49 protein-coding genes, 1 other RNA gene and 7 pseudogenes are annotated in these 55,313 nt (G+C 41.9%); 22 read left to right on the top strand and 35 right to left on the bottom strand.

Features of this window, described 5'->3' with window-relative positions:
- Window positions 1–93: 93 nt before the first annotated feature.
- The 5 genes and pseudogenes from AXW61_RS10025 to AXW61_RS10050 all read right to left on the bottom strand — a co-directional run.
- Window positions 94–1,058: pseudogene (locus tag AXW61_RS10025) on the bottom strand (IS3 family transposase); the annotation flags it as partial.
- Between the two features lie 336 nt (window positions 1,059–1,394).
- The gene (locus AXW61_RS10035) at window positions 1,395–1,697 is read right to left on the bottom strand and encodes an antibiotic biosynthesis monooxygenase (protein ID WP_000920558.1); all 303 of its coding nucleotides are present in this window, start codon (window positions 1,695–1,697) and stop codon (window positions 1,395–1,397) included.
- Between the two features lie 332 nt (window positions 1,698–2,029).
- Entirely contained in the window at window positions 2,030–2,860 is an 831-nt protein-coding gene (gene fghA, locus AXW61_RS10040; protein ID WP_058952258.1) for an S-formylglutathione hydrolase, read from the bottom strand.
- Between the two features lie 228 nt (window positions 2,861–3,088).
- The gene (locus tag AXW61_RS10045) at window positions 3,089–4,201 is read right to left on the bottom strand and encodes an S-(hydroxymethyl)glutathione dehydrogenase/class III alcohol dehydrogenase (protein WP_005105874.1); all 1,113 of its coding nucleotides are present in this window, start codon (window positions 4,199–4,201) and stop codon (window positions 3,089–3,091) included.
- A gap of 21 nt (window positions 4,202–4,222) precedes the next feature.
- On the bottom strand, window positions 4,223–4,498 hold the full coding sequence (locus tag AXW61_RS10050; RefSeq protein WP_005105873.1) for a metal/formaldehyde-sensitive transcriptional repressor: 276 nt from the start codon (window positions 4,496–4,498) through the stop codon (window positions 4,223–4,225).
- Between the two features lie 467 nt (window positions 4,499–4,965).
- On the opposite strand from AXW61_RS10050, the gene AXW61_RS10055 reads away from it, so the two are divergent.
- Both AXW61_RS10055 and AXW61_RS10060 read left to right on the top strand, forming a co-directional pair.
- On the top strand, window positions 4,966–5,961 hold the full coding sequence (locus tag AXW61_RS10055) for a zinc-dependent alcohol dehydrogenase family protein (protein WP_062034203.1): 996 nt from the start codon (window positions 4,966–4,968) through the stop codon (window positions 5,959–5,961).
- Window positions 5,951–6,967, top strand: a complete 1,017-nt coding sequence (locus AXW61_RS10060) for a zinc-dependent alcohol dehydrogenase family protein (protein WP_062034204.1) — start codon at window positions 5,951–5,953, stop codon at window positions 6,965–6,967. Before AXW61_RS10055 ends, AXW61_RS10060 begins: the two co-directional genes overlap by 11 nt.
- A gap of 50 nt (window positions 6,968–7,017) precedes the next feature.
- Here the strand turns inward: AXW61_RS10060 and AXW61_RS10065 are convergent, their stop codons facing one another.
- Window positions 7,018–7,917, bottom strand: a complete 900-nt coding sequence (locus AXW61_RS10065; protein ID WP_005228683.1) for a LysR family transcriptional regulator — start codon at window positions 7,915–7,917, stop codon at window positions 7,018–7,020.
- A gap of 135 nt (window positions 7,918–8,052) precedes the next feature.
- Between AXW61_RS10065 and AXW61_RS10070 the strand changes: the two genes are divergently transcribed.
- The 3 genes from AXW61_RS10070 to AXW61_RS10080 all read left to right on the top strand — a co-directional run bounded on the left by AXW61_RS10070 (window position 8,053) and on the right by AXW61_RS10080 (window position 10,170).
- The gene (locus tag AXW61_RS10070; protein WP_005093669.1) at window positions 8,053–8,793 is read left to right on the top strand and encodes an SDR family oxidoreductase; all 741 of its coding nucleotides are present in this window, start codon (window positions 8,053–8,055) and stop codon (window positions 8,791–8,793) included.
- Between the two features lie 73 nt (window positions 8,794–8,866).
- Entirely contained in the window at window positions 8,867–9,865 is a 999-nt protein-coding gene (locus AXW61_RS10075; protein ID WP_062034205.1) for a zinc-binding alcohol dehydrogenase family protein, read from the top strand.
- 20 nt (window positions 9,866–9,885) lie between these two features.
- The gene (locus AXW61_RS10080; RefSeq protein ID WP_062034206.1) at window positions 9,886–10,170 is read left to right on the top strand and encodes a putative quinol monooxygenase; all 285 of its coding nucleotides are present in this window, start codon (window positions 9,886–9,888) and stop codon (window positions 10,168–10,170) included.
- A 165-nt stretch (window positions 10,171–10,335) separates the two neighbouring features.
- On the opposite strand, the pseudogene AXW61_RS10085 reads toward AXW61_RS10080, so the two are convergent.
- Window positions 10,336–11,287, bottom strand: a pseudogene (locus AXW61_RS10085) (IS5 family transposase).
- A 554-nt stretch (window positions 11,288–11,841) separates the two neighbouring features.
- Between AXW61_RS10085 and AXW61_RS10090 the strand changes: the two are divergent.
- The 3 genes and pseudogenes from AXW61_RS10090 (at window position 11,842) to ribA (ending at window position 13,680) form a co-directional block, all read left to right on the top strand.
- Window positions 11,842–12,573: a Fic family protein gene (locus tag AXW61_RS10090; RefSeq protein ID WP_062034207.1), complete on the top strand. Its 732-nt coding sequence runs from the start codon at window positions 11,842–11,844 to the stop codon at window positions 12,571–12,573.
- A gap of 164 nt (window positions 12,574–12,737) precedes the next feature.
- Window positions 12,738–12,898 (top strand): annotated as a pseudogene (locus tag AXW61_RS17815) (Fic family protein); the annotation flags it as partial.
- 179 nt (window positions 12,899–13,077) lie between these two features.
- Window positions 13,078–13,680 (top strand): GTP cyclohydrolase II, encoded by a 603-nt coding sequence (gene ribA / locus AXW61_RS10100; RefSeq protein WP_062034209.1) that lies wholly within the window; start codon window positions 13,078–13,080, stop codon window positions 13,678–13,680.
- Between the two features lie 1,050 nt (window positions 13,681–14,730).
- Here ribA and trpA read toward each other — a convergent pair.
- Both trpA and trpB read right to left on the bottom strand, forming a co-directional pair.
- A complete protein-coding gene (gene trpA, locus AXW61_RS10110) occupies window positions 14,731–15,516 on the bottom strand; it encodes a tryptophan synthase subunit alpha (protein ID WP_062034211.1) in 786 nt (261 codons plus the stop codon).
- A complete protein-coding gene (gene trpB / locus AXW61_RS10115; RefSeq protein ID WP_062034212.1) occupies window positions 15,513–16,724 on the bottom strand; it encodes a tryptophan synthase subunit beta in 1,212 nt (403 codons plus the stop codon). The genes trpA and trpB overlap by 4 nt, the downstream gene beginning before the upstream one ends.
- Window positions 16,725–16,824: 100 nt before the next feature.
- Between trpB and AXW61_RS10120 the strand changes: the two genes are divergently transcribed.
- From AXW61_RS10120 to AXW61_RS10135, 4 genes are all read left to right on the top strand, one after another.
- Complete coding sequence (locus AXW61_RS10120) at window positions 16,825–17,718, top strand: LysR family transcriptional regulator (RefSeq protein ID WP_062034213.1); 894 nt, start codon at window positions 16,825–16,827, stop codon at window positions 17,716–17,718.
- A gap of 113 nt (window positions 17,719–17,831) precedes the next feature.
- Window positions 17,832–18,404 (top strand): nuclear transport factor 2 family protein, encoded by a 573-nt coding sequence (locus AXW61_RS10125; protein WP_062034214.1) that lies wholly within the window; start codon window positions 17,832–17,834, stop codon window positions 18,402–18,404.
- Window positions 18,380–18,880, top strand: coding sequence for a chalcone isomerase family protein (locus AXW61_RS10130; RefSeq protein WP_062034215.1), 501 nt, complete (start codon window positions 18,380–18,382; stop codon window positions 18,878–18,880). Before AXW61_RS10125 ends, AXW61_RS10130 begins: the two co-directional genes overlap by 25 nt.
- Window positions 18,881–18,891: 11 nt before the next feature.
- Window positions 18,892–19,578, top strand: coding sequence for a response regulator transcription factor (locus tag AXW61_RS10135; protein WP_062034216.1), 687 nt, complete (start codon window positions 18,892–18,894; stop codon window positions 19,576–19,578).
- 17 nt (window positions 19,579–19,595) lie between these two features.
- Here the strand turns inward: AXW61_RS10135 and AXW61_RS10140 are convergent, their stop codons facing one another.
- The 9 genes from AXW61_RS10140 to nudC form a co-directional block, all read right to left on the bottom strand.
- Window positions 19,596–20,918, bottom strand: coding sequence for a HAMP domain-containing sensor histidine kinase (locus tag AXW61_RS10140; protein WP_035326925.1), 1,323 nt, complete (start codon window positions 20,916–20,918; stop codon window positions 19,596–19,598).
- Between the two features lie 35 nt (window positions 20,919–20,953).
- Window positions 20,954–22,003 carry a class I SAM-dependent methyltransferase gene (locus AXW61_RS10145; protein ID WP_062034217.1) on the bottom strand — a complete coding sequence of 350 codons (1,050 nt, stop codon included), beginning with the start codon at window positions 22,001–22,003 and terminating at the stop codon, window positions 20,954–20,956.
- 8 nt (window positions 22,004–22,011) lie between these two features.
- A complete protein-coding gene (locus AXW61_RS10150) occupies window positions 22,012–22,791 on the bottom strand; it encodes a DUF1295 domain-containing protein (protein ID WP_062034218.1) in 780 nt (259 codons plus the stop codon).
- A 24-nt stretch (window positions 22,792–22,815) separates the two neighbouring features.
- Window positions 22,816–24,021, bottom strand: a complete 1,206-nt coding sequence (locus tag AXW61_RS10155) for a cyclopropane-fatty-acyl-phospholipid synthase family protein (RefSeq protein WP_062034219.1) — start codon at window positions 24,019–24,021, stop codon at window positions 22,816–22,818.
- Complete coding sequence (locus AXW61_RS10160; protein ID WP_062034220.1) at window positions 24,018–24,806, bottom strand: DUF1365 domain-containing protein; 789 nt, start codon at window positions 24,804–24,806, stop codon at window positions 24,018–24,020. Before AXW61_RS10160 ends, AXW61_RS10155 begins: the two co-directional genes overlap by 4 nt.
- A gap of 9 nt (window positions 24,807–24,815) precedes the next feature.
- The gene (locus AXW61_RS10165; protein WP_062034221.1) at window positions 24,816–26,099 is read right to left on the bottom strand and encodes an FAD-dependent oxidoreductase; all 1,284 of its coding nucleotides are present in this window, start codon (window positions 26,097–26,099) and stop codon (window positions 24,816–24,818) included.
- Complete coding sequence (locus AXW61_RS10170) at window positions 26,096–27,082, bottom strand: acyl-CoA desaturase (RefSeq protein ID WP_062034222.1); 987 nt, start codon at window positions 27,080–27,082, stop codon at window positions 26,096–26,098. Before AXW61_RS10170 ends, AXW61_RS10165 begins: the two co-directional genes overlap by 4 nt.
- 134 nt (window positions 27,083–27,216) lie before the next feature.
- Window positions 27,217–27,765, bottom strand: a complete 549-nt coding sequence (locus AXW61_RS10175; RefSeq protein WP_062034223.1) for a lipocalin family protein — start codon at window positions 27,763–27,765, stop codon at window positions 27,217–27,219.
- A 169-nt stretch (window positions 27,766–27,934) separates the two neighbouring features.
- Window positions 27,935–28,708, bottom strand: coding sequence for an NAD(+) diphosphatase (gene nudC, locus AXW61_RS10180; protein ID WP_062034224.1), 774 nt, complete (start codon window positions 28,706–28,708; stop codon window positions 27,935–27,937).
- A 383-nt stretch (window positions 28,709–29,091) separates the two neighbouring features.
- Here nudC and AXW61_RS10185 point away from each other — a divergent pair, with 383 nt between their 5' ends.
- Both AXW61_RS10185 and AXW61_RS17235 read left to right on the top strand, forming a co-directional pair.
- Complete coding sequence (locus tag AXW61_RS10185) at window positions 29,092–30,615, top strand: cryptochrome/photolyase family protein (RefSeq protein ID WP_062034225.1); 1,524 nt, start codon at window positions 29,092–29,094, stop codon at window positions 30,613–30,615.
- A gap of 3 nt (window positions 30,616–30,618) precedes the next feature.
- Complete coding sequence (locus tag AXW61_RS17235; protein WP_081408287.1) at window positions 30,619–30,753, top strand: DUF2256 domain-containing protein; 135 nt, start codon at window positions 30,619–30,621, stop codon at window positions 30,751–30,753.
- A 14-nt stretch (window positions 30,754–30,767) separates the two neighbouring features.
- On the opposite strand, the gene AXW61_RS10190 is transcribed toward AXW61_RS17235, so the two are convergent.
- The 5 genes and pseudogenes from AXW61_RS10190 to ssrA all read right to left on the bottom strand — a co-directional run bounded on the left by AXW61_RS10190 (window position 30,768) and on the right by ssrA (window position 32,984).
- Entirely contained in the window at window positions 30,768–31,022 is a 255-nt protein-coding gene (locus tag AXW61_RS10190) for a TIGR03643 family protein (RefSeq protein ID WP_058952279.1), read from the bottom strand.
- A gap of 201 nt (window positions 31,023–31,223) precedes the next feature.
- Window positions 31,224–31,676 (bottom strand): annotated as a pseudogene (locus AXW61_RS10195) (IS3 family transposase); the annotation flags it as partial.
- A gap of 79 nt (window positions 31,677–31,755) precedes the next feature.
- Window positions 31,756–31,980: pseudogene (locus AXW61_RS17240) on the bottom strand (group II intron maturase-specific domain-containing protein); the annotation flags it as partial.
- A gap of 1 nt (window position 31,981) precedes the next feature.
- Window positions 31,982–32,443, bottom strand: a pseudogene (locus AXW61_RS10200) (integrase arm-type DNA-binding domain-containing protein); the annotation flags it as partial.
- 182 nt (window positions 32,444–32,625) lie between these two features.
- Window positions 32,626–32,984: a transfer-messenger RNA gene (gene ssrA, locus AXW61_RS10205) on the bottom strand.
- Window positions 32,985–33,114: 130 nt separating this feature from the next.
- Between ssrA and glpK the strand changes: the two genes are divergently transcribed.
- Window positions 33,115–34,599, top strand: a complete 1,485-nt coding sequence (glpK, locus tag AXW61_RS10210; protein ID WP_062034226.1) for a glycerol kinase GlpK — start codon at window positions 33,115–33,117, stop codon at window positions 34,597–34,599.
- Window positions 34,600–34,686: 87 nt separating this feature from the next.
- On the opposite strand, the gene AXW61_RS10215 is transcribed toward glpK, so the two are convergent.
- The 3 genes from AXW61_RS10215 to AXW61_RS10225 form a co-directional block, all read right to left on the bottom strand.
- Window positions 34,687–36,216: a DHA2 family efflux MFS transporter permease subunit gene (locus AXW61_RS10215; RefSeq protein WP_004984332.1), complete on the bottom strand. Its 1,530-nt coding sequence runs from the start codon at window positions 36,214–36,216 to the stop codon at window positions 34,687–34,689.
- Window positions 36,217–36,222: 6 nt separating this feature from the next.
- Window positions 36,223–37,374: an efflux RND transporter periplasmic adaptor subunit gene (locus AXW61_RS10220; RefSeq protein WP_062034227.1), complete on the bottom strand. Its 1,152-nt coding sequence runs from the start codon at window positions 37,372–37,374 to the stop codon at window positions 36,223–36,225.
- Between the two features lie 247 nt (window positions 37,375–37,621).
- Window positions 37,622–38,119: a thioesterase family protein gene (locus AXW61_RS10225; protein WP_058952291.1), complete on the bottom strand. Its 498-nt coding sequence runs from the start codon at window positions 38,117–38,119 to the stop codon at window positions 37,622–37,624.
- A gap of 108 nt (window positions 38,120–38,227) precedes the next feature.
- On the opposite strand from AXW61_RS10225, the gene hemB reads away from it, so the two are divergent.
- Both hemB and thiO read left to right on the top strand, forming a co-directional pair.
- On the top strand, window positions 38,228–39,241 hold the full coding sequence (gene hemB, locus AXW61_RS10230; protein ID WP_062034228.1) for a porphobilinogen synthase: 1,014 nt from the start codon (window positions 38,228–38,230) through the stop codon (window positions 39,239–39,241).
- Window positions 39,242–39,268: 27 nt separating this feature from the next.
- On the top strand, window positions 39,269–40,378 hold the full coding sequence (thiO, locus tag AXW61_RS10235; protein ID WP_062034229.1) for a glycine oxidase ThiO: 1,110 nt from the start codon (window positions 39,269–39,271) through the stop codon (window positions 40,376–40,378).
- A gap of 7 nt (window positions 40,379–40,385) precedes the next feature.
- On the opposite strand, the gene AXW61_RS10240 is transcribed toward thiO, so the two are convergent.
- From AXW61_RS10240 to AXW61_RS10250, 3 genes are all read right to left on the bottom strand, one after another.
- Window positions 40,386–41,306: a TIGR01777 family oxidoreductase gene (locus AXW61_RS10240; RefSeq protein WP_062034230.1), complete on the bottom strand. Its 921-nt coding sequence runs from the start codon at window positions 41,304–41,306 to the stop codon at window positions 40,386–40,388.
- Window positions 41,307–41,364: 58 nt separating this feature from the next.
- The gene (locus AXW61_RS10245) at window positions 41,365–41,811 is read right to left on the bottom strand and encodes an ABZJ_00895 family protein (RefSeq protein WP_062034231.1); all 447 of its coding nucleotides are present in this window, start codon (window positions 41,809–41,811) and stop codon (window positions 41,365–41,367) included.
- Between the two features lie 334 nt (window positions 41,812–42,145).
- Window positions 42,146–43,123: a sensor domain-containing diguanylate cyclase gene (locus AXW61_RS10250; protein ID WP_062034232.1), complete on the bottom strand. Its 978-nt coding sequence runs from the start codon at window positions 43,121–43,123 to the stop codon at window positions 42,146–42,148.
- Window positions 43,124–43,520: 397 nt separating this feature from the next.
- On the opposite strand from AXW61_RS10250, the gene AXW61_RS10255 reads away from it, so the two are divergent.
- On the top strand, window positions 43,521–44,774 hold the full coding sequence (locus tag AXW61_RS10255) for an exonuclease SbcCD subunit D (protein WP_062034233.1): 1,254 nt from the start codon (window positions 43,521–43,523) through the stop codon (window positions 44,772–44,774).
- A gap of 9 nt (window positions 44,775–44,783) precedes the next feature.
- Window positions 44,784–48,380 (top strand): AAA family ATPase, encoded by a 3,597-nt coding sequence (locus tag AXW61_RS10260; RefSeq protein ID WP_062034234.1) that lies wholly within the window; start codon window positions 44,784–44,786, stop codon window positions 48,378–48,380.
- Window positions 48,381–48,496: 116 nt separating this feature from the next.
- On the opposite strand, the gene AXW61_RS10265 is transcribed toward AXW61_RS10260, so the two are convergent.
- Both AXW61_RS10265 and AXW61_RS10270 read right to left on the bottom strand, forming a co-directional pair.
- Window positions 48,497–49,231 (bottom strand): hypothetical protein, encoded by a 735-nt coding sequence (locus AXW61_RS10265; protein ID WP_062034235.1) that lies wholly within the window; start codon window positions 49,229–49,231, stop codon window positions 48,497–48,499.
- A gap of 184 nt (window positions 49,232–49,415) precedes the next feature.
- Window positions 49,416–50,105 carry a YggS family pyridoxal phosphate-dependent enzyme gene (locus AXW61_RS10270; RefSeq protein ID WP_062034236.1) on the bottom strand — a complete coding sequence of 230 codons (690 nt, stop codon included), beginning with the start codon at window positions 50,103–50,105 and terminating at the stop codon, window positions 49,416–49,418.
- Window positions 50,106–50,227: 122 nt separating this feature from the next.
- On the opposite strand from AXW61_RS10270, the gene AXW61_RS10275 reads away from it, so the two are divergent.
- Window positions 50,228–51,265 (top strand): type IV pilus twitching motility protein PilT, encoded by a 1,038-nt coding sequence (locus tag AXW61_RS10275; protein ID WP_004694862.1) that lies wholly within the window; start codon window positions 50,228–50,230, stop codon window positions 51,263–51,265.
- Between the two features lie 26 nt (window positions 51,266–51,291).
- Window positions 51,292–52,413, top strand: a complete 1,122-nt coding sequence (locus AXW61_RS10280; RefSeq protein WP_004984301.1) for a PilT/PilU family type 4a pilus ATPase — start codon at window positions 51,292–51,294, stop codon at window positions 52,411–52,413.
- Window positions 52,414–52,473: 60 nt separating this feature from the next.
- On the opposite strand, the gene fur is transcribed toward AXW61_RS10280, so the two are convergent.
- A complete protein-coding gene (fur, locus tag AXW61_RS10285; RefSeq protein WP_004694866.1) occupies window positions 52,474–52,911 on the bottom strand; it encodes a ferric iron uptake transcriptional regulator in 438 nt (145 codons plus the stop codon).
- 112 nt (window positions 52,912–53,023) lie between these two features.
- Between fur and bamE the strand changes: the two genes are divergently transcribed.
- On the top strand, window positions 53,024–53,422 hold the full coding sequence (bamE, locus tag AXW61_RS10290; RefSeq protein WP_004694868.1) for an outer membrane protein assembly factor BamE: 399 nt from the start codon (window positions 53,024–53,026) through the stop codon (window positions 53,420–53,422).
- A 46-nt stretch (window positions 53,423–53,468) separates the two neighbouring features.
- Here bamE and AXW61_RS10295 read toward each other — a convergent pair whose 3' ends face one another.
- From AXW61_RS10295 to AXW61_RS10305, 3 genes and pseudogenes are all read right to left on the bottom strand, one after another.
- On the bottom strand, window positions 53,469–53,792 hold the full coding sequence (locus AXW61_RS10295) for an RnfH family protein (RefSeq protein ID WP_062034237.1): 324 nt from the start codon (window positions 53,790–53,792) through the stop codon (window positions 53,469–53,471).
- Complete coding sequence (locus AXW61_RS10300; protein WP_062034253.1) at window positions 53,792–54,874, bottom strand: hypothetical protein; 1,083 nt, start codon at window positions 54,872–54,874, stop codon at window positions 53,792–53,794. The genes AXW61_RS10295 and AXW61_RS10300 overlap by 1 nt, the downstream gene beginning before the upstream one ends.
- Window positions 54,875–55,016: 142 nt before the next feature.
- A pseudogene (locus AXW61_RS10305) lies at window positions 55,017–55,223 on the bottom strand (hemerythrin); the annotation flags it as partial.
- Window positions 55,224–55,313 lie beyond the last annotated feature (90 nt).

Genomic DNA, 55,313 nt, shown 5'->3' on the forward strand with positions numbered 1-55,313 from the left:
CAGGTAGGACATTTGATTTGTAGCGTTATTTTCATACCTCTATTTTATCAAAAGCCATATTGTTTTTTTCAGCATACTTTTTGAAACACCGCCACTTTCAGCAACAGCATTATCATGACAGTTGCCGCGTCTACTCATACTGCTTTCAAGATTATGATGCTTTAGAAAGGTTTGCCATTCATGACTGGTATATTGGCTACCTTGGTCTGAATGAATTAATACCTTGTTCTGTGGTTTTCTCCGCCATAACGCCATCAATAATGCATCAAGTACTAAATCAGTGGTGATTCTGGATTTCATCGACCAACCTACAACTAAGCGAGAAAATAGGTCGATGACTACAGCCAAATATAACCAACCTTCATGGGTACGAATGTACGTGATGTCTGTCACCCACAATTGGTTAGGCTGAGTTGGATTAAATTGCCGATCCAAAGTATTTTCAGCAACAATAGCCGGTGCTCCAGCAGATGTTCGTGGTCTACGATAACCCCGCTGTGATTTAAGCCCATTGGCTTTCATCAGGCGATAGACACGATTAATGCCACAGCTTTCACCAATATCATTTAAATCACAGTGAATCTTGCGATAACCGTAAATTCCACCTGATTCTAGCCAAAATTGCTTGATCAGCCCTGTGAGGTGTTGCCGTTGTTTAGCCATTCTACTCAAGGGGTGCTTCAGCCAAGCATAGTACCCACTATGATGAACAGCCAAAGTTGAACATAGAAGACGAACAGGCCATCTATGTTGATTGTCCTGAATAAAGGCATACCTCATTGGGACTGGCTTGCGAAGTATACCGCGGCCTTTTTTAAGATATCTCGCTCTTCAGTAACACGCTGTAATTCTTTCCGCAGTTTGGCAAGTTCAGCGAGTGAAGCATTAGCTTCTGTAATCGCTTTAGGCTGTTGCGGATCATAGCGTTTAATCCATGCATACAAACTATGGGTGGTGGTTCCTAGTCGTGTAGCAACATCAGCAACGCTACGCCCTTTCTCTGTCACTTGTTTGACTGCTTCAATTTTGAATTCTTCTGGGTATCTTTTACTGCTCATAAGCACCTCGTTTATTAGTCATTTTATCTAACTTCAAGGTGTCTATAAAATTGGTAACGATTCAATGATTAAATATTTTAAAAAGCAGATTGGCACGGTTTAGCAGATGTACAAATGCAACAGTAAATTAGATAGATTGGTTCAATATAAAGCATGTACATAGGTGTATTCGTTTATTTACCCTGTTTTGGATATTGACCCATGTAAATGATGAGATTAAGCCAATAAATAAAGTAGCCCAACTTGAATAAAAAGCCTATGACAAACCTCAAAGCGTTAAAGTGCTGCCTTTCATTCAAAATTTCAGGCAGCACCCTCATACATTTAAGCGTCGGTTTAAGCTGGTAGTTTACTCGCCAAAACATCTACTTTTTCAATAGACGGTGGCTCTGAAAATAGCTCTTCGGCCTGAGCCATCAACGCAGCTGCAACCTTGCCAGATAAATGTGCTTGGCGACCCGCCTCATCAGGAAATGCATCAAAAATACCAAATGTTGTAGGTCCAAGACGTAAGCCAAACCACGCAACTGTCGCAGGTTCTTCCATTACAATAGGTAAACCGGCTTTAAGGAAAGCTTCCACTTCGTCTTCTTTACCCGGTTTAGCTTCAAGACGGACATATAAAGCTGTTTTAAGCATGACTAAAACTCCACAATTGATTAGAATTCAAACTGATTCTGTCATTGCTAATGTATGCATGTCAGAAAGTTTTGTTGTATAAAAGTTAAAAAACATCCCATAGCTGAGCCAAAATTTAGGTTTTTATTTCGACATAATGCTATGAATTTATTCAAGTTAATATCATTAACATTTGAATCAAAAAATCAAGATATGAGATGATTAAATTCAATCTTAGTTATATAAGGATCAATTGACTCTACCTTAGATTTATAAGCTGACCTCTTCATCTGGAAGTTATATTGCTCAAGAAGCATTCAAGAACAACATGCACATCTTCATATCTATGAAAGTTATTTAGCTAGGAATTTGCTGTGAAACTCTATATGTTTCTCTATAAAGCTCGCAATGAAGTAATAGCTATGGTCATACCCTTCTCTTAGGTTAAGTGTAAGAGGATATTCTTGTTCCAAACAAATATCACTAAGAAGCTTAGGTCTTAACTGTTCTTCAAGAAAATCATCAGCTGTTCCCTGATCGACTAAAATAGGTAAATGAACTTCATCGTTTTTGATTAATTCAATCGCATCATAGCTTTTCCATAAAGTTTCGGTTTCACCTAGGTAGTGTGTAAAAGCCTTTTTCCCCCAAGGTACTTGGCTAGGTGCAACAATTGGTGCAAAAGCAGAAATACTTTTATACAGCTCAGGGTTTTTTAAACCAATTACTAATGCACCATGACCACCCATGCTATGCCCCATAATGCTTTGGACTTGGTTGGTCGGAAAATTCAGGTCAATCAGATTTCTGAGCTCTTCCACAATATAATCATACATTTTGAAATGCTGTGACCAGGGTGCTTGTGTTGCATTCACATAGAATCCTGCGCCTTGGCCTAAATCATAATCTGCATGATCTGGTACATCCTCTCCACGTGGGCTGGTATCTGGTGCAACAATAATGACTTTATGTTCAGCCGCATACTTTTGTGCTCCGGCTTTAGTAATAAAGTTCTGTTCGTTGCAAGTCAGTCCTGATAACCAATATAAAACTGGCAACTTCTCATCTTTGTCATGAGGTGGCAGATATATTGAGAATTTCATTGAACAGTTTAATGCTATTGACTGATGGCGATACACTTCTTGCGATCCACCAAAAGAAGCATGTTTCTCAATTATTTCCATAATCAATTACCTATGTTGAGCAAGACTTCATGAGAAATCGAGTAAACAAAGAGTCTGACATTCTCCACAGAGAATACTGATAAAGATTTAAAATGTAGGCAGGTTTGTTGAACCTATACATGATGGATACATAGATAGATCTGTTTTACAGATGATGTGCCGTTTTAGAGGATTCCATGCATGTCAATCATGATTCACATGCATGGAAAAGTATAAGGTCTGACGGAATTATTCGTAATGAATTACAGTACGAATTGACTTACCTTCATGCATTAGATCAAAGGCTTCATTGATCTGATCCAAGCCCATGGTGTGTGTCACAAATGGTTCTAATTGAATTTTACCTTTCATGGCATCTTCAACCATTCCTGGAAGTTGCGTACGACCTTTTACCCCACCAAAGGCAGAACCTAACCATCTACGACCAGTAACCAGTTGGAATGGACGGGTAGAGATTTCTTGACCTGCGCCAGCTACACCAATAATTACGGATTGTCCCCAGCCACGGTGTGCACTTTCAAGGGCTGCACGCATCACATTCACGTTACCAATACACTCAAATGAATGATCTACACCCCAGCCAGTCATTTCGACAATTACTTGCTGGATTGGTTTATCGTAATCTTTAGGGTTCAAGAAGTCCGTTGCACCAAACTCTTTTGCCAGCGCAAATTTATCTGGATTCATGTCAACCACAATAATACGCCCTGCTTTAGCTTGACGTGCGGCTTGTACGACTGCCAAACCAATACCACCTAAACCAAAGACCGCAACACTATCACCTTCTTGTACTTTAGCCGTGTTGTGTACTGCACCGATACCCGTTGTGACACCACAACCCAGTAAGCAGACATGTTCGTGATTGGCTTCAGGATTGATTTTAGCCAATGATACTTCTGCCACTACAGTGTATTCACTGAACGTTGAGCAGCCCATATAGTGGTAAATCGGTTGACCATTGTAGGAAAAACGAGTGGTACCATCTGGCATTACGCCTCTACCTTGAGTTTCGCGAACGGAAATACACAAGTTCGATTTTCCAGATTTACAGAATACGCACTCGCCACATTCAGCAGTGTAAAGTGGAATAACATGATCACCTGGTTTGACGCTAGTCACGCCTTCACCAACCTCAACTACAACACCAGCACCTTCATGCCCGAGAATAGCGGGAAAAACACCTTCAGGATCATCGCCAGATAAAGTAAATGCGTCTGTATGACACACACCGGTATGGGAGATCTTGATTAATACTTCACCTTTCTTCGGTGGTGCAACATCAACTTCAACAATTTGAAGAGGTTGACCAGGACCAAACGCAACGGCAGCACGTGACTTCATGGAATAATTCCTTATACAGATCTACTTTAAATATGATTTTAGAATCTTGGCGATTTCAGCCAATTCTTCTTTTCGTTGTTGTTCTGTGGTTTCACCTGATACTAATGTGTCCTTTAAATGAACCTCCAACATTTCATTCATTAAACCATTAATAGCACCACGCACAGAGCATATTTGTTGCAGAATTGCACCACATTCCACATTATCTTCTAACGCTTTTTCAATCGCTTGCGTCTGACCTTTGATCTTTCTGACGCGTAGAAGAATCTTTTTTTTGTCGTCAACCTGATTAGGCATCAGACCTCCTTATTTGCTAGCATTTATACTATAGTACCCCATAGTATAAAAAAAGCAATATTTTTTATAAATCGAAAATTAAAAAGATCTTTAGCGAAAATTTTCTATCCCTGTTTTTAGTTTTTTTAAATTAACATCATAGAGCTTATGCGAAAGTCACAAAAAAAATGGGACTTTTAGCTCCCATTTTTATTTTGGCTCATGTTCTTTGTAATGCTGGGACCTTTTAGAATTATGTTTCCAACTTTTAGCCACTTTGTAGATATTTTGAACGTTTCAAGCCTTGAAAATACTACCAACAGTTTAGGTTAAACCGCCTTTACAGACTGTACTAGAATATTTTTAATGAGCGTATGATATTTATTATTCACTATTTAGGAATTATTAAATCCTATAAATATCATTTATTGGATTAATTTACTTTGGTACTGTGCATATCATCCCCCAGTTAAGAATAAGGAACAACTATGAATAAGATGATGAATGCTCTTATCCTAGAAAATTTTGGTGATCATAAATTTACACGTACAGAACTCCCTATACCTCAACCAGAGGCTGGGCAAGTTCTAGTACGTGTTCATGCTAGTGGTGTAAACCCTATTGATTATAAAATTCGTCTTGGTGAAGCACCATATGCTATGCCAGAGCTTCCTGCCGTGTTGGGAACGGATATGGCTGGGGTTGTCACTGCTGTTGGTGAAGGTGTCACCCACTTCAACGTTGGAGATGAAGTTTACGGTCTGATTGGTGGCGTTCGTGGTCTTCAAGGATCTTTAGCAGAATATGTTGTAGCAGATGCTGATCTGATCGCATTAAAGCCACGGAATATCTCTATGCGCGAGGCAGCAGTACTACCATTGACGTTCCTCACCGCTTGGGAAGGTTTAGTGGATAACGCGAAGGTCCAACCAGGGCAAACTGTACTGGTTCAGGGTGGTGCTGGTGGCGTTGGTTATATGGTTGTTCAGCTTGCAAAAGCACTTGATGCAAATGTTTGGGCGACTGGTCGTACAGCTGATCAATCACTGATTTCAGAACTCGGTGCAACACCTCTCGATTACACAACAGCATCTTCCGATGACATTATTGCTGCAAGCCCTGAGGGTCAAGGTTTTAACATTGTTTACGACACTGTGGGTGGTCCAGTACTCGAAGCTTCACTTTCCATGACAACTCACTATGGCCACATTACCAGCTGTGCTGCATTTGGTAATCATAATTTAGCGAGTTCATCTCTACGGTGTGCCACAGTGTCTGGCGTATTCGTCCTAATGCCGATGTTAACAGGCAATCGCCGTTCTCATCATGGCGATGTCCTTAAGGTCGCGACTCGTCTCGTTGAGGAAGGTAAACTGCGTCCTATTGTTGATCCTCGTCATTTTACTCTAGACCAAGCGATTGAAGCTCATGATGCTGTTCAAGATCGCTCTGCCAATATTAAGGTCGTTATTGATGTCATTTAACGCACTTCAGGCCAAGACTTGGCGCTTCAATTGTATTGGAGATACAGATGTTCTGACATTAGAAACACTTCCTGTTGCTTTACCAGCAGCAGGAGAAGTTCTAATCCAGATGAAAACGATCGGACTCAACCGGGCTGATGTAATGTTTCGGCGTGGTACTTATATTCAAAAGGCAGTATTCCCTTCTCGTCTGGGATATGAGGGAGCAGGCATAGTTCTGGCAATAGGTGAAGGTGTACGCCAATTTTCTCCAGGAGATGCAGTATCGATTCTTCCGACTGACAATCTAGCCAAATATGGGACATATGCGGACAAACTTCTGATTCCAGAAACTTTTTTAGTTCACAAACCTGATAGTTTAAGCTGGGAAGAAGCTTCTTCAATCTGGATGCAGTATTTGACGGCTTGGGGTGGTGTAATCCATGCTGGTGGAGTTTCGAAAGGAAAAACGATCTTGATTACAGCAGCTTCAAGTAGCGTAGGACTAGCTGCGATACAGATAGCTGAAGCAGCGGGTGCTAAGGTCATTGCAAGTACACAGACGATAGAGAAAAAGCAACGTTTACTGGATCTCGGTGTTAAAAATGTTATAGCCAGTGAAGATGAACCAGATTTGTATGAGGCGCTTGTTTTACGTTTAGGTGGAGAATATCTTGATGTCGCCTTCGATGCTGTAGGAGGACCGCATATTGAACAGATTGCAAAAGCGATGTCTGTGGGAGGAACTATGGTTATGCATGGTGCACTTAGCCCGGAGATCACACCATTTCCCCTTAAAGTTGCATTACGCAAGAGCTTAACCATGCGAGGTTTTTTGTTCCTCGAGGTTCTCCATGACCCTGTTCTAAGGGAGCAAGCCAGACGATTTATTCTTAGCAGTATAGGTGCAGGATATCTTCGTCCAGTGATCGACTGTTGCTTTAACTTTGAGAACATGCATGACGCTCAGCGCTATCTTGAATCAAATCAGCAAATAGGAAAAATTGTAGTTACTCTAAATACATAATGGTCTTATCTGATTTCTACTTTCTAGAAAAAAGGTTAGTTCCATCTGATTCAGGTTTCTATATGGCCCAGCACTTCCGCTAAGTAATCAAACAATGCTCGGATTCGCAAAGGTGTCGGGCCCCGCTGTGGACGATATAAATACAGGCGCCAAACAGGAGAGGTTTCCTCATGAAGTATCTGAATGAGCTTACCACTCCTAAGCCACGGCAAAACTAGAAATCCAGGCATGTGTCCGAATCCAACTCCTGCGAGAATAGCTTGAAATTCAGCTTCTAGATCATCTGTAATAAAACGGGGCTTTGATGGCGTAAAGCTTCGACTTTCGGTGAATGTCCATGGCCAGTAACGCCCTGTTTTATGATCGACTAGTGCTGTTAGAGGGTATTTATCAAGGTCAATAATTTTTTTGGGCATTCCAACCTTATCAATTAACTCTGGCGTACCCACAGAATAAAAGTTCACTTTAGCCAATTCCCTTGCCACATATCGATTGTCCGGCAAAAATCCAAATCTGATCCCGATATCTATCCGCTCATCGATCACATCCGAGTGTGAATCTGTTAGCACACAATCCACGACAATATCTGGATAACGTGTGGCAAATTCTGCTAGTGCAGGTACTACCAATTTACGCCCTAACACAGACGACACAGTAAGACGGACAGTCCCACGCATTTCATCTCGTTTTTCCTTGGTGTCTTTTACAAGCAAAGCATCGATCGATCCCACCGCAAAACGTGCTTGCTTTGCCAAACGCTCACCATCAGCAGTAATTTTAATTTGTCGAGTACTCCTGTAGAACAGAATTTCTCCGCGCTGCTCTTCTAGCTCCTTTATTGCCCGTGTCACTACCTGCGGGGAAATACCGAGCTGAGTTGCTGCCTCTTTAAAATTTCGACACTCTGCTGCGACACAAAAGATACGTATCATTTCCAATTTGTTCTGCATGTCCAATCCTGTGTTATGGTAATTATTCCGTAAATAGGAATTCTGAAAGATAATATTATTCATTTATTATACCTAACAAGGCTGTAATACTTAATCCATCAAATATGATTGACAGATAGGTTGAAGGTTACTTGTATGAATAATATAGAAAATAAAGTTATTGTTATCACAGGTGCAAGTAGTGGTTTAGGTGAAGCTACTGCTCGCTTACTTGCTAAAAAAGGTGCAAAGGTTGTACTTGGTGCTAGACGTACTGAAAAATTAGAGGCTATTGTTCACGATATTCGTGCTGAAGGTGGTCAAGCTGAATTTATTGGTATGGATATAACCAAACCACATGAAGTACAAGCACTTATTGAAAAGGCATTAAGCGCATTTGGTCAAATCGATGTATTGGTAAACAATGCTGGATTAATGTCTATTGCACCATTAAGTGAGCTAAAAGTTGATGAATGGGATCGTATGATCGACATTAATATTAAAGGTGTTCTTTATGGTATAGCAGCTACTCTACCTGTTTTCCAAAAACAAAACTTTGGACACTTTATTAATCTCGCATCTGTTGCAGGGTTAAAAGTATTTAGTCCAGGAGGTACTGTTTATAGCGGTACTAAGTTTGCTGTAAGAGCCATCTCTGAAGGACTTCGTCATGAAGTTGGGGGAACAATTAGAACGACGACTATTGAGCCTGGTGCAGTTGAGTCAGAACTAAAATTTGGTTCTTCTCATAAAGAAAGTTCAGAGTTCGTTACGGATTTCTACAAACAAGCCATACCAGCTGACTCAGTCGCTCGAGCAATTGCTTATGCAATTGAACAGCCTGCGGATGTAGATATTAATGAAATTGTTTTGCGCCCAACGAGCCAAGAGTTTTAATTATTGAATAACAAAAAATGGGAGCACTTCGCTTCCATTTTTACTATATTTTTTTAAAGTTGTGGACAAATCTATGAAAGCCGTATCGTATGTTATAAATAACCATGATGATTTTAAAAATTCATTGGTAGATATTGAAAAAGCGAAGCCTACGCTTAAGGAGCGTGATGTACTGGTAAAAGTTCAGGCAATCTCTGTGAATCCAGTTGATACCAAAGTGAGAAAAAATTCGTCTGAAGCAAATAATCGTATTTTAGGTTGGGATGCCGTTGGGGAAATTATTGAAATTGGCTCAAAAGTTACCTCGTTTAAAGCAGGAGATTCTGTTTGGTATGCTGGCGATTTAACCCGAGATGGTAGTAATGCTGAGTTTCAAGCAGTCGATGAACGAATTATCAGTCTTAAACCAATTACAGTATCTAATGCAGAAGCCGCAGCATTGCCATTAACTGCTATAACGGCATGGGAAATGCTGTTTGATCGGTTTCAAATTTCAGAAACAGAAGTTGGCAGTATTTTAATTATTGGTGGTGCAGGCGGTGTAGGATCAATTGCTATCCAACTCCTAAAAGCAAAAACAAATCTGACCGTTATAGCAACAGCTTCACGTGAAGAAACGAAATCTTGGGTGGAATCACTTGGTGCCGACCATGTCATTGATCATAGCAAAGATTTAAATGCACAAATCGAGACACTAGGCGTTGAAAAACCAAAGTATGTATTCTCTACAAATCATACAGAAACCTATATCAAGCAAATAGTTTCTCTGATTGGACCACAAGCCAAGCTTGGATTGATCGATGATCCACAAACATTTGATATTATGCCGTTTAAGACTAAATCTATTTCTATCCATTGGGAGTTGATGTTCACCCGTTCAATGTATGAAACCGATGATATTGAAAAGCAAGGTGAGCTATTGCAACAGGTTGCCCAATTAGTTGACCAGCAAAAAATTAGAAGTACCCTCAACCAAAATCTAGGCAAAATTAACGCTGCAAACTTGGAGAAGGCGCATAAGTTACTTGAATCAGGCAAGTCAAAAGGCAAAATTGTACTAGAAAACTTCTAAAACAAACTCAAGGTGAAATAATGACTATTTCAGTAATTGCGAACATTAAGGCAAAATCAGATCAAAAAGAGACGTTAGAAGCGCTTTTAAAAAGTGTAATAGAGCCTACGCTTCAAGAAGAAGGATGCTTGAAATATGAGCTTTATATTAGCGAAAATGACTCGAGTAGATATTTCTTCTTAGAAGAATGGCGTAGCAGAGAGGATTTAGATATCCATATGACCTCTGATTATATTCAAAGTTTATTTGGTAATATCCAATCGCTCATTGAATCAAGTGATATTGTAGAAATCAAAAAAATATAGCTGTATTCGGACATTATGATGAAGTATTCTTCAAATTAACATAGAGACTTAGAAAGCCAACATAAAAATAGGAGCTCTAAGCTCCTATTTTTTCTGGTTTTTTTCATTTTTAGGGCTTTGTTGCACAAAGATTTGAAAGGCAAAGCGCCCCTAATTGAGCCAAATTTAAGGTGTAACTTGGGTAAGTGGTCGACCTAATTCAATAAATCTGTTGAGGACAGTTACACGTGCATGAATCTCATTAACTTGGCTATCAAACCTCCTTGCACTGAGTTTATCTCCTAATAATTTAATGCAGTGCATCTTAGTTTCAACCAAACTTCGCCGATGATAGCCTGACCATTTTTTCCATAGTGCCCTGCCTGAGAAGCACTGTTTCGCAAGATTAACTGTTCGAAGTAATTCATTTCGCTCTAGCGAGCTGCTTGTTCTTTGTATCTTTCCATGGTTTCGCATTTTTTTCTAGGTGGAATCATTGCATGCGCTTGCCGATCTGCAATGACCTGACGGCATTACTTGGTGTCATAAGCTCCATCGGTATAAACAGAGTCAATCCGCTCATCTTGTGGAATCTGATTAAGTAAATCACCAAGCACCTGTGAATCACTGACATTATTGGTTGTAAGCTAAACTGCTCGTATTTGCAGGGTTTTATCATCTATACCAATATGTAATTTACGCCATTGGCGACGAAATTCAGGTCCATGTTTCTTGCGTTTCCATTCGCCCTCACCTAGAAACTTCATGCCTGTAGAGTCCATGAGTAGATGCAGTCCATCGCTACTTTTTGGTAGCTGATTACAATATCAATATGCTTTTGTCTTCTACAAAGCGTGGTGTAATCTGGCGCTGTCCAATTTAATCCGCAAAGTTTAATCAGACTTTGCACAAAGCCAGTGACCATACGTAGAGACAAACGGAATAAGGATTTAATCATTAAGCAGCATTGGATGGCAGCATCGGAGTGGGTTTGATTTCGTCCTTGTTTGCCTTTTGATGGAGCATATCATTACATAGCTGGATCAAACCAAATGGCAATATTTCCATGATTAATGAGAGCTCGGTTATATGCGGGCCAATTGGTTGTACGATAAATTTTAGGTGTAGGCTTATTCATTTGAAAATTATATTGTGGGATAAACCTTAGATATAGGTTTGTGTAACAAAGCCGAGCTCAAATGAGACCCCATATTTAACATGGTCAAAATATTAGCTAAACGATCAGCTAATCGCTCATGAGTAGAACTATTTTGTTTCATCAATCAATAAGCAAATTTATGTGGGTGCATGGACAGATTGTGTCATCGTTATCAATCTTTAATCTTATTTATTAAAAATTTTAAATGTTGTTTAAAGTTCATTTTATTTCATTAAATAATACAAATTCTCATCTTTGCTGATGGGATGGCGTCAATTGAACTCAAATCCTAAGCTATTGATTTATTGAATTATAAAGTCAATAGCATTTTACCTATACCCATTTTTTACCCAAATTAGATTTAGTGCATTGAATCACAAAAATAATCTTGTTCAAATCCAACTAAAGGATTTGAAATGGTGTACTCATTATACCATCTTTATAGCTCAACCAAAATATTATAATATAACATTACATTTTTGATATTTATTTTTTGATGTATTATTCAGAAAGACACATTCAGGGTTAAAGTTATGTTTGAAATTATTGATGATTTAAAGAAAAAATTAGATCAATATCGCCCTTTATCTCCTGCAATTGTAAAAAATTTACAAGAAGATCTTATTGTCCGCTGGACCTATCATTCAAATGCCATAGAAGGTAATACTCTTACACTATTGGAAACCAAAGTAGTTCTTGAAGGTATTACTGTAGGTGGAAAAGCGTTAAGAGAACATTTCGAAGCGATAAACCATAGAAATGCGATTTACTACGTCGGAGACATTATTCGTAAGGAAGAACCATTTTCAGAATGGCAAATTCGCAATATTCATCAACTTATTTTAAAAAATATTGATGATGAGAATGCTGGGCGTTATCGTCAGCAAAATGTATTGATTTCTGGTGCTACTACTACCCCTCCTGACTATACTTTATTAAATGACAAGATGGCTCAGCTAATCGATTGGTATAACCTTGAAGCATATAAACTTCACCCGATTGAACGTGCAGCCAAAGTACATGCGGATTTTGTGGGTATCCATCCATTCATTGATGGCAATGGTCGCACATCACGTCTTTTGATGAATCTGGAACTGCTTAAAGCAGGCTATCCACCCTGTGTGATTACTGTAGAAAATCGTTTAGCTTACTATGAAGCATTGGATCAATGGATGGCTTCTGGAAAGACTGAAGCATTTATTCGGTTAGTTTCCGAGGCGGTACAAGACGGATTTAAACCGTATCAAGTTGTTTTAGGAATATAGAACTATACTAACTTACATTTTTCTTCATTTATCTTTGCTTAAGACATTTTTGTTTATTCGGCCGGGATAGTGTGCGCACAGCAAAAAAATTAAACCTTTTTTTATTAAAACATTTACAACCAACCTACTTCATTGTATCGCGAAAAGTTAGCAGGCTAAAAAATATTAATGGCAATGTATCTACATTACAGCTGTTAATGAACCTCAAGCTGCTGAATTCTGAATATCCACCTTGTATCATCAGTGTTGATAATCGATTGGCTTACTATAAAGCTTTAGATTATGGATGGCTTGTGGAAAACGAAGCTTTTGCATATTTTTATAAAAAATTCTAACCTCAATAAAATTATTCTTAATAACATTTCACATAAAATTCACTATTAAATACCTATACTTGAATTGGAAGTAAAACGCTGAAATTTAGAACCACAAAAATTTAGCAAGTGCTTTTAAGGTAAATTTAGTAATTTTACCAATTATAAATTTATATAGGTGTATTCTTCAATGGCTATAGAATTTGTTTCCAAATCAAAGTTACCTACAGCGTTTGGTGATTTTGAAATTATGGCATTTCAAGACCAAAGTACTGGTGAAGAACATATCGCTCTTGCCAAAGACATGGATACTATTTCTAATCAACCTGTACTCGTCAGAATTCATTCAGAATGTTTAACAGGTGATGCTTTTGCTTCACTGAAATGTGACTGTGGCCCCCAATTACATTCAACCATGAAAATGATTAATGACGCTGGTCAAGGTGTGATTTTATACCTTCGCCAAGAAGGTCGTGGCATAGGATTAACCAATAAAATTCGAGCCTATGCACTCCAAGATCAAGGACATGACACTCTCGATGCCAACTTATTATTAAATTTACCAGCAGATGCTCGTAAATATGACATGTGTACTATTATGTTAGATTATTTAAAAATAAAGAATGTAAAACTCATTACAAATAATCCGTTTAAAATTAAATCTTTAACTGATTTAGGAATTAACGTTGTTGAACGTATTCCTTTAAAAGTTGGTTTAAATATTTTCAACAAAGCTTATTTAGAGACTAAGCAAAAACGTATGTCACATCTGTATGATAATAGTGATTTTTAAAAATCGATTACTTTCAATAAAAAAATTTACACTCAAAGTTCCATTTCCTTTATGGGAGAAGGTTTTATCACTTATATTTCTTAATAAATTGACTTTTTAGATTCTCAAATAAAATACAACAAAGATTGAATTACTAAGAGAAAGCAAGATGTGCTAGCATTTTGCTTCCGACAAAAAAGTCAAAGTTGTATCATGAACTATACTCATCTTACCCAAGAAAAATGATATCAAATTTATACATTATTACGTCAGGGTTTTTCTAAGCGTTATATCGTTTGGAGAGTGAATCGTTAACCTTCAACCATTTCTAGAAAAATCAAACACAATCTGGCGAGAAATGGCTATTTTGCTAAATATGCCAATAAAGTCATTCGACGGCGACATTGCCAGAATCGTAAAAGAATCTCTTGTGAAGTGTGAGCACATGTCATCTCTTATCTTGATCTTCAATGGAGTCCTGAACAGATTGCTTCTCGTGTTCCAATCAGTTTGCATTCAATTTACCGCTTTATACGTTAGGATAAAAATAAGGGTGGTACAATCTTTCATAACATGCGCTTCAGACATCAAAGAAAGAGAAAGTACGGCTCTTCTGAAATCCTTGGTCAGCTGAGTCATCGTAAAAGCATTCATGATAGGCCTGTTGAGATTGCGCAGCGGACTCGTTTTGGTGATTTAGAAATAGATACGATTGTTAGTAAGAAGCATCAGCAATCATTGGTCTATATTGTAGATAAGAATACAGGTTATTTATGGCTGAACAAGTGTAGCTGAATAATTAGAAATAGACTGGTATTTCGCAGATCCTTATAGCACTTGGCAACGAGGTACGAATAAAAATACAAACCACTCAATAATTAATTATATAAAAAACATAAACTTAAACACATATACGGATGAATATATCTCAAAAATCACTCAACGTCTAAATCATCGGCCAAAAAAAGACTCGGCTTTAAAAAGTCCGAGTCAGATATTATTGCACCAACAAGGGGTTGCATTTCAAATGCTAATCTAAGCTTGAAATATACTGATTTAAAAAACACTATATTATTTATTTTCTCTCAGGATTTGCGAAAAAACTGTGACTTTTTCTAAAGTCGCATTCATCCCCTTATTAAAAAAAGTATTGACAAGTGCTGAGCCAATGATAATAAGATCTACTTTATTGGCTAATGCTTTAACATGACTTTCATTTTTGATCCCAAAGCCAATTGCAACTGGAATATTAAAAATAGGCTTGATTTCAGCAATCTTTTTCTCAATATTGGGTAGATTTAAATGCCCCCCTGTTAAGCCATTTTCTGCAACATGATATAAAAAACCTGTCGCGCGCGCTGAGATTTGCTCTAACCTTTCAACTGGGGTAGTCGGCGCTGTCATTGCAATTAAATGCATATTTTTTTCATTTAATTGCACTTCAAAGTTTTCTCGATATCCATATGGAGCATCTAAAATCAATATTCCATCTATAAGATTTTCTGTATCGGCGACAAGTGTTTCGAAATCATATTGCATCATCGGATTTAAATAAGTCATAAAAATTATTGGTGTCTTGTCATCATGCAGCCTGATTGCTTTTACCAACTCAATGGTCTGTTTTACCGTTTGACCTGCACCTAAAGCCCGAAGATGTGCTGCCTGAATGATCTCTCCATCTGCCACTGGATCAGAAAATGGAATACCCACTTCAATAATGTCAGCCCCTGCTTGACCCAATTGGCTTAACAAACGACAACTTTCTGTAAAATTAGGATCTCCAGCAGTAAAATAACAAACCAGACCGCTTCGATTTTCCAGTTTCAATTGCTCTAATTTTTGATCTAGACGGTTCATGCTGTAGCTCCTGCAAGATATTTTTTGACCGTGTTTAAGTCTTTGTCTCCTCTGCCACTTAAATTGACAATAATAATCTGTTCTGGCTGCATTTCTTGAGCAAGTTGAATCGCATATGCAATCGCATGAGAACTCTCAAGCGCAGGAATAATGCCCTCCTGTTGGCTTAAAAGCTGAAATGCATTTACAGCTTCTTGATCGGTTATAGCCGTATATGTCACACGTCCTGTTTCAAACAGAATGCCATGCTCAGGGCCAATACCAGGATAATCTAAGCCGGCTGATATAGAGTGTCCTTCTAAAATCTGCCCATCTAAATCTTGTAATAAATAGGTTAAATTGCCATGTAGCACACCGACTTGACCTTTGCAAACAGAGGCGGCATGTTCACCGCTATTTGTTCCTTTTCCACCTGCCTCAACGCCAAACATTTTGACATTCAGGTCTTCTAGAAAGGGATGCATCAACCCTAATGCATTTGATCCACCACCAACACAAGCAACTAAGGCATCAGGCAATTTATTTTCTTTGAGGAGTATTTGGTTTCTGGCTTCTAGACCAATAATTTTCTGAAATTCTCTGACCATCGTCGGATATGGATGAGGGCCTGCGCCAGTACCCAACAGGTAATAGGTTGTATCCACATGACGAATCCAGTCACGTAATGCTTCATTCATGGCATCTTTTAAAGTCCCACGACCTTTTTGAACACTTCTGACTTCAGCACCGAGTAATTTCATGCGTTCAACATTCATTTGTTGGCGCTGAATATCTGTTTCTCCCATAAAAATGGTACATTTCATCTTAAAAAGCGCGCAAACCGTTGCTGTTGCAACACCATGTTGTCCAGCACCCGTTTCTGCAATGATTCTGGTTTTCCCCATAAATTTGGCCAATAAGATTTGCCCAACACAATTATTAATCTTATGCGCACCCGTATGGTTCAAATCTTCTCGCTTGAGATATATTCGAGCACTGCCTGCATATGCTGTTAGGTTTTTTGCATAGAAAAGAGGACTAGGACGTCCAACAAAGTCCGTTAAAATCTGCTGATATTCAGCCCAAAATTCAGGTTTGTGCCGAACAGTATTAAAGGCTTGCTCTAATTCTTGAAGTGCTGGCATTAAGCTTTCTGGCATGTAACATCCGCCAAATTTACCAAAAAATCCCAAGTCATCAGGACCATTACCTGTATAAGGGGTTGTCATCTCATATCTCTTGCTGTATCCATTTTTTTCATCTTAAAATATTTTCATTTTTCTGATAATTGATATATTTTTAGCTTATGGTGTCAGAAAATTTTACAACATGAAACGCAGAACATTACCTCCCCTTAATGCTTTAAAAGCATTTGAAGCCGTCGCCAGAAATAAAAGTTTCAGCTTAGCTGCGGAAGAATTGTGTGTCACCCATAGTGCGATTAGTCATCAAATAAAGCAGTTAGAAGAATGGTTAGATAAAAAATTGTTTATTCGGCATTCCTCTACCATCTCTCTGACAACGGACGCAGAAGAATTATCTCGAGTTTGTACGCATCTTTTTAATCGTTTAGAACAATGTGTCTTTGAGTTAACAAATAAAACATCAGAGGTAGAGGTGGTAATAGGCGCTTCTCATAGTTTTATGGCAAATTGGCTGATTCCCCGATTAGAAAAGCTCGAAATAATCTATCCCAATATCCATATCAAATTAATGACATGTAATGACTTAAAATTGTTAGAAAAAGAGAAAGTTGACATATTAATCAATAGCATCAGTGAGAATCATATGCTTCCCAACTTTTTGAATAAATATCTTTTATTTCCCGATAACATGGGGCCTATTTGTAATCTTGAAATAAATCCGCTTCATACAAAAAATGATCTTTTAAATTATCCATTACTTCATACCCACTCAAATAAAAGTGCATGGCATACATGGTTTAATCAGTCCCAAATTCACTTTTCCCCAAAAGCGAATGATCGCTATTTTGATAGTCTCAGTTTAATGATAGAAGCTGCTGTGTCTGGGTTAGGAATTGCGATAGCACCTCAAATTCTAATAGAAAAAGAAATATTAAATGGAAGGGTCATTGCCCCTTTTGGTTTTATCTATTGTGACTATAATTTTTATGCAATGGTCAGAAAAAATAACGAAAATCGTGATGTGATGAATATCATTGATTGGTTAATGACTGAAGAAAAAAGAGGAAGTGAAATCTAATCATTAATCATCAAAATTCTATGCAATGTACTGTCTTTAGCATCTATCTTCACATTCTGTTCACTTTAGCCTCTATAAAGTGGGAGGATAAACGGTGAAGATGGACAGTGAATATGAATCAAGTCAAAACGTTAATGGCAATTGCCTTATCCTTACCCGTGATTTTCCTGTCAGGATGCAAAAGTGTTCCTCGTTATTCCTCTGATTATGCAAATGCCAGAGCAAGTATTCAGGGAATACCCTTAGATGATGCAAAAGCATTAGAAATTGGTACCCGCTTCACTTCGGCATTTAATACCTTGGGCACACCTAAATTCGTTGAAAATGCTGGAGCACTGTATGCAGATCAGCTTTTTATTAACGACACGCTGTCGCAATTTTCATCGCGTAAAAAACTGCTTGAACATTTTCAAGGTATGAACCAGCGGGTGAGTAATGTCACTGTCAGACTATTAAATACTTCATATCATCAAGACTCTGCCTATGTACATTGGCATATGGTTTATGATTTTAAAATGTTCGGGAAGACACGAACAATGGATTCATTTGGAATCAGTGAAATAAAGGTCAACCCAAATCATCAGATTATTTTCCAACAAGACTTCTGGGATCCCGCCAATGGTTTGTATCGTTCTTTGCCTTATGTAGGAGGAACCTATTCATGGGTACTGCCTTTCAAAAAGTAGGAATCAGTACGGCGTTACTAATAGTATGTGGCTTCAGTCCATGGGTGCAGGCCCAAAGCTTAAACGCTTGTGGCCAAGGCCCGCTCATGGTTAGGCAAAAACAGGTCGGTGTGGCCAGTTACTTTGCGCAAAACTGTAATCAGCCTTGGCAAGGCCAAAACATGCAGATGGATTTTACCTATACGCAGAATATTCCAGAATGGGCATTCAAACGTGCAGCCAGACATCTACTCCACCGTAATATCAAAGATCAAAAGATTCAGGCTGTTTTCAATCCAATCACCGATCTGTATCGTCCAGTGAACTCAGGAGATCTATACCAACTAAAATATAGCCATGCCACACACACATTAAGCCTATACTTAAACCAGAAACTACAGGGACAACTCCAGAACCCATTAGCCCAGCAATATTTTAATATATGGCTAGGTCCTCAGCCATTTAGTGCTAAATTAAAACAGCAATTAATAAAGTAGTCTCTACAGTTATGTCTAAACATTTTATTTTGATGGTTGAAGATCATTACGAACTGGCATCTACCTTATGCGAGTTTTTAGAAGAGCATGGTTTTGTGGTCGATCATGCTCGAAACCTAAATGCTGCGCGCCAGTTGCTCAAGCAGCAACGCTATCATATTTTACTTTTAGATATTAACTTACCTGATGGTTCGGGTTATGAACTATGTGAATGGCTACGAAATAAAGAAGGTATGGACCTCCCTGTGCTGATGCTCACCGCACGCGATACGTTGAATGACAAACTCAAAGGTTTCAATTCAGGCACGGATGATTATCTAGTCAAGCCATTTGACTTTAATGAGCTGGTGGTTCGAGTCAAAGCTCTGATCAAGCGTTCACAGGGTGAAGTCTCCTCTAGCCGTCTTCAAATTCATGATCTTATTCTGGACCCTGCAACACAGCAACTGACTCGTGGAGGACAAATCATTGAACTGCCCCCCATTCAATTCAAACTGCTCAAACTACTGATGCGTCATTCGCCTAAAGTTCTGACTAAACAGGAAATTATGATAGAGCTTTGGGGGGATCAAGAGCCTGAAAGCGATGCCCTGCGTAGTCATATTTATAATTTGCGTAAAATGGTCGATAAGCCTTTTGAGCAAAAACTAATTCACACCATATCTGGTGTAGGGTTAAAGATCACTTTAGAAGCTTAAGCTCTAGAAGCCCAGCCTTAATTTAAATACACGACGACAATCAGTCCAGTCGTCATCGCCAGATCAACATCCTGATGGGTATTGAGATAATACTGCCGATCAAACAATTCCACTCGCCAACCAAGCTGCTTGCACAACTTCTGTACCAATTGCAGTCCAATGCCATGACCTTTGATCTCTAATTGCAATTGCTGCCCCGACAGTTCTTGCACCTTTGAGTTATTCGGTAAAGGAATGCCGACACCATTATCTGCAATCAATACTGTATTTTTTTGCAAAATGACATCAATTTCTGTGCCTTGTGAATAATTCAGTGCATTCCGCAAAATATTGCCAAACACCATTTTGGTCATCGACGGGTAAAGTTTACGTGGCTGTTCGTTTAGATCTTTTTGAAAATTTATCCGCATGCCTTTGTTATGACTAACACTATCCAGATCCTGAACTAAATTTTCCAAACATTCTGAAAGCATAGTCGATTCAGCGGTTAAAGTATTGGTGGTGTTGCGGGCGATAGCCAGTAGTGTGTCAACTAATAGTTGCATGTCTTCAATGGTGTTGTTCAAGCGAGTAAATGATTTATTGTCCCCATAGCGTGCCTGACACAACTGCACATTGCCTTTTAAGATGGTCAGTGGTGTACGAAGCTCATGACTGACATCACCAGTAAATTCACGTTCACGCTGAATAAACTCGCTTAATACCTGATGATATTTTTCTAGCGCCTGCTTCAGATATTCCGCTTCCAGATTTGAATCAGTCCGTATGTCATGAAACGGTGAAGCCTGATTTTTATAATCTTCCCAATCAATATGTTCCAGTGCGTTGGCAAGCCTTGTAATGGGAGAAAAATAGCGCCGGGCACGACGGTTCCACCACCATAACATACTATAAAGTACAAACAAGCTGACCATCAGTGGTGCCAGACCAAACAGCCAGACCAGTTTATTGACATTGCTTTCGCCAAAAACCAACAGCACATGCTGCCCGTCTTTTTCACCATAAACGGTCATGCGTTCCTTGCCATCGACAAAATGCCGATTCACTCCTTGCTCAAGTGACATATTCTTAAATTGGGAGGGTGGCACAGTGTTCCAGCGGTAACCATACAGGTTTTTGGTATCGGGCAATTCTGCGGCAGGATTACGTTCTAATCGCTGCCAGTAGTGTGACATTTCCTGTTCTAGGGCCGTTCTGAGCAAAGAACCTTTAATCACCCAGGCACTGAAGCCAATCCCAATCACCACAGACAAGGCAATGAATCCGATTTGCAGCCAGTAGTAGCGGTTAAACACTTCACCCAGAGGATGATCACGTTTGTCCCTAAACAGCTTTAACATTGATGCATTCCCCGCTGGCCAATTCCACTGTTCAATTATACGGCTTTCTTCTTTAACAAAAAGTGGCCAATGACCCACTCGCGTCCATGGTCATAACCAAATAGCTCGGCACAGGCCATAAAGAAAATCCGCCAGCGCTGCCACCAGATTGCGGCATCCGCGCCATAAGTTTTTTCGAACAAGGGCTTTAGCTCGGCCTGTTTACCATCCATATTTTCTAGCCAAGCATTTGCGGTACGTTCATACTGCGTACCCGCCCATTGCCAGTGCTGTTCTAGCTGTAAATGCTGCTGAAAATGTAAGAAAGTTGAGGCTGCTGGCATCAAACCACCACTAAAGAAATATTGCGACATCCAGTCAAATTCATTTTTGACTTCAAACGGGTAATGCAAGAAACGATGACAGAAAATATGACACCACAATAAGCCATCTGGTTTGAGCCAAATACTAATATTTTCAAACAGTTTTTTATAGTTGCGTACATGCTCAAACATCTCCACCGATACCACACGGTCAAATGACGCAGGTTCAAGTTGCAACACATTGACATCACAAGTGATCACATTAAGGTTATCCAGTTTTTTTAAACGGGCTTGTTCCTGAATATACTCGCGCTGCGTTGAAGAATTTGACACGACTGTAATACGGGCCGTTGGATAATGCTCGGCCATATATAGACTGAAAGAACCCCAACCGCAGCCAATTTCCAAAATATCCTGCCCGTCTTTCAGTTGTGCTCGCTGGCAATAGCAGGCAAGGGCAGCTTCTTCGGCTTGGTCTAGCGTCATATCGGCATGTTCAAATAGACTCGCGCTATATTTCAAACGCTTACCGAGTACTGCCTGAAAAAATGCGGTCGGCAGTTCATAATGCTGCTCATTGGCTTTGTCTGTCTCAATGGCAATTTCGCTGTTTTTCAGCATGGTCAGCACATCCATATAGCGCTGCGCTGCCAATGCGGGGTCAAACCGACCTTCTTGTGCCAAACGTTTTTTGCTCAAGATTTTAATACCAGCACGAATCACTGAGTCTGGCACCTTGCCATTTTCGATCAGTTCTAAGATTTTTTGAATCATAAAGTCCATGTATTTACCTACTCTTTGGGTGGCCACGGAATAAACATTGAAGTTCGTCGTTGATAGTCTTTATAGTTGTCACCACGGTGGGTGAGCGCCTGTTTTTCACTAAAAGGAATACCCGTAAGGTAGTACAGGAATAGCCACATCAGCAGCGGATAAATCCATAATTCATAGCATCCTATTGCCAGACCGAGCACTGGATAGGCAAACCAATGTAGCCATTCAAAAAAATAATTCGGATGGCGCGAGTATTTCCACAAGCCCTGATCCATGGTTTTACCTTGATTCTGTGGATCTAGCTTAAAACGGTAAAGTTGCTGATCGGCAGTGCTTTCGCCTATCAAAGCGCATAGCATGATCATGCCCGCCACAATCACAGTGACCAAAGTCCAGTCATTCCACTGCTGGGTCGGAAGACTCAACAGCTTCAGCATTGGGTAAGAAAACAGTAGAGCCAAACCTGCCTGAAATATAAAAAACACCAGAAAACCAAGATGCTGATAATCCCCCATCGCTCGGCGCATGTTCGCATAACGCGTGTCTTCTTGGGTTTCATTGGCATAGCGCCGTAACAGATGCCAAGTCAGCCGTGAAAACCAGATCCCACTCGCCAGTCCCAGAAATAACCGAACCAACATCGGTGCACTGTCAATCACCCAAGCGGCAATAATCACATTGAGGGCAATACTGAAACTCCAAGCGACATCGACTAGCCCTGCTCTGCGGTTATAGGTCACCAACATCCAGCTACAGAGCATGATGAAGACATTGAGCAAAAATAAATCTAGCAGCATGTCGCCCTCCTGTTTTATTTCTGCTTAGTAAGCACTGGCTTCAAACAGCAAATGAACATCACTGATCACACCCTCCCTAAAACCACCTTCGCAATAACACAGATAAAAATCCCACATGCGGATAAAACGCTCATCAAAATCAAGTTGCAGTACTTGATCACGCTGCTCCAGAAAACGCTGGCGCCAACACTTCAGGGTTTGTGCATAGCTTTGACCAATATCTTCCAGATGTTTGAGACGAAGTTTTTGCTCAGAAGCCGTTTGCGTCATCACACTGATACATGGAATAAAACTACCGGGGAAAATATAACGCTTAATGTAATCCACCGTATTTAAAGCTTTAACATAACGTGCATCTTCAATCGTAATCGCCTGTATCAAGGCTAGACCATTCGGCTTGAGGAGCTCACGACATTTTCGGAAATAAGTCGGTAAATACTGCTCACCGACTGCTTCAATCATTTCAATGGACACCAATTTGTCGTATTTACCCTCGAGTAAACGGTAGTCCTGAAGCTGTACAGACACCCGATGAGACAGCCCTGCTTCAGCAACTCGGGCGATTGCTTCATCGTACTGAGCTTTGGAAATGGTAATGGTGGTCACCTTACAGCCATAATGCTGAGCCGCATAAATGGCAAAGCCTCCCCAGCCGCTGCCAATTTCGACCAAATGGTCCATCGGTTGCAATTGAAGTTTCTGGCAGATCAGTTCTTTTTTATAATCTGAAGCTTGTTCCAAGCTCATACAGGGTTCTTTAAACACCGCACTGGAATACATCATGCTGGAATCTAAGAACAATTTAAAAAAATCATTGCTCAAGTCATAATGCTCAGCAATATTCTGACGACTACCATCAATCGAATTCTTGCGGGATTTATACCAAGCCTTGAGTACCAACTGGCTGGCTTTTGCCACTACATTTTGATTCATCCGATCAAGCACATCTCGATTACGCGCTAGAATACGAATTACATTGACCAGATCTTCACTGCTCCAGTAACCACGAATAAAGCCTTCTGCTGCCCCCAGTACACCATTACGGAACAGCAAATCGATAAGGCGTTCGTCATGAACTTGAATTACTGCATGCAAATCACTATAGTTTTCCCCGACCAGACCGTTCCAGATACCTTTAAATATCAACTGACCATGACGCAATTTCAGCATATGGCGTAGGACTATCGGCAGTTCGGTATGCTCTCCCATTAACAGTGTTTTCATAGTCATGTCTTTCCTTTTTCTTTTTTAGGATGCCGATAAAACGGAATTTTCTTTTTCCATAACCGCAAAGCATGTAGATAAATCCCGCTCACCATCCTAAAGGGCTCAAGAACTTTTAATACAGCATATCGATGTTGCTGTGAAGGAAGTGTGATGGCTTGCAGCTTAAATTTCATGGTGGCATCAAATTGCAATATTTCTTGTTCAAACAACTGCATATGAATCACATTTTGCTGTTCTGAAAAGCTAAAACGCCAACGGTAATCCAGTGACATCGGCATGAATGGCGACACATGAAAGGCCTTTTTAAAGTCAAACTGGTGGCTCTGGTAAGGCGTATGTTTAGTTACATTGTGCCGACAATCGTGAATGTACACCTGACGTTCATTCCACGGTGTATTGGTGATTTCACTCAGTATAAAAATCAGTTGATCGGTCGTATCAAAGATCAAATAAAACACCACAGAATTAAAACGAAAACCCAGTGTGCGTGGTAAAGCCAGTACACGAATAGATGCAGCATGTGGTAAATGATAGTTTTCGTGCTTGATCAGTAACCGTGCAACTTTCTGCCGAATCGAGCCATATTCCATGTTTAGAAAGTCACGCTCATCCAAGGTCAATAAATTCCAGCGACTAGAAGACCAGAACCAAGATTTTTGGGTAAAATTTGCCAGTTGATCCGGATCAAAGCATAAATAGCTAAGCTTCACCTCAAAAGCATGTGATTTGGGCAAATAGCGACGATGGCGAATTTCGGTAGAAGCGATAGCCAGTGGATACATTTGCATTCTGTACTCCTAAGCCGCTTGCTCAGTGTGTTGCAGCAACTGATTTACAACCCATGAAGCACTACGCGCTCCATCTTCATGAAAGCCCCAGCCCCAGTAGGCACCACAGTATGACGTCCGGTTCTGACCATTAACCTCAGCCCAACGTTGTTGTGCCTCAATCGCGGCAGCATCAAATACTGGATGACGGTAATATCGTTCTACCCATATTTTTTTCGGATCGAGGTTAAAGTTAGGATTGAGTGTGGCAAAGATTTGAGTTTTACAATTCAGGTTTTGCAACTGGTTCATCCAGTAACTGAAACCATAATGCATGCCACTATGCTGGAATGGAGTTGATTCGGTTGCACGACTAGGTGTCACATGTACATGCCAGCTGGCCCATTGGTGTCTGGATTTGGGCATGATATGAGTATCGGAATGCACCACCATATGGTTATCCTGATAACGAAACTTGCCAAGTACTTCCCGCTCTTGCGCTGACGGGTCTGTAAGTAAATTCAAGCTATCATCAGCATGGCTGGCAAAAATGACCCAGTCAAAACGTTCACTGCCCTGTCCAGTTTCAATCACTACATCATTGGCACTACGGGATACATGAAGCACACCTGTCTTGCGGAAAGTCATATTCGATTGGGCCTGAATGGCACGAACATAACGAGCTGATCCACCCTTGACCGTAAGCCACGAAGGTCGCTCTTTCAGCTGCAACATACGATGGTGCTGAAAAAAGCTCACCACAAATTTATACGGAATCTGTCCAGCTTGCTCTACTGGACAAGACCATAGCGCCCCGCACATCGGATAGAGATGTTCCTGACGAAAGGCTTCGGAATAGTCATGTCGATTGAGATATGCATCAATACTGAGCTGTGCATCGACCTGTTCAACATCAATATCTTTATTCGCCGCATAGAAACGGAACAGATCCGACAACATCACGCGAAAATCAGCGTTAAAGAAGTTTTGCGGTCGGAACAACAGCGAGAATTTTTTTGAAGGATTGTACTGCAAGCCAGTGACCTGATTGTTCACCGAAAAGCCCATGTCACTGCTTTGCGATTGAATCCCGAGTTCTTTGAGCATTGCACAGAACAGTGGATAGTTATGCTCATTAAATACAATAAAGCCACTGTCCACCGCGACCTGTTCGCCATCTATATTCAACTGATGGGTATCGGTATGGCCGCCAAAGTAGTTATTCTTTTCAAAGACGGTAACGTCATGCACTTTACCTAATTTCCAAGCCGCATACAAACCGGAAATACCTGAACCAATAATCGCAATTTTCATGGTGATTCCTTCGAATGAATAGTAGGAGCGCCTGTTTTGGCTACTTTTCTCTGTTTTCGAGCTTGTGCAATTTTACTGACGTCATAGACCCGTTTTGGAATTGGCTTTAAACCCCAGACTATCCCGAGCCAAGACATAATTTTTAGGAGGTAATAGGTCACATCAATCTGCCACCAGTAAAAGCCCTGTCGGGTACTGCCTGCATAATAATGGTGATTGTTGTGCCAGCCTTCGCCCAAGGTAATGATAGACAAGAATAAATTGTTACGGCTTTGATCATCAGTGTCAAAATCACGGCTACCGTAATGATGCGCAAGTGAATTGATACATAAGGTCGCATGGATCAGCAACACGGTGGACACCACAAATCCCCAGACTAGTAATTGCAAGCCGGAAGTCCCCAGTTGCGGCCAAGCTATTGCCAGCCATTCTCCTAGCACATAAATCCCACCCGCGGTCAACAGCACCACAATTAGACTAAACCGGTCTAGCCAGATTAATTCCGGATATTTCAGCCAGTCTTTGATGACTTCTTTACGCGTGGCAAAGTTATATTCATTCAGAAACCAACCCACATGGCTATACCAAAAACCGTGGGTAGATGAATGCGGGTCTTGTGAAGAATCTGTATAGCGGTGGTGATAACGATGATGGGCTGCCCACCATAAGGGGCCACGCTGTGCACTCATGGTGCCTAGTAATACAAATAGGAACTGCACTGGACGCGAGGTCTGAAAGGTTTTATGCGATAAATAGCGATGAAAAAAAGCCGTAATGGAAAACATACGAATCAGGTAGAACAGCATCATAAAGCCCACTGCAAACCACGACACTCCCACCCAGAACACTGCTAGACAAGCCAGATGCAACAGAATAAAAGGTAAAATCCGCTGCCACTGAATCTTGCTGTTTTCAGCCGTCAGTGTTTCGGGTGCTGTGGGTGTAGACCAGCTGTCTATCCATCGCATCAGACTTTTCAACATGGACTCATCCTACTTTCGAGCGATTGTATTTATTCTATTTGATGAGTGTAATCAGTCAGGTATGAATTTTATGTGAAGTAAGGAAAAAAAACCGAACTGTAGAGAGATTATCAGTTCGGCAAAAGGTTAGCAGATTAATGAGGCAATTTGATCAGTTTTGTGATGTCATAACCATAATATTTTGCTGTATCCAGATAGGACTGATAGGTGGCTTCATCTAGTTGCGGTTCACGAGACAAAATCCATAGGTATTTATTACTTGGGCCACCCACGAGTGCCACTTTATATTCCGGGTCTACTCGTAATACCCAGTAATGACCTTTAGTAAAGGGGATCCATCTTAAACCTTTAGGCAAAAAGCTGACCTTCAGTTTGCTGTTCCCCTGATTTTGCGAATACGCAACACCTTGAGATCTAATTATTTCGCCATTGGCAATTCGGCAGCTATTCAATACCCCGATAGTTTGATCGGCATTGACGCTATATTGTGCCGTGATATTAGCTATACATTTACGCTGAAAATACATCGGTAAATGCGCAATTTCATACCATTTACCGGCATACTTCTGGATATCTACCCGATCAACTGCCTGAGGCGCAGCAGTTTCTGCTTGAGTCGTTGTACTTAAGCTGATGATAGACAGTGCTATCGCTGCAAAAGCTGACTTAAATCGCATCTTCATTTTTTAGCCTTGTTGGGTTTCAGGATTAAGATAACCCAGTTAGATGTGAACAAAGCGTGAAGATCAAATGATACGATTCAGTTTCTCCAGATCAGGAAATGCCATCTGAAGATTCATTACCTAGGGCGTTATAGCAGTTTATTTGAGAGACCCAAACAGAATTACTTTTTCAAAGCCATTCTTTGCTGTCATCTGCAACAGGCGTTCCATATATCACATGCTGAATCATGGCATAGGCGATACTGCCCTTGAACGGAATCTCGGGTAACTGATCAAATTTAAAAAATTGCGCATCGCTGAGTTCATTTTCTTGAATCTGAATTTCCCCTCCCTGATATTCTGCCTTGAAGGCCATCATCAGATTGCTGGGAAACGGCCACGGCTGACTGGCTAGATATTGAATATTTTTGATTTGTAGCCCCACTTCTTCCAGCGTTTCACGGCTTACTGCCTCTTCTAGGGTTTCTCCAACTTCAACAAAGCCTGCAATCAGGCTGTACATCTGGGTTTTGTTGCGAGCATTTTTTGCCAGCAGAATTTCATCTGTACCTCGGGTAATGATGGTAATTACGCAGGGATTCACCCGCGGATACTGGTTATAGCCACAGGATGGACAGATCATGGCATACTGGCTGACATGCTGCTGGGTGGCGTGTCCGCATTTACTGCAAAAGCGGTGGTTACGGCGCCATTCCAGTAACTGTACCGCACGGCTGGCCTGTTCAAACTGCGGTCTGCTCCAGACTTGCACCAGTTGCCGGATTGGAACCAGCTGATAACCTTCCGGCATCGGTTCGTCTTCTTTCAGGTCACGAGCAATGATCTCGCAATTTTCCGACAGGTTTAGGTCGTGCTGTAGTCTTTCTACCTGCGGCAACTGAAAATGCTCATCCACTAGTAATTGCTGCTGTCTAAAAATATACGCTTTTGAATGCATGCTCATGACAATTCCCTGATTAAAAAAATCCCATACAGAGGGGTATATGGGACAAAACTAAGGAAGCTCACATGGAGTAACTTCAAGCCAGATACTAGGCGTGAGCTACTTGAATTACAACCATAATAATTTGTATCTTTTTGATTAAAATCACATAATTTTCACACTACTCATGTATTAAGAAATCATGTAAAGCGAGTTTCATCAACTGGCTTTAGCATTGAAGGGATGAATATTTTGTTATAGCAGTACTTATGATTTCTGTGCGATGTCAGCGGGTCATCTGGTCGAGTTGGATTGATTCAACATGCAGGATGATCTTTATTTTCACAAAAAATTGAACTGTCTTGACTTACACTGCGCTATCTTTCATAGGGTCTGGAATGGCTATGCGTTTCGGTTTAATTCTGGGTGACCAGCTTCATCATCAGCTTGCTACGCTCAAAGCGCTAGATCGTATCAGGGATGTGATCCTGATGGCCGAAGTTGTTGAGGAAGCCACTTATGTCGCCCATCATCCGCAGAAAATTGCCCTGATTTTTAGCGCCATGCGTCATTTTGCCAAAGAACTCAAAGCAGAAGGCTGGCGTGTACGTTACCATGCTTTTAAATCTGATAGTCCGATTCGTAGCCTGCTGGATTTCGTAGAGTCACAACAGCAACTCTTACCAGTCACAGAACTGGTCATTACGCACTGCGGGGAATATCGTTTACAGCAGCAGATTGAACAGTATTGGAGCCAGCAGCTGCAATTGCCAGTACAATGCCTAAATGATGAACGTTTTTTCTGTAGTCCGGAGCAGTTCCGGCACTGGGCCAGCCGCTACCAGACACTGCGTATGGAATATTTTTACCGGGAAATGCGCAAGCAGACCGGTTACTTGATGCAGGGACAGCAGCCGTTTGGAGAACAGTGGAACTATGACAGCGCCAATCGTAAGGCCTGGGCTGGCAATCCCCCTTTGCCTGCACCACTTCACTTTGAACACGATCAGATTGATCTGGATGTGCTTGAATTGGTTGAACGTGAATTTTCCCGTCACTCTGGCAGCCTTGACAACTTCCGCTGGGGCACCACACGTAGCAATGCTCTGCTTGCACTGGAGCATTTCATTACCCACAGTTTGCCACATTTTGGCGATTATCAAGATGCCATGGTTCAAGACTCAGACATGCTGTTTCACAGCCTGCTCTCACCTTATCTGAACTGTGGTCTGCTACTACCTAAAGAAGTCTGTGATGCGGCAGAAGCTGCATACCATGCCGGTCATGCACCACTGAATGCAGTGGAAGGTTTTATCCGACAAATTCTCGGCTGGCGCGAATATGTTCGCGGAATTTACTGGCTGTACATGCCAGAATATGCCAGCCGCAATGCACTGCAGCACTCAGCACCATTGCCACAATTTTACTGGACTGGCCGTACTCGGATGAACTGTATGGCTGAGTGTTTCCGTAATACTTTTCAGCATGCCTATGCACATCATATCCAGCGTTTGATGGTGACTGGAAATTTTGCCTTATTAACTGGTGTAGACCCGCAGCAGATCAGCGAGTGGTATCTGGCAGTCTATGCCGATGCCTATGAATGGGTAGAACTACCGAACACGCTGGGTATGGTGATGCATGCCGATAGCGGCTTGATGGCCAGCAAACCCTATGCGGCCTCGGGCAATTACATCCATAAGATGTCCGATTACTGTAAGTACTGTAGCTACAATGTCAAAACTCGGACCGAGCTAGATAGCTGTCCGTTCAATAGCCTGTACTGGTATTTTATGATCCGGAATGAGGCGAAATTTCGTACTCATCCACGTATGGGCATGATCTATCGACAGCTAGATAAACTTAAAGATCGGCATCAGATTATCAGCCATGCCCAGCAACTTCTTAGCCAGATCAATGAGTTATAAACGATGAAAAAACAGCATCTCCCTGAAAAAATCTGTATCCATTGTTTGCGCCCTTTTACTTGGCGCAAGAAATGGCACCGCTGCTGGGAGGAAGTACAATATTGTTCTGAACGATGTAAACGTGAGTCCAGACGGTAATCAAAATCAAACACTTAGAAACGCTTGTATTGGCGTGAACAATAGGCCCGTATCACATCAGGTAAACGCAGCTGCAGATGCTTGGTTTTTCGGCCTGTCACACGTGCACGCCACATTTTAAAGCTACTGGGTTTCATATTTTGCCGCATCAAGCGGATCACTGCCGCTTCGTTCAAACCAAACTCACATTGAATGGCTTCAAATGGGGTTCGATCCTCCCAGGCCATTTCGATAATTCTGGATAAGTCTTCTTCAGAAAATTGATTCATGCCATTCTCATTTTAATTACTATGAAGCTTCAATAAGTTCTATCAACTCATTTACATAACTTGAGTCAACTTTAATTCAACTAAAAGCATAATAATACGATCATGAATTTTTTGTGATTTTCTCTAGTTTACGGACTAAACACAAATAATAGGGCTAGTTAGACTTGGACTGCTCCCAGTATCCTAGACATTGAAGTAGCCTCATTTTGAAGCTGCCTCGAATGCTTCTGGACTCATCCCATCAAGATGCGAATGACGCCTGATTCGATTATAAAACATCTCGATGTAATCAAACACATCCGCACGCGCCATTTCGCGTGTTTTATAAATTCTCTTTTTAATTCTTTCCTTCTTTAAGCTACTAAAAAAGGATTCTGCAACGGCATTATCCCAGCAGTTTCCTCTGCGGCTCATGCTAGGTATTAAGTTATGCTTCTGACAGAATTTTTTCCAGTCTCCGCTACTGTATTGTGAGCCTTGGTCTGAGTGTATGATCACAGGTTCATTAGGTCTGCGTCGCCATACTGCCATGAGTAGAGCATCAAGTACGATATCTTTGGCAAGCGTAGATTTCATTGACCAACCGATCACTTTTCTTGAATATAAATCAAGAACCACAGCCAGATATAACCAGTCTTGCCATGTGCGAATATAAGGGTGAGTAGACCAAGGGAATCTCACCCTTAGCCCCTCGCAGAACCGGACGTGAACCTCTCAGCTCATCCGGCTCCCATTATCCAACCGATGGTAAACATCCCATTTTCCAGTGCACAAAGGCATTTGGAAAATCACGCGCAAGTCGCCCTAAGGCATATCTAGCCCGTCTTTTATGACGAGCCAAGTTTTTATACTTACGCCTCATCCAGCGTATAAGATAAGCATTCATGTGTTGCCAGATCGCTGACATTGCTGAACCATGGAATCGACCATAGTATCGCTGCCAACCTTGAAAAATTGGAAGTACGTTTGGCTACTTCAAGTGAGCCTCTCGCCTCAATCTTTTTTATGATCTGTAAAATTTCAGGTGCTTGAATCTGATTAATACGCTTATTTTCTAATGAAAGATACAATTCATCTAGAGATGCTCTGACATTGCTAATATGCTTCGGGGACCACGTTTCCTTCTGATTCTCAAACCAATTTTCAGCGACTTCTTTAAAGAAAGGCTTTATGTCCTCATGAAGTACTGATTTTGAATGTTTATACTTAAGTTCATAAGCCATTTCTCTAGCTTTTTTCAAACTAAGTTCTGGGTATGGTCCTAGTGACTCAGATTGACGCTGACCATGAACAGTGTAGCGGACATTCCAATATTTTTGACCTTTAGTCGTAATAATTAGCGATAAGCCATGTGAATCTGATAGACGATATTGCTTGTCTTTCGGTTGAGCTTTTCTACATTCTGCATCTGTGAGTGACATATCTTTAACCAGAATTTGTTGTGTTAATTTCTGGGTAAATTTTGCCAATTTTTACCCACACAAAGCAAAAATAGGGTCAAATCGCTTAGGACAGTATCGGACAATACAGCTAATAAAAAAGCCCTTAAACATTGAGTTTAAAGGCTTTTCTATATTCAGTCGAACCGCTCTGAATTAAATTTTGGTGGAGGTGGCGGGAGTTGAACCCGCGTCCGCCAGCACTACGCTCGAGAATACTACATGCTTAGATATCGTCTACTGTTTTAACTCTTTGTGACCCGACGAACAGGGTACAAATCGCGATCCTCTTAATTTAGTACAAAACCCCGAGGCTTAGTTTTATACGGACTTGTGTGCGTGCGCTTCAGTCGGACTCTCTAACCACAAGTATTCGGAGAGGCGGACAAGCTGCCCTTAGGCAGCTAGAGCGTATGATTCGTCGTTTGCGACTAAAAAATGCAAATTTGATTTACGAGAGAAAATGCGCTCTCGACATGCATCTATGAGTTTCATCACCAGCGTCGAAGCCAGAAACACCCCCAAAGTAGCGGTAATCATAGCATAGTTGCTAGAAAATACGATCTATTTTCTAAACAAACACACATATTGATGCGCTTAATTACATAATTGCGCTAATATTTTGGTTTTCAAGTCCAACAATAAAATAATTTATGAGCTACTTACTTGCACTCGACCAAGGAACCACTTCGAGTCGTGCCATTATTTTCAATGAACAAGGTCAAGTTCAGGCAACGGCGCAACGCGAAACGCGTATACATACCCCTCAATCAGGCTGGGTAGAACAAGATGCCCAAGAGATTTGGAGCTCACAAATTGCTGTTGTACAGCAAGCTCTGGCCTCTGCTCGTATTTTAGCCAAAGACATCAAAGCCATTGGTCTTACTAATCAAAGAGAAACGACTGTCGTATGGGATAAACGTACAGGTCAGCCGCTTGCACCAGCCATTATCTGGCAAGACCGTCGTGCATTTGAATGGTGCAATCAGCTTCTACAGCAAAACCTAAAAGATAAGATTCAATCCAAAACTGGACTCCGAATTGACCCTTACTTTAGTGCAGGAAAATTGGTCTGGTTACTCGAGCATGTCAATGGTCTACGCACACTGGCTGAACAGGGGCATGTGGCCTTTGGCACGATTGATAGTTGGCTGATTTGGAATCTTACCCAAGGTGCTCAACATGTCATCGAAGTCAGCAATGCTTCTCGCACGATGCTGATGAACTTAAGTACGCAGCAGTGGGATGAAGAGCTGTTAGATTTATTTAATATTCCTCCTGCATTACTGCCAAAAATCATCAACTCAGACACCTATATCGCAGATACCGCGGCAGGCTTACTCGGTGCCAATATTCCGATTACAGGCATATTAGGCGACCAACAGTCTGCGCTGTTTGGACAGTCCTGTTTTGACATTGGGACTGCCAAAAATACCTATGGCACAGGTTGTTTTATGCTGTTCAATACAGGCGAGACCGTTCAATACAGTAAGAACAAACTGCTTTCGACGCTGGGTTGGAAAACGCAACATCAAACCACTTATGCCCTAGAAGGCAGTGTATTTATGGCCGGTGCGATTGTTCAGTGGCTACGAGATAATTTAGGCATTATTCAAAAAAGTAGCGATGTTGAAAAATTAGCTTGTACAGTTCAAGATACCGATGGCGTCATGCTAGTTCCGGCATTTACTGGACTCGGTGCACCACATTGGGACAGTGAAGCGCGTGCCCTCTTATGTGGAATGTCGCGTGGAACCAATAAGGCCCATATCGCTCGTGCAGCCTTAGAGTCCATTGCCTTTCAAGTCTCTGATGTACTGACCGCCATGCAAGCCGATATCCAGCAGCCGCTGAAAGAGCTCCGCGTCGATGGTGGTGCCAGCCAAAATGACATGCTGATGCAGTTTCAAGCCGATATTTTAAATGTGCCTGTACTACGCCCTAAGATGCAGGAGTCGACCGCATGGGGCGCAGCGGCCATGGCAGGGTTAAGGTGTGGCGTATTTTCAAGTTTGGATGAAATTGCACAGTCTTGGCAGCTTGAACGTGCTTTTGAACCCAAAATGAGTCCAGATCAACGTGAGTTTCACTTACAACAATGGCAATCTGCCTTGAAACGTGCAAAGTCAGAACGTTGATTATTTAACGCTATTGTTTTGAGATATCAAAAACATCATAAAATTGCATAATAAAAAACCGCTTCAAGAAAGCGGTTTTTTATTACCTTAATGCGCATGCCCGCCACCGCCTGCCCCTATTTTAGGTTTAGGGCAGAGCCAAATAATAGATGCTGCAAATAGGAACACCAAGGCCAAGATCAGGAAAATATAGTTTGCCGACAAGGTCAACGCTTCTTTATCCACCAGACTAGAAATATAGCCTAATGCACCTTCCGCACTCATTCCCTGCTGCATCAACACCGACTGGGTTTGATCTGTATGCAAACTACCAACCATTTCGCTACGTGCAACTTTAGTATGGTCGTCCCAAATAGTGACAGCAATAGAGGCGCCTATCGCACCTGCCATAGTTCTTAAGAAATTCATTAAACCTGCGGCAGATGCCATTTCGTGCGGCAATACCGATGACAGCGCCATGTTTGATAATGGGATAAAGAAAAATGGCACAGCAAAGCCTTGCAAGATTTGCGGCAATGCCAATGCAAAAAAGTCAGCATCTGTGGTCCAGAACGAGCGCATCAAGGTCACCCCACCCAAGATGCTCAAACCAAAACTGGCCAGTGCACGTTGGTCATATTTGGTTGCCAATTTCGCCACAATGGGTGACATAGCTAAACTGCCAAAACCCATGGTTGCCGTTAAATAGCCTGCCCAAGTTGCGGTATAGCCCAAATTGATCTGTAACCACTGCGGAATCAGTACAATACTGCCGAAAAATGCACCAAAGCCAAAGGCCAGTGCCAAGACAGAAATCGTGAAACTACGGTATCTAAAGATCTGAATATTCACCACTGGATGCCGTTCGGTCAGCTCCCAAATGGTAAAAATCACCAAACCAATCACAGCCGTTAAAGCCAGTACCACGATCGCAGGGCTATTAAACCAGTCGCGTTCATGCCCCAAATCGAGCATGAGCTGTAATGCCCCAATCCATAAAATCAGGAGGATCAATCCACCGCGATCAATTTTGAGTTTGGCCGTTGCTGTTTCCGCAGGTTTAAGTAGACGCATCGCAGCAAAAGCACACGCTATACCGACGGGAATATTAATAAAGAAAATCCAGTGCCAAGACATGTTGTCACTGATGGTTCCCCCTAAAATCGGACCAAGAATCGGGCCAACCACCGTCGTCATTGCCCACATGCCCATCGCTTGGGATTGCTTTTCTGGAGGGAAAATCCGCATCAGTAACATCTGACTGAGCGGCATGATCGGGCCACCAAATAAACCTTGGCCAATTCGGCAGAAGACCAGCATTTCTAAACTGGTCGATAAACCACACAGTACCGAAAATATGGTGAAGCCAATCAGACTTAAGGTAAAAACCCTTACCCCTCCAAAACGGCCTGCAAGCCAGCCTGTTAAGGGAACACAAATCGCTTCAGCCACGGCATAAGAGGTAATCACCCATGTCCCTTGCGAACTCGATACTGCAAGGCTTCCCGTAATATGAGGCACAGAAACATTGGCAATCGTCATGTCCAGCACGACCATAAAGTTGGCCAATGCAAGGACGAAAGCCGCCAACATCAGGCGACCACCCTTTAAGTCACCATAGGGAACATAGCTATTCATGTGCAACTACTTCGATTTCAAATCGATTTGAGCTTCCATCGACAAGCCAACACGTAAAGGATGTTCAGCCAACTCTTTCGGGTCGAGTTGAATACGTACAGGCAAACGCTGTACCACTTTAATCCAGTTACCTGTGGCATTTTGTGCAGGAATCAGCGCGAAGGCAGAACCTGTTCCACCAGAGAAGCCCAGAACCGTGCCATGGAACTCAACTGAGTCGCCATACAAGTCTGAGGTTAAAACCGCTTTTTGACCTGGGCGTACATTTTCCAGCTGGCTTTCTTTAAAGTTCGCGTCGACATATAACTGTGAAATTGGAACCACCACCATGAGCACAGAACCTGGCGCCACACGCTGTCCAACTTGAATTTTTCGGCTCGTCACTACCCCATCAAATGGTGCTTTAATTTCAGTACGTTCTAAATCAAGCAAGGCTTGTTTTAGTTTTGCTTGAGCGACCAAAACATCCGGGGTCGAATTTTCATTGCTGCCTTGAATTAAAGCTTCATTTGCAGCCAAGTTACTTTGCGCAGCTTTCTGACTGGATTTAGCCTGCGCCCAACCCGCTTGCGCTAAGTTATAGCCTGCTTGCGCATTATTTAAAGCAGCTTGTGCCGTGCTTAATTCTTCTTTAGAAATCGCGCCTGTCGCACTCAACTGCTGACGACGATTCAAGTCATCTTGCGCTTTATCTAACTCCGCTTTGGCTTTAGCCACTTGTGCTTCAGCACTATGAATGGCGTCATCACTCACAAAGACTTGCGAGTTTAGAGAGCTGCTGTTGGCCGCACTTTGTTTATACTGGCGCTGTGCTTTAAGTAATTCGGCCTGAGCTTGCGCTACAGCAATTTCGGCATCACGATGATCGACCAAAACCAACACATCGCCTTGCTTTACAGTTTGCGTGTCACTGACCAACACTTTTTCAACTTGGCCTGTCACCATAGAGGTAATCGAGGCCGTTTCCGCGCCCACATAAGCATTATCAGTTGAAACCGAATGGTTAAAGAACAGTTTCCAAATCAAGAATAAAATGGCAGCAATGATCAGGATCACAGCCACGAAACCTAAGCTTTTCTTACGTTTAGCTTTCAGTGCTTGATCATTGATTTGATCGGCTGGATCAGTATCTGGCAGTGTATTTGGGGCATCTGTCATTGATTTTTCCTAAATCTAACAGACTTGGTCAGCCGGCATCATCCCTACGAAAGGGACATCAGACAAGTATTGTCTGCATTGGTGTCGATGAGAAAGTCACAATAAAATTTGATGCATTCTAAGAGCAAATAATCACATTTTGAGAAAATAAATTGTAACTGCTCAGTCTATTTTAGTTTTCAGCATCCAACTTCCTGTTGGATGCTATAAATTTCACTTGAATATTAAAGACTTAATTAATTTAAAACTAATAAGCATAAGAAGCAATCGCTGTTGCAATCGATTTGCCTTCGTCATTGACCATGGTCATGCGCATCGTGCAGCCTTTACGCCCCAATCTTAGAGTTTCAGCACGGGCAATAAAGTATTTTCCACGTCCCGGCGCGAGATAATCGACCCGCATATCGACTGTAGCTAAACGGGATACTTTTTTAATGGTGTCCGCAATCGTGTCAGGTTCCGCTTTTTTATACAGCTCCCCCATCGCTACAATGCCACCAATACTGTCTAAAACCGTTGCAGCCACGCCCCCATGTAAAATTTGGAACGCGACATTGCCAATTAAGTAATCTTGCATATCGATATAGGCTTCAATTTTCCCGTCAACGACTCGCATGGTCATGGTGTTGTGCTTAAAAAATGGCGACGCATTAAAAGCCTTAACCAACTGCTCAAAAACCACATCAATATCCACTTTTGCTCCTAAGTGTATGCTGCCCGTCCAGCTTTTTTCACCACTACTCATAACAATCTGCTTCACTCTTAAAACAATAAAAACCCGTCAATATGTGCCCAAAGCCATAAGATAGGTCTACAATACTGACCTAGTTTAATACCGATTATCGAGATTTGTATGACCTATACGTTCAATCGTCCCGCCTTCCCCGCTACTCGCATGCGCCGTATTCGTAAAAATGAACATCTGCGCTCTATGGTTCGCGAGACCCATTTAACGACAGATCATCTTATCTATCCAGTATTTGTCCTGCCGGGACAGAACCAGACGCAAGACATCCCCAGTATGCCGAAGGTGCAACGCCTATCTGCGGACTTACTCTTAAAAAAAGCAGAACGTTTACTTGAACTTGGCGTATCGAAACTGGCGCTATTTCCAGTTACTCCCCAAGAAGATAAAAGCTTAAGTGCCGAAGCAGCATGGCGTGAAGATGGTGTGGTTCAAAACACGCTACGTCTGCTCAAAAAAGAATTACCTGAAATGGTGCTGATTACCGATGGCGCACTTGACCCGTATACTACGCACGGTCAAGACGGCATCATTGATGACACGGGTTATGTACTCAATGACGAAACCGTTGAAGCACTGATCAAACAAGGATTAAGCCACGCTGAAGCTGGAGCAGATGTCTTTGCGCCAAGTGACATGATGGATGGTCGTATCGGTGCGATTCGCCAAGCCTTTGAAGCCAATGGTCATATCTACACCTCAATCATGGCCTATTCAGCAAAATACGCGTCGAGCTTCTATGGCCCTTTCCGTGATGCGGTCGGTTCATCCAGCAACCTCAAAGGTGGCAACAAATACAACTATCAAATGGATGTCGGCAACCGCGCAGAAGCATTACACGAAATTGCCCTCGATATTCAAGAAGGGGCTGACATGGTGATTGTGAAACCGGGTATGCCATATTTGGACATTGTCCGCGAAGTCAAAGACAACTTCGGTGTGCCGACTTTCGTTTACCAAGTCAGTGGCGAATATGCCATGCTCGCAGCGGCCATCCAAAACGACTGGTTATCGGACAGCGTGATTATTGAATCACTGATGAGCTGCCGCCGCGCGGGTGCAGATGGCATCTGGACCTATTTTGCAGAAGAAGCTGCACTGAAACTAAAAGACATGAAGTAACAGCCTGTTTAGAAGGATTGAGTTGCAATGCATATTGCCATCATTGGCGCAGGAATCAGTGGTTTACTGACAGCGCTTGAGCTGATTGAACACGGTTGTTCGGTTGAGATTTTTGACCAACAGCAAGCGGGACAAGCGGCTTCATGGGCAGGTGGAGGGATTCTCTCCCCGATGTACCCATGGCGCTATCCACAAAGTGTCAATGACCTCGCCAAATATGGCAAAAGCATGTATCAAGCATGGAATGAAAAAGTTAGTCCTGTTTCGGGGATAGATTTTGAAATCCACGAAACAGGTATGCTGATTTTTGATGAAGCTGATTTTGACATTGGCCTAAATTATAAAGACCAACATCAAGAACCGATGCAGCATTGTGAACTTTTGCAACGCGAACAACTGGAACAGGTCAATCCGCGCATTTCTTCGCGCTTTCAAAAAGCTATCCATTTTCCACAGTTAGCCAATGTTCGTAATCCTCGACTGCTCAAGTCGATTGTGGAATACCTCAAACGGCAGCCACAAGTCACCTTTCATGAGCAAGCGTGGGTACATACCTTTGACATGGTCAATCAGCAAGTTCAAGGGATAAAAACTGCCGATGGTCAGAGCTATTCAGCGGATCATGTTGTGATTGCAACAGGCGCATGGTCACAGCATTGGTCCGAACAACTCCAGTGCAGCATTCCAGTGAACCCCGTACAAGGACAAATGCTGCTGTTTAAAACCCCTGAAAACTGGCTACCAACCATGTGTATGAATCAGGTTATGTATCTGATTCCACGTTTAGATGGTCATATCGTTTGTGGTTCAAGCATGGCGGATGTCGGTTTTGACCAACGCCCTTCTCTACAAACCCAGCAAAATATTTATAAAGCATGTTTGGATATGGTACCTGAGCTGGCCGATTTCCCAATTGTGAAGCATTGGGCAGGTCTACGCCCAAGTTCACCAACGGGCGTCCCTTATATCGGAGCATTCCCCGAAACAGCCAATCTCTGGGCAAATTTCGGTCACTATAGAAATGGTCTATGTATGGGGCCTGCATCTGCACGACTGCTACGCGAATTGATGTTAGGCCAAAGCTTAACGGTTGACGCCAGTGCCTATAGCCCTGAGCGTTTGGTAAGCTTTGCTTGATCAAACGCTACTTGGGTAAATTTTGCGGTTGAATAATATGGATTAAGGCTTCTTTTAAAGTGGGATATTTAAACTCAAACCCCTGTGCTTTCAATGCTTCGGGGCGAACAAATTGACCATTCAACACCAGTTGAGACTGCTCGCCTAAAAGTAACTTCAGCACAAAAGCGGGTAAAGAAAGTAATGGTCTACGTTTCAGAATTTGCGCTGCGGTTTGTGCAAATGCTGACTGAGTGACTTTTTCTGGACTGACGACATTAAAGACTTGTGCAGTGGTTTCATGCAGCATTAAAAACTCAATCGCTCGCAGCACATCTTGAATATGCACCCAGACCACAGGTTGCCGCCCCGAACCAATACGTCCACATAAGTTCATTTTGATCGGAAACAACATTTGTGGCAAAATGCCAGCCCCACGTCCAAAGACCACGCCTAAACGAATAATTTTGGTATTTTGCGACGTGTCTTGCCGTGCAGATTGTTCCCATTTTTGACACAACTCTGACATAAAAATAGACTGCGGCGCTGACTGCTCATTACAACACTCTGTCCATTGTTCAGTCGGATCAATGCCATAATAACCCACTGCTGAACCTGAAATAATACATTTCGGTTTAATCTTTCTTTTAGCGAGATATTGATAGAGCATCGTCGTCATTTCAATGCGACTGGCGATCAGCTTTTGCTTGCGGGCATCTGTCCAACGTCCCTGAGCAATACTTTCCCCAGCCAAATTCACCACATAATCAATGCGATCATGCTTGAGTTCGTCTAAAGTTCGAATCCAAGTCAAATGCGGGTGAATTTTAGGCAGATTCTTTTGTCGACTTAAGCCGATCACTTCATAATCTTTTTCTAATAAATAATCGAGCAAGTTTGAACCAATAAAACCACTTGCTCCTGTCACCAATACACGTTCTTTTTGCATAGCGTGATCTCAAATGATGTTTTGCTCAAACTATAGCATTTAGAAGAAAGCTTTACGATTAATCGATTATTTTTGCCGCCATACGCTCAGCTTGTTTGCCATAAAACCAGTACGTCAGCACATACAGCGGAATCGCGATCAATAAAATCAGAATCACCACCATACTGATAAATTGCGGTTGTTGGACGTAGAGCATAAAGTTTGGCCAAACTTCGGCATCGCCTTGCGTAAAGATAAATAACCCCAACATGAGAAAGGCAAAGTTATAGCTCCAAAAAATCAAACTAAAACCTAAAGTGAATTTTTTACGTTCTGCTTGGGTTGGCGCACGGCGCTGCTGTTTAATAAATTTAAGTAAAACCCAAATCATGGCCACCAAATAAGGTACAGCCGTTAATACCGCTCCCATCCCCGTCGGAAGTAGTGCAGCGAGTACACCACAAACACAGCTAAAGACAAAACATATGAAAAAAAACCAGAGAAAATATCGTGTTAGCGAAATCATAGCGCTACTTTAAACCCAACCAAAAAATCATTATAAAAAAAATTCAGTTTTTTTTCATTTTCATGTCAACCAATCGAAGTTGATGTGCGTTAAATAGGGTACAAGGTCGCAGCAACCGTCAACATTGTACCGGCATCCACAATACGTACGGTGACCTTTCCTAGAGCAATAAGATTGGCTCCAAATTTAAATGTTGTCAGCAGCCGACATTTAAGCGTGAAGCAGTTTTCTTTGACCGACGATTTCATCATCACTCGAATCGTCGGTCTTTATTTTTTTGAGGACTGATTTTTCAGTGCTCCCCCACCTCAATAGATGAAGAAACCCTTAAAATTTAATATGAGTTTAAGTGCTGGACGTCTTCTGCATCCTGAATGACATAACCATTGCGTCCCTGCTCTTTGGCCAAATACAGATTCTGATCGACCTCTTTTAAAAAGGCCATTTTGTCATTTTTCTGGGTTGGGATAATGGTTTTCACCCCTAAACTGACCGATAAACGCTGATCCAATGGCGATGAACTATGGCAAATATCAGCGGTTCGAATACTCTGTAAAATACGCTCCACCACTTCAATTGCAGACGCTTGTGTTGTATCAGGTAATATCAAAACAAACTCTTCCCCACCAAAACGCGCCACCAAATCACGTGGTCGTGAGACACTTTTTTTCAGTAATTGTGCAATTTGTTTCAAGCAAGCATCACCGAGAAGATGACCATTATAATCGTTATATTGTTTAAAATAATCGATATCCAATAAGATGAGGGTCAAAGGTTGCTGTTCACGCTGTGCATTGAGCCATTCGCGTTGGTAGCTATCTTCAAAGAAGCGGCGGTTGGCAATCCCCGTTAGACCATCTTGATACGAATATTCTTCCAGTTGCTTTTTCAGTGTTTCTAGCTCTTGTTCCTGTTTTTTACGCTCCGAAATATCGAACATAAATCCGACCAAACTATCGACTTCCCCATCGGGTTTGCGCACCACATGCACCACATCGCGAATCCAAATATATTCTCCATTGATGGTTAGTGCGCGATAATCCGCCTCATGATCAACCCCCGAAATCGACTGCGCCACACAAAAATCAACCACCCATGCACGATCATTTTCATGCATTCGCATCGCCCAATCTTCGACTGTTCTCCACGAGTCTTGCTTCCAACCCAGCACTTTTTCAATTTGTGGGCCAATATAACTAAACGTTTTGGTTTCCCAATCAATACTCCAAGGAATAGCAAGTGTTGATTCAATCAGCGTCTTATACACCAGATCATTGACAATACGGGGCGAATTGAAAATAGAATCAGACATAGTTACGTTCTCCTTATACCCTGTCCTACTCAATACATGACTTATTTTTTAGGCATTCTGCATAAATCATTCTTATAAAGTCTCAAAATTGAATCCGTGAACGAGCTGCACATTTCTTTTATGGCTATGACACGATATACAATTTCATAGATTTACATAATACCCCATTAAAAGAACATTTTTTAATCATAATTTATCTTTTTACTATCGTGTTAATCAAATAAACCCATCACATTCTTTTTCACATAATCGCTCAATAGTTTTTCTGATCAATTCAACTTAAAAATAGGCACTCAACTATCAGGTCAAAGATTGTCGTCGTAACGACAATTATCCATCGCATAATTTTGATTTATGTTAGCTTATAGCTCTATTGCGCTTTGAGCTTGGGGTATCTATGGCTGTTCGTTTTTTTCATACATCTGATTGGCATTTGGGACAGTTTTTTTATAACCATTCCCGTCAGTATGAACATGAACAGTTTTTAGCATGGTTACTGGAACAAATCAGTGCAAGACAGCCACATGCGCTTTTGATTGCAGGAGATATTTTCGATGTCATCAACCCTGCATCGTCCGCACAAAAGCAACTCTATCAGTTCTTAGCAGATGCGCATGCACGTGCACCGCATATGCAAACCCTGATGATTGCAGGCAACCATGACTCAGGCTACCGCATTGAACAAGTTGAACCGTTACTGGCCAAATACAATGCCAAAGCGGTGGGAGTGATTCATAAAAATAGCCAACAGCAGATCGATCTTGAGCATTTATTGGTGCCGATTTTAGATGAGCAACAAAATACTGTGGCATGGTGTCTGAGTCTGCCCTTTTTACGTCCTGCTGAAATTACAGGCTTTAATGAACACACCACCAATAGCCAAAACGCGATTGCTTATTTGCATCAACAATTGATTGCCGAGGCCAAAGCCCGCAAAACAGCGGATCAAGCCCTGATTTTAATGTCTCATGCACATATGCAAGGCGGTGAAACCTCTGACTCTGAGCGTCCTATTGTGATTGGGAATGAAGAAGCACTCTCAACAGCATTATTTGATGAAATCATTGACTATGTGGCGCTCGGACATTTGCATAAACCGCAAAAAGTCGGTGAAGAGCATATCCGCTATAGTGGCTCCCCAATTCCACTATCTTTTAGTGAAATTAACTATAAACATCAAGTTGTTGAAGTGACACTTGATCCCACACAAAACGATTCCTCCCGTCTTCAGTTGAATGTTTTAGCGATACCACGAAGCATTCAACTGCATAAGATACGCGGTGAATTAAATGAGGTACTGGAAAAGCTGCAAGCATTGCCTCAAGGCGCCATCACGGATATTGATCAACGTGAATATGTCGATATTGAATACCATACTGCTGTTCCACCGCAGCCCAATTTAAGACAACAATTCGAAGAAGCTCTACCCAAAGACCGTTATCGTTTAGTCCGTATTTCGCGCCAATATTTAGCGACTGAGCAAGACCCCAATGCACCCGCTAAAGTAAGTTTAGAACCGCCCACACCAGAAAAACTGTTTCAGCAAATTTGGGAAAAACAGGGTTATCACAATGATGCAGAAGTATTGAACGATTTTATGAGCTTAATGCGTGAAGCAGAACAATCCCTTGCAGATGAACACGAGGCTTAAAGGTTTAGTATGAATATTTTATCGATTCGAATTAAAAACCTTGCTTCACTTTCTGGCGAACATTTGATTGATTTTGAAAGTGATCCCTTAGCCAGTGCCGGTCTGATTGCCATTGTGGGGAAAACAGGCGCAGGTAAATCCACCATTTTAGATGCCATGTGTTTGGCCCTGTTTAACCGTATTCCACGGCTAAAAGACAGTGATGGCAAACTACAAGATGTCGATGGCTCAGAGCTACTTACCAACTCCCCCTTGACCGTACTGCGTCGTGGCACTGCACATGGTTATGCCGAGCTATGCTTTATTGCACAAGACCAAAAACGCTATATCGCACGTTGGGAATTAAAACGTTCGCGGGAAAAGGCCGATGGCAAACTACAAAGTGTGCAGCGTTCTTTAAAATGTGTCACCGATGGTGTCGTCATTGCGGATAAAAGAAGTAGTGTCGATCAAGAAATTAAAAGAATTACTCAGCTCAGTTTTGAACAATTTACTCGTGCCGTTTTATTGGCCCAATCTGAGGTCACCGTTTTTTTAAAAGCACGGGACAATGAACGCGGCGAATTGCTGGAATATCTAACCAATTCCGCTATTTTTGGGAAAATTGGTCAACTGGCTTATGAAAAAACCAAATCCGTCACCACGCAGCGCAAAGAACTGGAAAATGTGCTGGGGCATATTGAACTGTTAACCGATGAACAAGTCACAGCATTATCGACACAGTTCCAGCAGTGCGACAGGGATTATAAACAGCTTGAAGATCAAAAGTCGCAATTGGAAAAACAACAACAATGGTTCGAACGCAAACATAAACTCGACAGTGAAATCATTAGCAAACAACAACTATTTGATACGCAAAGTAAGTTACAACAAGATTTAGCTCCTGAGCGTGAACACTTGGCTCGTTTGGAGATCTTTTCAGAAATTCGTGCTGTAGCATTCCAGCAACAACAGTTACAGCAAACGGTGCAGCAACTGACGCCCCGTATTCAACAACAGCAACAACTGTTCGATCATTTACAGCTTAAATTTGAAAGTGAAAAAGCCCAATTCACTCAAGCTGAAATGGCAGTGAATGAACTACAACAGTTTGAAAGTACCCATCATGATGCATTGAATGAGGTGCGTAAATGTATTCAAGAACGGGATTTTATTGGGGCTGAGTTTAAGAAAGTTCAGGAAAAATTGCAGGCTTTAGAGCAGTCTAAGCTGCCCCTAACCCAGCAACAACAAAAGCTTGAACAGCAGATTCAACATATTGATCGACAGCAAACCGAGTGTAAGCAGCAACTGGAAAGCTCACAACAGTTTACAAGCTTAGACAAAGGTCTCAGCGCCCATGCCCAACAGCTAGAACAGTTCATTCATCAATATCAAAAAATTGAACATCAGCTCGGGCCACGTGCTCAAGCGGAACATCGGCTAGCATCAGAAAAACAACAATTACAGCAGTCGATTCAACAGTTCGGGACGATCGAACAGCTTGAAATCAAAGTTTCGCAGACACAACAGCAACGCGAGTTGAAAATCAATCAACTCAGCCAATTCGAGCTGATTCAGCAAAAAATTCAGCAGTTTTTTGACTTACAGGCTGAGGCTACAGAACAGCAAGTACTGCTTGACAATGCCAATACACAGCTTCAAGCCGTGCAGCACAATAGCCGACAAGCTGAACAGGTCTTTCAATCTGCCAAAAGTGAACGCATCCAGCTGCAATTGGTTTTGCAACAACAGCGACTTTTACATGCTGAAAATATCGAAGATTTACGCACGGCACTCCAAGACGGCGAACCCTGTTTAGTCTGTGGCAGTACCTCACATCCTTATAAACTGGAAGATACTGCGCTCTCCAAGGCCCTGTTTGAGCTTCAACAACAGCAGGAACAACAGGCAACGCTAAAAGAACAGAATTGCTTTGATGGCTGGCAGTACGCACAGCAACAGCTGACTAAACTGAATACTGAAATAGAACAACGCCAAACTTTAATTCAGCAGCTTTCTGAAAAAATCAGTGCTTTGCAACACGTGTTAATCGCACACAGTCAAGCAGCAAATATGGCACTCGACTTCACCCTAATAGCATCGGAATTGAAGACTCAGTTCATGCAAATGGCTCAGCAATATCAGTTGGATTTGCAACAACTCAAACAACAATCTGAGCAGTTCCAACACAATATTAAAATCCAGCAACAATGCATCCAAAACATTCAACAGATTGAACATTTACTACAAACAGCGAACGGTTTGCACAACCAAGTTCAGCATATCTTGCAGTGTTTATCTGAAGCTGAAAAAACAGCTTGGCAACAGCAGACCACCCAAACCGCTCAGCAAATCTTGATACGTCTAAATACCCGTTCACAACAACTGGAACAGTTGGAACAATGGCGTCAGCAATGCGAACAAACCACGCAACAGTTCAAGACCAATCAACTGAATATCGAAAATACCAGTAAGCACATCTCTGAAACCAACGAGCAGCTCAATGAGATCAAACAAAAAGGACAGCAAAATACAGAAATAGCCAATCAATTGATCCAACAAATGACTGGCTTAACTGACATCAAAGCCAATGAGTGGCTCATCCAGCACGATCAACATCGCCAGCAGACGCAAAGCCATTATCAACAGCTGAAACAACATTTTGATCAATTGCGCCATCAATTCGAACAGGAAAAAAATCAGCTAGAACAGCTCAAAGCCCAGTTACAGCAGAATCAGACCAGTGCCAGCCAAGTAGAAAATACCCTTCAACACTGGCTCAATGCGCATCCTGATTTCCATAAGCCTGATTTAGATGCACTGGCTCAAATTAACTCGGCTCAGGAACAACACATCCGTCAGAAATTACAGCATGCAGAACGCCTAGTAAATGAAGCACATGCTGCATTGAAAACTATGCAAGAGCAGTTGAGTGAACATCTGGGCCATCAACCTGAGATTGACCCAGCACAGTTACAACAGCAAATGCAGGAGCATCAAGCGGCACTGCAAACACAACTTGAACTACGTGATCAGCTCAAACTTAAACTTGAGTTGCATCAGCAAAATGTCGCAAAACAAAAGCAATTTGCAGATCAGATTCAATCCATACAACAGGAAGAACACCGTTGGGGTAAAATTTCAGGTCTGATGGGAGATGCCACAGGCAAAAAATTCCGTGATTATGCGCAGCAATATAATCTCGATATTTTACTGGAACATGCCAACCAACAACTCAACCAACTCTCGCAGCGTTATACCTTGAAGCGTTTAGAGCATTCGCTGAGTCTGGCCATTATTGATCATGACATGGATGGCGAAACCCGCTCTGTTGCATCACTCTCTGGGGGCGAGTCTTTCCTGACTGCCCTTGCCCTATCTCTTGCCATTGCCAATATGGCCTCAGGGTCAATGAAAATCGAATCCCTGTTTATTGATGAAGGCTTTGGAACTTTAGATGCATCGTCCCTGCACATGGTCATGAATGCTCTCGACCAATTACAGAATCAAGGTCGTAAAGTGGTGCTGATTTCACACATCCAAGAAATGCATGAACGTATTCCTGTACAAATCCAAGTTAAAGCTTTGGGCGCAGGTGCCAGTACTATTGAGGTGGTCGGATAATTTCACATTTTTGAAATGTCAAAGTTTGATTTGTTTTAAGACACCATCTCTCGGTTAGAAATAAAGGGAGCATCCTACTTGATGTAAATGCTCCCTGTGAGATCCAAACGAATGCTTTAATCCGCTGGGAATGCTTTTGGTGGAGGTGCATATTTAGATGCATCTGCGGCTTTGTCTGTAGTCGCCACAGACTGTAGCGGGTAGATCACGGTACCTATCACACCTGTATTTTGGATGGAACCATGATCTGAGTTTGCAGCATAGGCATCTTCAGGTCGACTAAAGGTAAAAGATGCCACCGCAGAGTCACTCTTACGGAAGCCTTCAATAATCAACTCCCCCTGTGGACGAAGCACATAACCTGAATTGCTACGTGATGCTGCACGTCCATCAATAACATCTAAACCATCGACACTGGCAACCACTTCAAATGTGCTATTGCTGTGGTTTTTGTATTTGAGTTGATAGCTTTGTCCATCTTTGCCAGATAAATAATACTGCTGACCATCTCGAAATAAAGGCAGTGGACGCTGTGCATCATCTACAATCGAAAAACTGATTTTTCCAGCCGCCAATGACAGACTATTCACGGCCTTACCCACATATTTTTTGCTGGCATAGCGAACTTGTGATTCAGCAATTGGGCTACTGGATAAGCGTTTTAAATTGACTTCCGTGACGTTTGAACTGATCTCATCGCCCCACTTGGTGCCTAATTTTTCACTTTTAGCGACCTGAGCATTCTGAACCGTAGATTCCGCACTCATCTCACTCATTTTGGTATTTGTACTACTACAAGCTGCCACAAATAAGCTCAAAAGCAGGGAGATAAATAAATAGAGTTTTTTCATTTTGGCTTCATCCTAAATGCAATTTTTATCGTTGTCAGGCAATCATTGTTCATCTGTCTAATCTATAGACGGTTCAATTCATGAGTTTAAATTAAGCCTATTTTTTTCAGCAGCCTATTAGTTTTATATAATTGTAAGTTAAGCGCTTCTCACTGCCTTTAAGCTCAAGAAGCCCTATTTAGACTTAATGCTGTGAATAATCTCTCGCTCCGAACAAGGCGGTTCCAACGCGAACCATAGTCGACCCAGCTGCAATTGCATCGACCATATCGCCCGACATACCCATGCTTAAGGTATCCCAGTTTTCAGGGTGAACATGCAGCTCTTTTACTTGGTCAAATAACACTTTCGCCGCCTTAAAGGCTTGAGTATTGTTCGGTGCAGGAATCACCATCAACCCACGCAGTTTGATGTGAGGCAACTGACTGATACTTTTTACCAACTCAGCAACTTCATCAGGTTGGCAGCCATCTTTGCTGTCTTGAGCATCGATATTGACCTGTAGACAAAGATTTAATGGTGGTTGTGTTATCAGACGCTGCGCCGATAAACGCTCTGCAATAATTAAACGATCAACTCCATGCACCCATGCAAACTGTTCAGCCAAATGTTTGGTTTTATTGCGTTGTACATGCCCAATAAAATGCCATTCGATCTCTAAATCTTGTAGCGCCTCTATCTTCTGCAAAGCCTCTTGTAAGTAGTTTTCACCAAAGGCGCGTTGACCACAAGCGTACATGTCTCGTAACACTTCACTCGGATGTGTTTTAGAAACCGCCAAAAGTTCTACAGACTCCACGTCACGCCCTGAAATTTCGCAGGCCTGTTGAATTTGGGATAACACGTGTTGACGTGAATTTTGCAAGATATTCATTGACGAGGGTCTCATTTCGGTCATCTTTTTTGCTTTGCCTTTCAACAAACTGTTGGTTAAGTTGATTGAAAGCCTTATTATTCTATCAAAATAATTAGCATTTAAATGAACTCGGGGAAATAATGGATATCACAGAATTACTAGCCTTTTCGGCTAAGAACGGGGCATCAGATTTACACTTATCTGCAGGTATGCCACCGATGATTCGTGTCGATGGTGAAGTTCGTCGTATCAATTTACCAGCTTTAGAACACAAAGAAGTGCATAAACTGGTCTATGACATCATGAATGACAAACAACGTCGTGATTTCGAAGAAAAATTAGAAACGGACTTTTCCTTTGAAGTGCCAAGCATTGCTCGCTTTCGTGTGAACGCATTCAACCAAAACCGTGGTGCAGGTGCAGTATTCCGTACCATTCCATCTAAAGTCCTGACCATGGAAGACCTAGGTTTAGGACAAACCTTTAAAGAGTTATGTGAATTACCACGTGGTTTGGTTTTAGTGACAGGACCTACCGGTTCTGGTAAATCTACCACATTGGCGGCAATGATCGATTATATTAACGATAACCGCTATGACCACATCTTAACAGTTGAAGACCCTATCGAATTTGTACACCAGTCAAAAAAATGTTTGATCAACCAACGTGAAGTGCACCGTGATACACATGGTTTTAACGAAGCGCTGCGTTCTGCACTACGTGAAGACCCCGATATTATCCTCGTGGGTGAGATGCGTGACCTTGAAACCATTCGTTTGGCGCTCACTGCCGCTGAAACGGGTCACTTGGTCTTCGGTACACTACATACCACCTCTGCGGCAAAAACCATTGACCGTGTGATTGACGTATTCCCTGCTGAAGAAAAAGACATGGTTCGTGCCATGTTATCTGAATCGCTACAAGCCGTGATTTCTCAAACCTTACTCAAGAAAAATGGCGGTGGTCGTGTTGCCGCGCATGAAATCATGATTGGTATTCCTGCCATTCGTAACTTAATTCGTGAAAACAAAGTGGCACAGATGTATTCTGCTATTCAGACTGGTGCAAACTACGGTATGACCACACTGGATCAAAGTTTGAAAAACTTGGTCACCAAAGGGGTGATCAGTCCACAAACTGCCCGTACAGCTGCCAAGCAACCTGAAACCTTCTTATAAGAAAACAATGGATTTGGGGTATAGATATGGATTTTAACGACTTACTCAATTATATGATTCAACAAAAAGCGTCGGATTTATTTATCACCGCTGATGTTGAACCTTCCATGAAAATTAACGGTCAAATTGTGCCTGTGGCTAAGGGCAAGCTGACGGGTGATGTCGCGGGGCAACTGCTCAACTCGATTATGAGTGACAAACAGCGTAAAGAATTTGCGGACACACGTGAGTGCAACTTCGCGATTATGAATCGGGATAAAACTGCGCGTTTTCGTGTCAGTGCCTTTCAACAGCGTGATATGCCGGGTATGGTTTTGCGTCGGATTGAGACGCAAATTCCAACCATGGACGAGTTAAAACTCCCGCCTGTACTCAAAGAGTTGGCCATGACTAAACGTGGCATCATCATCTTTGTGGGTGCAACAGGTACGGGTAAATCGACTTCTTTGGCTTCGATCATTGGTTACCGTAACCAAAACTCGAAAGGTCATATCATTACCATTGAAGACCCGATTGAATTTATTCATGAGCATGCAGGCTGTATCATTACCCAGCGTGAAGTGGGCATTGATACTGACTCTTTTGAAATCGCACTGAAAAACACCCTACGCCAAGCACCCGATGTGATCCTGATTGGTGAGATTCGTTCCCGTGAAACCATGGATTATGCGATTGCCTTTGCTGAAACAGGTCACTTGGTATTTGCAACGCTGCATGCCAACAACGCCAACCAAGCCATCGACCGTATTATTCACTTCTTTGAAGCAGACCGTCATAGCCAATTGTTTATGGACTTATCTTTAAACCTTAAAGCCATGGTTGCTCAGCAGCTAATTCCAACACCAGACGGTAATTCACGTCGCGCTGCGATTGAGATTTTGATTAACTCACCGTTAATTTCCGATTTGATCCGTAAAGGTGAAATCCACGAAATTAAAGACCTGATGAAGCGTTCTCGTGAACTCGGTATGCAAACTTTTGACCAAGCCTTATTCGATTTATACAAAGCTAAGCAGATTACCTATAAAGACGCGCTGAAACACGCCGACTCTCCAAACGACTTACGCTTACAAATCAAGTTGTCTGAAGAAGGCGGTGATCGTCTATTGCATGCCAGTGCAAACATCACGTTCGACGGACAAGCTTAAGCATTTCTTTAAGCAACAAAAAAGGGCTTCTCATGAAGCCCTTTTTTTAGGTCTAAGTTATTACTTTTTACGAAGTGCTTCTTGGCACTCCGCAGCATCACAGTAACCGTATAGGTTGAGTGAGTGACCTGTTAAAGTAAAGCCATGCTTTTCAGCAACTTCGTGCTGCTCATGCTCAATCACTTCGTTGCTAAACTCAACCACTTTGTTGCAGTTTTGACAAACGATATGATCATGATGATCGTCTTGCATGATTTCGAAAACAGAATGGTTATTTTCAAAGTGATGGCGCTGAATAATGCCCGCTGCTTCAAACTGCGTTAACACGCGGTAAACAGTTGCTAAACCGACATCTTCACCTTGTTCAAGTAAAGTCTTATAAATATCTTCCGCACTTAAATGGTGTTGCTTTGAATTTTCTAGTAGTTCTAATATTTTAATTCGTGGAAGTGTAACTTTAAGTCCAGCTTTGCGTAGATCTTGATTTGAAATTGGCATGTAAAAAGGTCTCTCAACAAATTTAAAGTTAGAATATGCAACAAAGTGTAGATGCAGTATGATCTATCCGTGGCTCAATTGCATCATAATTAATTTGGGATAGTGTAGCAAAATGCAAAAAATCATGTTGGCGTTATTCGTCACTTCACTGCTCGCAGGCTGTTCGACCTTGGGCGTTTATAAAGTTGATATTCCTCAAGGTACGCCATTAACTCAAGCACAAGCGTCAAAAATACAAGTTGGCATGAGCCATCAACAAGTTCGCTTTTTGCTTGGCAGCCCGACAGTTTCAGATCCAATGAATCCGCTACGTTGGGACTACATCTACAATTATACCCCAGGAACGTATGCTAAAAAAGCCAAGATTCCTGCTGCACAAGGTCAACACCTGAAAGTCTATTTCGACCCAAACGGTATTGTCCAAAAAATTGAAGGTTTAGAAACCATTCCTGCATCTCAGCCGGGCTTACCAGCATCGAAAGAAGCGATTCTAAACGCGCCCCCACTATAAAGCCTTATTCTAAAAAAGAAACCCCTCGACTGAGGGGTTTTTCATATCATTTCGATTGTTTTAAGCGATTGCCTTTGGCAAAGCGCCCCACGGGGTTATTTTGTGCACGTATCCTTCGAATATCTTTAGGATTAATGCTCAAAGGGCGATAAATTTCAACACGATCCCCTGCCTGCAAAACCTGTTGAGGGTCTTTCAAGCGGACACCAAAGATGCCCAATTGCAAAGGTTCAGACAATTCAACCTGCGAGCCTATACCACTCAGTTGAATCGCATCTTGCGCCGTCATTCCCTCAGAAAACGGCACACTGATATGAAACTGCTGGTCTGCTGTTGCATAAGCAACCCAGACTTGTTGAAGCATGCGCATTAAATCAATTTTCCAAGCACGGCTACAATTGCCAATACGATAGAAACAGGTAATACCACACGCACAGCGATGCGCCAAATATTATAAAAAGCTTCATGACTAAAGTTCATCGACTTACGTAAATGGCTAATTTTCATAATCCAACCAGCAAAAATGGCATAAATCAAACAAATCACTAAGCCCCACAGCATCAGTAAAATGTTAAAAATCGGGCCAGTGGCTGGAATCAACCACACCAACGTTGCAGCCAGCAGCACGAGCCACTGAATCACAATATTCAACTGGCGCTGTGCCAACTGCTCACGTGCCATCTGTAACAACACGGCTGCCGCTGCAACTGCAGTTAAAGCAATTGCATATGCAGGTAATGCCGCTTGGACTGCAAAAAATGCAAAAGCAACCACCGCCAAAATTTGTGCAATCCAAATCGGTAAAACAGTCTTGCTTGCAGCATCTTGCTGTTGAACTTGTACCAAACTATTTTGCCAGTACAGTCCGAGTCCTAAACCACTTGCCACCAAAGCCAATACCGTTGCACTGCCCCATTCTGAAAATTCAACAGGTGTCACCTGCCACTCAGCAATTCCTGTACCAGAGAGGTTTGCAAGCACTAAGGAAATCAGCACACCGACCGCCGTTAATGCTAGGATCAATAGACGTGGTGCAAAAGACAACGCGATGGTAACCACAGCCAAAGCGATAAAAATCACCGACGATGTCATATCGACCAGTGCATATTGATTTAATAGTTGCGCCGCATTAGACAACATGCCGCCCGCTAAAAAAGGAATAAAGACCACAGCAAGCCATCCCACAAGACGCCACGTCTGTGAAGCATCGGCATCACGCGTTAATCTCGACAAAGCATTCAATGCCGTGGTTTTTGAACGCTTGGCTAAGGCAATTTCTAAGTAACACACAGGTAAAGCCAAGATCACCATGGTCACTAACCAAAGTAACCAAAAGTCGAGCTGACGTTCAACCTGAATTCCCACCAAGGGTGCAAGTGTGGCAATGATAATAAATGATAAACAAAATGCCATCAGCGGCGATAACCATCGTGACAGAGCATTGTCTTGCATGATGCGTTCCTTCAATAAGTCTTGCGCTATTTTGCCTTGCTCGCTTATGAAAATCAAAAACAAAAAGCAAACCATCAAAACTGATGATTTGCTGCGCTAAATATAGTTAAAATTTATTGTTTTTATCCCTCGTTTGGCTCACTTATGAAAAGAAACGAGCAAACCAGTTTTTCCCTTTTTTCTTTTCTTTTTCTTTGATAATGCCCATCATATTTTCTTTTACGGCACCGACATAATCTGCATCATCATGCTGGATATGGTTAATCAGCCATTTCGACAACACTTCATGCAGTTCAGCTTCGATTGAATGACCCAGCTCAAAACGGTCACGATAAGATTCAATTTTTTTCTCTGTACACGACAAAAATAGATAACTCATTGAAATAATGTCACAATAATTGTTTTCTAACGACGAATACTATGACACATCTCAATGAGT

This window comes from Acinetobacter sp. BMW17 (assembly GCF_001592855.1).
GTDB classification, from domain to species: domain Bacteria; phylum Pseudomonadota; class Gammaproteobacteria; order Pseudomonadales; family Moraxellaceae; genus Acinetobacter; species Acinetobacter johnsonii.

Coding starts and splice junctions, on each gene's coding strand:
- AXW61_RS10035 (WP_000920558.1), bottom strand. CDS start 1,697: ATGCTTAAAACAGCTTTATATGTCCGTCTTGAAGCTAAACCGGGTAAA.
- fghA (WP_058952258.1), bottom strand. CDS start 2,860: ATGGAAATAATTGAGAAACATGCTTCTTTTGGTGGATCGCAAGAAGTG.
- AXW61_RS10045 (WP_005105874.1), bottom strand. CDS start 4,201: ATGAAGTCACGTGCTGCCGTTGCGTTTGGTCCTGGTCAACCTCTTCAA.
- AXW61_RS10050 (WP_005105873.1), bottom strand. CDS start 4,498: ATGCCTAATCAGGTTGACGACAAAAAAAAGATTCTTCTACGCGTCAGA.
- AXW61_RS10055 (WP_062034203.1), top strand. CDS start 4,966: ATGAATAAGATGATGAATGCTCTTATCCTAGAAAATTTTGGTGATCAT.
- AXW61_RS10060 (WP_062034204.1), top strand. CDS start 5,951: ATGTCATTTAACGCACTTCAGGCCAAGACTTGGCGCTTCAATTGTATT.
- AXW61_RS10065 (WP_005228683.1), bottom strand. CDS start 7,917: ATGCAGAACAAATTGGAAATGATACGTATCTTTTGTGTCGCAGCAGAG.
- AXW61_RS10070 (WP_005093669.1), top strand. CDS start 8,053: ATGAATAATATAGAAAATAAAGTTATTGTTATCACAGGTGCAAGTAGT.
- AXW61_RS10075 (WP_062034205.1), top strand. CDS start 8,867: ATGAAAGCCGTATCGTATGTTATAAATAACCATGATGATTTTAAAAAT.
- AXW61_RS10080 (WP_062034206.1), top strand. CDS start 9,886: ATGACTATTTCAGTAATTGCGAACATTAAGGCAAAATCAGATCAAAAA.
- AXW61_RS10090 (WP_062034207.1), top strand. CDS start 11,842: ATGTTTGAAATTATTGATGATTTAAAGAAAAAATTAGATCAATATCGC.
- ribA (WP_062034209.1), top strand. CDS start 13,078: ATGGCTATAGAATTTGTTTCCAAATCAAAGTTACCTACAGCGTTTGGT.
- trpA (WP_062034211.1), bottom strand. CDS start 15,516: ATGAACCGTCTAGATCAAAAATTAGAGCAATTGAAACTGGAAAATCGA.
- trpB (WP_062034212.1), bottom strand. CDS start 16,724: ATGACAACCCCTTATACAGGTAATGGTCCTGATGACTTGGGATTTTTT.
- AXW61_RS10120 (WP_062034213.1), top strand. CDS start 16,825: ATGAAACGCAGAACATTACCTCCCCTTAATGCTTTAAAAGCATTTGAA.
- AXW61_RS10125 (WP_062034214.1), top strand. CDS start 17,832: ATGAATCAAGTCAAAACGTTAATGGCAATTGCCTTATCCTTACCCGTG.
- AXW61_RS10130 (WP_062034215.1), top strand. CDS start 18,380: ATGGGTACTGCCTTTCAAAAAGTAGGAATCAGTACGGCGTTACTAATA.
- AXW61_RS10135 (WP_062034216.1), top strand. CDS start 18,892: ATGTCTAAACATTTTATTTTGATGGTTGAAGATCATTACGAACTGGCA.
- AXW61_RS10140 (WP_035326925.1), bottom strand. CDS start 20,918: ATGTTAAAGCTGTTTAGGGACAAACGTGATCATCCTCTGGGTGAAGTG.
- AXW61_RS10145 (WP_062034217.1), bottom strand. CDS start 22,003: ATGGACTTTATGATTCAAAAAATCTTAGAACTGATCGAAAATGGCAAG.
- AXW61_RS10150 (WP_062034218.1), bottom strand. CDS start 22,791: ATGCTGCTAGATTTATTTTTGCTCAATGTCTTCATCATGCTCTGTAGC.
- AXW61_RS10155 (WP_062034219.1), bottom strand. CDS start 24,021: ATGACTATGAAAACACTGTTAATGGGAGAGCATACCGAACTGCCGATA.
- AXW61_RS10160 (WP_062034220.1), bottom strand. CDS start 24,806: ATGCAAATGTATCCACTGGCTATCGCTTCTACCGAAATTCGCCATCGT.
- AXW61_RS10165 (WP_062034221.1), bottom strand. CDS start 26,099: ATGAAAATTGCGATTATTGGTTCAGGTATTTCCGGTTTGTATGCGGCT.
- AXW61_RS10170 (WP_062034222.1), bottom strand. CDS start 27,082: ATGTTGAAAAGTCTGATGCGATGGATAGACAGCTGGTCTACACCCACA.
- AXW61_RS10175 (WP_062034223.1), bottom strand. CDS start 27,765: ATGAAGATGCGATTTAAGTCAGCTTTTGCAGCGATAGCACTGTCTATC.
- nudC (WP_062034224.1), bottom strand. CDS start 28,708: ATGAGCATGCATTCAAAAGCGTATATTTTTAGACAGCAGCAATTACTA.
- AXW61_RS10185 (WP_062034225.1), top strand. CDS start 29,092: ATGCGTTTCGGTTTAATTCTGGGTGACCAGCTTCATCATCAGCTTGCT.
- AXW61_RS17235 (WP_081408287.1), top strand. CDS start 30,619: ATGAAAAAACAGCATCTCCCTGAAAAAATCTGTATCCATTGTTTGCGC.
- AXW61_RS10190 (WP_058952279.1), bottom strand. CDS start 31,022: ATGAATCAATTTTCTGAAGAAGACTTATCCAGAATTATCGAAATGGCC.
- glpK (WP_062034226.1), top strand. CDS start 33,115: ATGAGCTACTTACTTGCACTCGACCAAGGAACCACTTCGAGTCGTGCC.
- AXW61_RS10215 (WP_004984332.1), bottom strand. CDS start 36,216: ATGAATAGCTATGTTCCCTATGGTGACTTAAAGGGTGGTCGCCTGATG.
- AXW61_RS10220 (WP_062034227.1), bottom strand. CDS start 37,374: ATGACAGATGCCCCAAATACACTGCCAGATACTGATCCAGCCGATCAA.
- AXW61_RS10225 (WP_058952291.1), bottom strand. CDS start 38,119: ATGAGTAGTGGTGAAAAAAGCTGGACGGGCAGCATACACTTAGGAGCA.
- hemB (WP_062034228.1), top strand. CDS start 38,228: ATGACCTATACGTTCAATCGTCCCGCCTTCCCCGCTACTCGCATGCGC.
- thiO (WP_062034229.1), top strand. CDS start 39,269: ATGCATATTGCCATCATTGGCGCAGGAATCAGTGGTTTACTGACAGCG.
- AXW61_RS10240 (WP_062034230.1), bottom strand. CDS start 41,306: ATGCAAAAAGAACGTGTATTGGTGACAGGAGCAAGTGGTTTTATTGGT.
- AXW61_RS10245 (WP_062034231.1), bottom strand. CDS start 41,811: ATGATTTCGCTAACACGATATTTTCTCTGGTTTTTTTTCATATGTTTT.
- AXW61_RS10250 (WP_062034232.1), bottom strand. CDS start 43,123: ATGTCTGATTCTATTTTCAATTCGCCCCGTATTGTCAATGATCTGGTG.
- AXW61_RS10255 (WP_062034233.1), top strand. CDS start 43,521: ATGGCTGTTCGTTTTTTTCATACATCTGATTGGCATTTGGGACAGTTT.
- AXW61_RS10260 (WP_062034234.1), top strand. CDS start 44,784: ATGAATATTTTATCGATTCGAATTAAAAACCTTGCTTCACTTTCTGGC.
- AXW61_RS10265 (WP_062034235.1), bottom strand. CDS start 49,231: ATGAAAAAACTCTATTTATTTATCTCCCTGCTTTTGAGCTTATTTGTG.
- AXW61_RS10270 (WP_062034236.1), bottom strand. CDS start 50,105: ATGAATATCTTGCAAAATTCACGTCAACACGTGTTATCCCAAATTCAA.
- AXW61_RS10275 (WP_004694862.1), top strand. CDS start 50,228: ATGGATATCACAGAATTACTAGCCTTTTCGGCTAAGAACGGGGCATCA.
- AXW61_RS10280 (WP_004984301.1), top strand. CDS start 51,292: ATGGATTTTAACGACTTACTCAATTATATGATTCAACAAAAAGCGTCG.
- fur (WP_004694866.1), bottom strand. CDS start 52,911: ATGCCAATTTCAAATCAAGATCTACGCAAAGCTGGACTTAAAGTTACA.
- bamE (WP_004694868.1), top strand. CDS start 53,024: ATGCAAAAAATCATGTTGGCGTTATTCGTCACTTCACTGCTCGCAGGC.
- AXW61_RS10295 (WP_062034237.1), bottom strand. CDS start 53,792: ATGCGCATGCTTCAACAAGTCTGGGTTGCTTATGCAACAGCAGACCAG.
- AXW61_RS10300 (WP_062034253.1), bottom strand. CDS start 54,874: ATGCAAGACAATGCTCTGTCACGATGGTTATCGCCGCTGATGGCATTT.